Source organism: Streptomyces sp. Ru71 (assembly GCF_002920535.1).
Lineage (GTDB): Bacteria > Actinomycetota > Actinomycetes > Streptomycetales > Streptomycetaceae > Streptomyces.
Genome location: NZ_PQSS01000035.1, coordinates 1 through 56825, shown reverse-complemented (window position 1 = coordinate 56825; position 56825 = coordinate 1). Strand labels below are relative to the sequence as shown.

Below are 56825 nucleotides of genomic sequence, written 5' to 3'. Positions count from 1 at the left end.
CGCTGGTCGGCAGGATCGCCGGCGACGAGCACGCCCAGGCCGTGCAGCTGCTGACCGAGTACGACCCGCAGCCGCCCTACGACGCCGGGTCGCCCCTCAAGGCGCCGGCGCACCTCGTGGAGGAGTTCCGCGCCGCGAGCCGTTTCGCCCTGACGTAGGCCCCCGTGATCAGCCCGACACGGTCCACGTGAAGCGCGGCGCGCGGCGCTCCAGGAACGCGGCGACGCCCTCCGCGGTGTCGTCGCTGTCCCGCGCCTGCCGTGCCCAGTGGTCCTCGCGGTCCGTGCGGCCGTTCGCGAACTCCTTGGCCGCGGCCTGCGTGAGCTGCGAGCGGGCGGCCATGGTCCGGGTGAACTCGGCCACCCGCTTGTCCAGTTCGCCCTCGGGCAGCAGCTCGTCGACCAGGCCGGTGCGCAGCGCCCGCTCCGCGTCGATCAACTCCCCCGAGAACAGCAGGTACTTGGTGGTGGCCGGGCCGACCAGCGCGGCCAGCCGGCGGGTGGCGGAGGCCGGGTAGACGATCCCGAGCTTCGCGGGCGTCACCCCGAACAGCGCACCCGCCTCGGCGAACCGCAGATCGCAGGCGGCCGCGAGCTGGGCGCCGCCGCCCACGCAGTGGCCCCGCACCGCGGCCAGGGTCGGCTTGGGGAAGGCGGCCAGCGCCTCCTCGGCCAGCACGGCCAGGCGCTGCGCCTGTTCGGGGGAGCCCTGGAGCGTGGAGATGTCGGCGCCCGCGCAGAAGGTGCCGCCCTCGCCGGTCAGCACCAGCACGCGCACCCGCGGATCGGCGGCCAGGCCGTCCAGCAGCGGCGGCAGCGCCCGCCACATCGCCGCCGTCATGGCGTTGCGCTTGGCCGGATGGCGGATGACGACGGTGGCGACCGCGTCCGTGACGCTGTGCAGCAGCTCGGGCTCCATACGCCGGATGCTATCCGCGCCCTTCGGCCCGCCGGCCGGCCCCGGGCGGTGAGACGCCCCACGCACGCGCGGTGAGAGACGCCACGCGCCGCACGAGGAGGGCGGCAAACCCGTACAACCCGAAGAGTTCCGGAAGTCGGCACGAGCGGGACACGAGCAGTCCCACAACTGACCGTGTCATACGCATGCGGTCACGAACGCTCGATATACGCCGACTTCTGGTCAGGTGTGCGGGGCGGAGCGACGCGTTCTCAACACTCGACGTGTGGTGACAATCGAGCGCGAGGGTGGCGAGCGGACGATGGACGATCACGGGCGCGGGGCAGCCCCACGCCCAGCGGGCAGTACCGAGACCCCGCCCGGCCCCGGCAGACCCGGCCCGCTGCCGTACGAGGGCGTGTGGCGGTTCACCGCGCCCGCCGCCGACGCCTCGGTGCCGCAGGCCCGGCACGCCGTGCGGGACCTGCTGTACCGCCAGGGCGTCCCGGTCTCCCCGGACCTGATGCAGGGACTGCTGCTGATCGTCTCGGAGCTGGTGACCAACGCCGTCCGGCACGCGGCGCTGCTGTCGCCGATGCTCGCCGTGGAGGTGGCGGTCGGCGCCGAGTGGGTGCGGGTGTCCGTGGAGGACAACCACCCCTACCGGCCGACCGCCCTGGAGGCGGACCACGGGCAGCTCGGCGGGCGCGGGCTGCTGCTGGTCCGCGAGATCACCCGGGAGGCGTGCGGGGTGTGCGACGTCGAGCACACCGCGAGCGGCGGCAAGGTGATCTGGGCCGCCCTGCCGCTCACGCCCGCCCGGGTGCCGTAACGTTCCTCGACCCCGCCGCCTCCTGTTCTCACCAGCCGGCGGAGGGGCCCGTCAGCTCGCGGACCGCCGGACGCGCCGCGTCCAGCACGGTCATGAACCAGGCCGAGAACGTGTCCTTGGCATGCCGCTCGGCCAGCTCGGCCGGGGTCACGAAGGCCGTCGCGCCGACCTCCTCGGGGTCCGGGCGCAGCGGGGCCTGCACCAGCCCCACGAACAGATGGTTGTACTCCTGCTCCACCAGGCCCGAGGCCGGGTCCGGGTGGTTGTAGCGCACCGTGCCCGCCTCGGCCAGCAGCGACGGGGACACGCCCAGCTCCTCGAAGGTGCGCCGGGCGGCGGCGGCGAAGGGCGCCTCGCCCGGGTAGGGGTGGCCGCAGCACGTGTTGGACCACACGCCAGGGGAGTGGTACTTGCCCAGCGCCCGCTGCTGCAGCAGCAGCCGGCCGCGGTCGTCGAAGAGGAACACCGAGAACGCGCGGTGCAGCTGCCCGGGGGGCTGGTGGGCGGCGAGCTTCTCCTCGGTGCCGATCGTCACGCCGTTCTCGTCGACCAGCTCCAGCAAAATCGCGTCCGCGGTGCCGTTCGACGACGAGGTGTGCGTCGCGGTGGCAGGTGTGATCGGCATAACCGTCCTTCGCATCGTCCTACGGCCCCAGTCTGCCGCACGTGTCCGGCGCGACCGGCGCTTGGCGGCGTGCCCGCATGTCCCGCGCGCCGACGCGGACCGCGGCCGTCACCGCCCGGTCACCGGAAGGGGGGCCCGGTGGATGATGCTGCCCGCCGCGACGACCGCGGAACCGTCCTTTCCGGGTGAGCGGGGAGCGGCGGCGGGGGCGCTCAGTGACACAGCCTGGCCTCGTGCTCCGCGTGCCCGCCCGGCTCCAGCTGGAAGGTGCAGTGCTCGACGTCGAAGTGGCCGCCCAGGCACTCCTGCAGCTCGTGCAGCATCTTCTCGTGGCCGATGGCGCTGAGGACCTCGGTGCTGACCACGACGTGCGCGGACAGCACCGGCAGGCCCGAGGTGATCGTCCAGGCGTGCAGGTCGTGCACGTCCTCCACGCCCTCCAGCGCCAGGATGTGCGCCCGCACCTCCGCCATGTCGACGTCCTTGGGCGCCGACTCCAGCAGCACGTCCAGCGTCTCGCGCAGCAGCTTCACCGTCCGGGGGACGATCATCAGGCCGATGACCAGCGAGGCGATCGGGTCGGCGGCCTGCCAGCCGGTGAGCAGGATCACCCCCGCAGCGATGATCACCGCGACCGAGCCGAGGGCGTCCGCGGCGACCTCCAGGAAGGCGCCTCGCACGTTCAGGCTCTCCGACTGGCCGCGCATGAGCAGCACCAGCGAGACGCTGTTGGCGCACAGGCCCACCAGGCCGAAGGCGATGGTCAGGCCGCCCTCGGTCGCGGCCGGGGTGATGAAGCGCTGGATGGCCTCGACCAGCACATAGCCGCCCACGCCGAGCAGCAGCAGGCAGTTGGCGAGCGCGGCGAGGATCTCGGCGCGGGCGAGGCCGAAGGTGCGGCGCTCGCTCGCCGGCCGGGCGGCGAAGTGGATCGCCAGCAGGGCCATGCCGAGGCCGAGCGCGTCCGTCGCCATGTGCGCGGCGTCGGCGATCAGCGCGAGGGAGTTTGCCAGCAGGCCGCCGACGATCTCGACCACCATCACGCCGAGCGTGATCCCCAGCGCGGCCCGCAGCCGGCCGCGGTACGCGGCGGTCGCCGTCCCGCCGGTCACGCCGTGCGCGTGCCCGCCGTGACCGTGCGCGTGATCGTGCCCAGCCCCCATGAAAATCCTCCTGTGAACGCCCGGCACCCCAGTCAACTACGGGTGGGGGGTATCCGGCAACGCGGCACTGAACACCGTTGTCATGTGCCCTGACCTGCGTAAACGATGCGCAGGTCAGGAGGTTGCGGGGCCGGAGCGCAGTCGCGAGCCAAGAGAACGAGAGGAGAGAAGGGGCGGGGAGCGGCGGCGTCGGATGCGTCGGTCGTAATGTCCTCGATGCGCTGGTCTGTCGCCGGCGGTTTGTGGGCCGGCCCCCGGATCACCGATGATGATCGCGGCAAAGGCCGGTGCAGCCCGCGTCGAGCAGGTCGTTAACGGGCGGTGAACAAGCGCTTCGCGGCATCCGATAGCCTCTGCCGACATGCCGCCCGCCTGGTGCAGCCAAGGGCGCCCCCCATCATGCACACGACCGGCGTCCGACGCGCCGGTGTCCAGGGAGTGAGTTCGGTTGTCGACCGCCATCCTCACCGGCCAGCCGGTCCCCGGAGCGTCGATCGAGGACGACCTGCGGGCGCTGGGCTTCGAGGTGCGCCCCGCCGCCGACGCCGCCGACGCCGAGGCCCTGCTCGCCGCCGTCCCCGCCGACCAGCGCGTCGCCGTCGTCGACAGCCGCTTCGTCGGCCACCTGCACGCCCTGCGGCTCGGCCTGACCGACCCCCGCTTCCCGATCGCCGCGATCCCCGGCGCCGTGACCGCGCAGCCCGCCGGCCGCCAGGCCCTGACCCGCGCGATGGCCCGCGAGACGACCTCCGCGTGCGGCGGCGCCCCGGGCGCCACCCACACCGCCGTCGCCGGACTCGCCGACCGCGTCACCGCCGCCCTCGACGCCGAGGGCACCGACGTGCACCGCCCCGCGCTCGGCAGCCTCGTCGCCGCTGTGCCCGCCGACCCGCAGTCCCGCAACGAGGCGCGGCAGGCCGTCGCCGCCGTCGACGAGGAGGCCGTACGCCTGAAGTCGGCCGTGAAGGCCGGTGACGGCTTCTTCACCACCTTCTTCATCAGCCCGTACTCCCGCTACATCGCCCGCTGGTGCGCCCGGCGGGGACTCACCCCCAACCAGGTCACCACCGCCTCCCTGCTCACCGCGCTGATCGCCGCCGGCTGCGCGGCCACCGGCACCCGCGGCGGGTTCGTCGCGGCCGCCGTCCTGCTCATCGCGTCCTTCGTGCTCGACTGCACCGACGGCCAGCTCGCCCGCTACTCCCTGCAGTACTCCACGCTCGGCGCCTGGCTGGACGCCACCTTCGACCGGGCCAAGGAGTACGCCTACTACGCGGGCCTCGCCCTGGGAGCGGCCCGCGGCGGCGACGACGTCTGGGCGCTGGCGCTGGGCGCGATGATCCTGCAGACCGGCCGGCACATGGTCGACTTCGCCTTCCACGAGGCCGAGGACGACGCGCCCGCCACGTCCGGGGGCAAGCCCGCCGCCCCGACCGACCGGCTCGACGGCACCGGCTGGACGCTCTGGCTGCGCCGCATGATCATCCTGCCCATCGGCGAGCGCTGGGCCATGATCGCCGTCCTCACCGCGGCCACCACCCCGCGCATCACCTTCTACGCCCTGCTCGTCGGCTGCGCCTTCGCCTCCGTGTACACCACGGCCGGCCGGGTGCTGCGCTCGCTGGCCCGCCGAAGCGCCCGCCGCACCGAGCGCGCGGCGCGGGCGCTGGCGGACCTGGCCGACTCCGGGCCGCTCGCCGACGGGCTCGGCCGCGTGCTGCCGGGGCGGCTGCCCGCCCTCGCCGCCCCCGCGGTCGCCCTGCTGGGCGGCGCCGCGGTCGTCGCCGTCTCCGCCCTGACCGGACATGGCACGTTCTGGCCCGCCCTCGCGGCCGCCGGCTACGTCCTGACCTCCGCGTTCGCCGTGGCCCGCCCGCTCACCGGAGCGCTCGGCTGGCTCGTCCCGCCGTTCTTCCGCGCCGCCGAGTACTGCACCGTGCTCGCGCTGGCCGCGACAGCGGACGTGAACGGGGCGCTTCCGGCGGCTTTCGGGCTGGTGGCGGCCGTCGCCTACCATCACTACGACACGGTGTACCGCATCCGCGGCGACGCCGGGGCGCCCCCGGCCTGGCTGGTGCGCGCCATCGGGGGGCAGGAGGGGCGGACGCTGCTCGTGGCCGTACTGGCCGCGCTGCTCACCGCCTCGCAGTTCAAGGTCGCGCTCACGGCACTGGCCGTGATCATCGCCCTGCTGGTGCTCGTCGAGAGCATCCGCTTCTGGGTGTCCGCCCACAAGGGCGGCGCACCCGCCGTACACGACGAAGGAGAACCCGCATGATCGGCCTCGTGCTGGCGGCCGGCGCCGGACGGCGTCTGCGCCCCTACACCGACACCCTGCCCAAGGCGCTGGTGCCGGTCGGGCCCGAGGGCGCCGAGGACAGCCTCACCGTCCTGGACCTCACCCTCGGCAACTTCGCCGAGGTGGGGCTGACCGAGGTCGCGGTCATCGTCGGTTACCGCAAGGAAGCCGTGTACGAGCGCCGGGAGGCCCTGGAGGCCAAGTACGGCCTGAAGATCACCCTGATCGACAACGACAAGGCCGAGGAGTGGAACAACGCCTACTCCCTGTGGTGCGGCCGTGACGCCCTCAAGGACGGCGTGATCCTCGCCAACGGCGACACCGTGCACCCGGTCTCCGTCGAGAAGACCCTGCTCGCCGCCCGCGGCGACGGCAAGAAGATCATCCTCGCGCTGGACACCGTGAAGTCCCTCGCCGACGAGGAGATGAAGGTCGTCGTCGACCCCGACAAGGGCGTCCAGCGCATCACCAAGCTGATGGAGCCCGCCGAGGCGACCGGCGAGTACATCGGTGTCACCCTCATCGAGGGCGACGCGGCCGCCGAGCTGGCCGACGCGCTGAAGGCCACCTTCGAGCGCGACCCGCAGCTGTACTACGAGGACGGCTACCAGGAGCTCGTCAACCGCGGCTTCAAGATCGACGTGGCGCCGATCGGCGACGTCAAGTGGGTCGAGATCGACAACCACGACGACCTCGCCAAGGGGCGTGTGATCGCGTGCCAGTACTGACCCGGCTGATTCCCACGCCGGTCGTCGTGGACATCCGCCCGGGTGCCCTCGACGACCTGGCGGGCGTCCTCGCCGACGAGCGGATCTCGCACTCCGGGCGGCTCGCCGTCGCGGTCAGCAACGGCTCCGGCGCCCGCCTGCGCGAGCGCGTCGCGCCCTCGCTGCCCGGCGCCACCTGGTACGAGGTCGGCGGCGGCACCCTGGACGACGCGATCCGGCTGGCCGGGGACATGAAGGGCGGCCGCTACGACGCGGTCGTCGGCCTCGGCGGCGGCAAGATCATCGACTGTGCCAAGTTCGCCGCGGCACGCGTCGGGCTGCCGCTGGTCGCCGTGCCGACCAACCTCGCGCACGACGGCCTGTGCTCCCCGGTCGCCACCCTCGACAACGACGCCGGGCGCGGCTCCTACGGCGTGCCCAACCCGATCGCCGTCGTCATCGACCTGGACGTCATCCGCGACGCCCCGGCCCGCTTCGTGCGCTCCGGCATCGGCGACGCCATCTCCAACATCTCCGCCATCGCGGACTGGGAGCTGGCCAACCGGGTCAACGGCGAGAAGATCGACGGCCTGGCCGCGGCCATGGCCCGGCAGGCGGGCGAGGCCGTGCTGCGCCACCCCGGCGGCATCGGCGACAACGACTTCCTCCAGGTCCTCGCCGAGGCCCTGGTCCTCAGCGGTATCGCCATGTCCGTCTCGGGCGACTCGCGGCCGTCCTCCGGCGCCTGCCACGAGATCAACCACGCCTTCGACCTGCTCTACCCCAAGCGGGCCGCCAGCCACGGCGAGCAGTGCGGGCTCGGCGCCGCCTTCGCGATGTACCTGCGCGGGGCGCACGAGGCGTCGGCCCACATGGCCGAGGTGCTGCGCCGGCACGGGCTGCCGGTGCTGCCCGCCGAGATCGGCTTCACGACCGAGGAGTTCGTCAAGGTCGTGGAGTTCGCCCCGGAGACCCGGCCCGGCCGCTACACGATCCTGGAACACCTCGCCCTCACGACCGAACAGATCAAGGACGTCTACGCCGACTATGTCAAGGCCATCGGTAGCTGAACTCCGCCCGGTCGTGCATCCCGCGGGGGTCAAGGACCGGCGCAGCGGTGAGCACTGGGCGGGCCGCCTCTACATGCGAGAGGTGTCCCTGCGGATCGACCGCTACCTGGTGAACACCAGGGTCACGCCCAACCAGCTCACCTACCTGATGACCGTCTGCGGCGTGCTCGCGGCGCCGGCGCTGCTGGTGCCCGGCATCCCCGGCGCGGTCCTCGGTGTGGTGGCGGTCCAGCTGTACCTGCTGCTGGACTGCGTCGACGGCGAGATCGCCCGCTGGAAGCAGCAGTACTCGCTCGGCGGGGTCTACCTGGACCGGGTCGGCGCGTACCTCACGGACGCCGCCGTGCTGGTCGGCCTCGGGCTGCGCGCCGCCGACCTGTGGGGCAGCGGCCGGATCGACTGGCTGTGGGCGTTCCTCGGCACGCTGGCCGCGCTCGGCGCGATCCTGATCAAGGCCGAGACCGACCTGGTCGGCGTCGCCCGCCACCAGGCCGGGCTGCCGCCGGTCAAGGAGGCGGCGTCCGAGCCGCGCTCCTCCGGCATGGCGCTGGCCCGCAGGGCCGCCGCGGCGCTGAAGTTCCACCGGCTGATCCTCGGCATCGAGGCGTCGCTGCTGATCCTGGTGCTGGCGATCGCCGACCAGGCCCGCGGCGACCTGTTCTTCACCCGCCTCGGCACCGCCGTGCTCGCCGGGATCGCGCTGCTGCAGACGCTGCTGCACCTGGTGTCCGTCCTCGCCTCCAGCAGGCTGAAATGAGCGCCCCGCTCAAGGTCGGCGCGGTCGTCATCACCATGGGCAACCGCCCCGAGGAGCTGCGTGCCCTCCTCGACTCGGTCGCCAAGCAGGACGGCGACCGGGTCGAGGTGGTCGTGGTCGGCAACGGCTCGCCCGTGCCGGACGTCCCCGCGGGCGTACGTACGATCGAGCTGCCGGAGAACCTCGGCATCCCCGGCGGCCGCAACGTCGGCATCGAGGCCTTCGGGCCGGGCGGGCGGGACGTCGACATCCTGCTCTTCCTCGACGACGACGGCCTGCTCGCCCGCACCGACACCGCCGAGCTGTGCCGCGAGGCGTTCGCCGCCGACGACGAGCTCGGCATCATCAGCTTCCGCATCGCCGACCCGGACACTGGCGTCACCCAGCGCCGCCACGTGCCGCGGCTGCGCGCCTCCGACCCGATGCGCTCCTCCCGCGTCACCACCTTCCTCGGCGGCGCCAACGCGGTGCGCACCAAGGTCCTGCAGGAGGTCGGCGGACTCCCGGACGAGTTCTTCTACGCCCATGAGGAGACCGACCTGGCCTGGCGGGCCCTGGACGCGGGCTGGATGATCGACTACCGGTCCGACATGGTGCTGTACCACCCGACCACAGCGCCCTCGCGGCACGCGGTCTACCACCGCATGGTCGCCCGCAACCGGGTCTGGCTGGCCCGCCGCAACCTCCCTGCCCCCCTCGTCCCGGTCTACCTCGGGGTCTGGCTGCTGCTCACGTTGGCCCGCCGTCCCTCCGGGCCCGCGCTGAAGGCCTGGTTCGGCGGATTCCGTGAGGGCTGGACCACTCCTTGCGGTCCCCGCCGCCCCATGCGGTGGCGTACGGTGTGGCGGCTGACCCGGCTGGGCCGGCCCCCCATCATCTGAGAAGCTCGTTCCCGACGGCACGCCGGCGGGCCCGACCCCTGGCCCCCGGCATGTGTCCAGCCCGCACAGGCTGCGCATCGAAACGAAGACGAAAGTTTCCACTGTGAGTGAGACAACGCATGACGGGACAGTCGCGGTGAGCGCGGCCCCGTCGCCCGACGAGGGCCTCACGGCGGCGCAGCTCGCCGCCCGGTACGGGCTGTCCGTGAGCGGCGCCCGGCCGCCGCTGACGGAGTACGTCCGCCAGCTGTGGGGCCGGCGCCACTTCATCATGGCCTTCTCCTCGGCCAAGCTGACCGCCCAGTACAGCCAGGCCAAGCTCGGCCAGCTGTGGCAGGTGGCCACGCCGCTGCTGAACGCCGCCGTGTACTACATGATCTTCGGGCTCATCCTGAAGGCGAACAAGGGCATGGACCGCGAGGTCTACGTCCCGTTCCTGGTCACCGGCATCTTCGTCTTCACCTTCACGCAGAACTCGGTGATGGCCGGTGTCCGCGCGATCTCCGGGAACCTCGGCCTGGTGCGCGCGCTGCACTTCCCGCGCGCCTCGCTGCCGATCTCGTTCTCGCTGCAGCAGCTCCAGCAGCTGCTCTTCTCGATGATCGTGCTGTTCATCTTCGCGATCGGCTTCGGCAGCTACCCGGACATGTCCTGGCTGCTGATCATCCCGATCCTGCTGCTGCAGTTCTGCTTCAACACCGGCCTGTCGCTGATCATGGCCCGGGCCGGCGCCAAGACGCCGGACCTGGCGCAGCTCATGCCGTTCATCATGCGCACCTGGATGTACGCGTCGGGCGTGATGTTCTCCATCCCGGTGATGCTCGCCGACAAGCCGCAGTGGATCGCCACGGCGCTGCAGTGGAACCCGACCGCGATCTACATGGACCTGATGCGCTTCGCCCTGATCGACGGCTACGGCGCGGGCAACCTGCCCGACCACGTCTGGGCGGCCGCGGCCGGCTGGGCCGTGCTGTTCGCGGTGGGCGGCTTCGTGTACTTCTGGAAGGCGGAGGAGAGGTACGGCCGTGGCTGAGCACCGAGGCGCCGAGCGCGTCCCGACCGTGATCGCGGACGACGTTCACATCGTCTACCGCGTCAACGGCGCCAAGACCGGCAAGGGCAGCGCCACCGCCGCCCTCAGCCGCATACTCAAGCGCGGCGAGGAGCGGGGCGTGCGCAAGGTGCACGCCGTACGCGGGGTGTCGTTCGTCGCCTACAAGGGCGAGGCCATCGGCCTGATCGGCTCCAACGGCTCCGGCAAGTCGACCCTGCTGCGCGCCATCGCCGGACTGCTGCCCTGCGAGAAGGGCAGGGTCTACACCGACGGCCAGCCCTCGCTGCTGGGCGTGAACGCGGCGCTGATGAACGACCTGACCGGCGAGCGCAACGTCATCCTCGGCGGCCTGGCCATGGGCATGTCCCGCGAGGAGATCAAGTCCCGCTACCAGGAGATCGTCGACTTCTCGGGCATCAACGAGAAGGGCGACTTCATCACCCTGCCGATGCGCACCTACTCCTCCGGTATGGCGGCCCGGTTGCGGTTCTCCATCGCGGCGGCCAAGGACCACGACGTCCTCATGATCGACGAGGCGCTGGCCACCGGTGACGCGAAGTTCCAGAAGCGCTCCGAGGCGCGCATCCGGGAGCTGCGCAAGGAGGCCGGCACGGTGTTTCTGGTCAGCCACAGCAACAAGTCGATCCGCGACACCTGCGACCGGGTGCTGTGGCTGGAACGCGGCGAACTGCGCATGGACGGCCCCACCGAAGAGGTCCTCAAGGAGTACGAGAAGTTCACGGGCAAGTAGCCGCCCAGCGGCAGGGCCCCGTCGGACCGGCTCCGGCGGGGCCCTCGCCGTGCAAAGGAAGCGTCAACTCCGTGCGGCCCCAGGAATCTTGACGTGAATCGGTGTGTTGTTGTGATGCGCGGGACACCCCGGCGATCCCCCTTGCGTTGTACAACGTAAGCTGGAGCAGTCCCCAAAGGCGGCAAGTGGGGAGATACTGCGCGACATCCTCCGCCGGGGAGGCCGCGCGGGGGTCGGGCGGCGTGTCCGAAATAGTGTGTATCGGGTCCGCGGTGTAGAACGGGAGATGTGACGGCTATGGCTACGGAAACTCCCCAGCTGGGCGCAGCGTGTGCCGTCCCCGCCCCGGGCAGCCGGCGGTGACGGAAACGGCGACGGCGCGTCCCACCGGAGATCCGGAGCGCGGCACTCTCGCCAAGGCCGCGGACGAGAACTTCCCCGTGGCCCCCTTCTTCCTGCCCCGGGCCTGGCGTGACGACCTCATGGCCGTCTACGGCTTCGCCCGGCTGGTGGACGACATCGGCGACGGCGACCTCGCCCCCGGCGGCGCCGACGCCCGGCTGCTCGGCGTGTCACCGGGCGAGGCCGAGGACCGTCTCGTGCTGCTCGACGCCTTCGAGGCCGACCTGCGGCGCGTCTTCGACTCCACCCCGCGTCACCCGCTGCTGCGCCGGCTCCAGCGCACGGTCCGCCGCCGCGCGCTCACCCCCGAGCCCTTTCTCGGGCTGATCGCCGCCAACCGCCAGGACCAGCTCGTCAGCCGCTACGAGACCTGGGACGACCTGGTGGCCTACTGCGAACTGTCCGCCAACCCCGTGGGCCGCCTGGTGCTCGCCGTCACCGGCACCGCCACGCCCGAGCGCGTCCGCCGCTCCGACCACATCTGCACCGCGCTGCAGATCGTCGAGCACCTCCAGGACGTGGCCGAGGACCTCGGCCGCGACCGCGTCTATCTGCCCGCCGCGGACATGAAACGCTTCCACGTCCAGGAGGCGGACCTCGCAGCGAGCAGCGCGGGCGCATCGGTGCGCGCGCTGGTCGCGTTCGAAGCGCAACGCGCCCGGCGGCTGCTGAATGAAGGCGCCCCCCTGGTGGGTAGCGTCCACGGCAGGCTGAAGCTGCTGCTCGCGGGGTTCGTGGCGGGGGGAAGGGCGGCCATCGACGCGATCGCCGCCGCCCGGTACGACGTACTTCCCGGCCCGCCCAAGCCCGGCAAGGTGCAGTTGCTGCGCGAGGTGGGCGTGACCCTGCGAGGAGAGGGGTGATCCGGACCGTGGAGCCTCCGTCACACGTGTCCGCACCGGTACTCGCCGCCTACCGCTACTGCGAGGCCGTGACCGGACAGCAGGCCCGTAACTTCGCCTACGGCATCCGGCTGCTGCCCGCGCCCAAGCGGCGCGCGATGTCGGCGCTGTACGCGTTCTCGCGCCGCGTCGACGACATCGGCGACGGTGCGCTCGGTAACGATGTCAAGGTGGCCCGGCTGGAGGACACCCGGGCGGTGCTGGCGCGCATCCGCGCCGGCGAGGTCGAGGAGGACGACACCGACCCGGTCGCGGTCGCCCTCGCGCACGCCGCCGCGCAGTTCCCGATCCCGCTGGGCGGCCTGGACGAACTCATCGACGGCGTCCTGATGGACGTACGCGGCGAGACGTACGAGACCTGGGACGACCTGAAGGTGTACTGCCGCTGCGTGGCGGGAGCCATCGGCCGCCTGTCCCTCGGGGTGTTCGGCACGGAGCCCGGGGTGCGCGGCGCCGAGCGCGCGCCGGAGTACGCCGACACGCTGGGGCTCGCGCTGCAGCTCACCAACATCCTCAGAGACGTCCGCGAGGACGCCGAGGGCGGCCGGGTCTACCTGCCCGCCGACGACCTCGCCAAGTTCGGCTGCTCGGCCGGGTTCCACGGGCCGACGCCACCGGAGGGCTCCGACTTCGCGGGCCTCGTGCACTTCGAAGTGCGACGGGCCCGCGCCCTTTTCGCCGAGGGCTACCGGCTGCTGCCGATGCTCGACCGGCGCAGCGGCGCGTGCGTGGCCGCGATGGCCGGCATCTACCGCCGGCTGCTGGACCGCATCGAACGCGAACCCGAGGCCGTGCTGCGCGGCCGCGTCTCCCTGCCCGGCCGCGAGAAGGCCTACGTCGCCGTGCGCGGCCTGTCCGGCCTCGACGCCCGACACATCTCCCGTCAGACCGTCAGGAGGCGCACTTGATGGACCACAGAGTCGAAGACCCGGTGGGCCACACGTCCCGGGACCGCACAACGGCCGTCCACGGGCCGCTCGGCCGGGCGGCGGGCGGTGCCGGCCGCGCAACCCGCGGGTGCGCGCAGGCGTCCCTGTCGGCGATGGTCCGGTGTGCCGGCTTCGAGGGGCACGGGGCGGCCGTGGGGGAGGGGACGCTGTGAGTGACGGAACGTTGCCGCAGGCGGACAGTCCGGGGCACCCGGACGGCGGCCGGGACGCCGTCGTGGTCGGCGGTGGGCTCGCCGGGATCACCGCGGCCCTCGCCCTGGCCGACGCCGGGATGCGGGTCACCCTGCTGGAGGGCAGACCGAGGCTGGGCGGCCTGGCCTTCTCCTTCCAGCGCGGCGACCTCACCGTCGACAACGGCCAGCACGTCTACCTGCGCTGCTGCACCGCCTACCGCTGGTTCCTCGACCGCATCGACGCCACCGCACTGGCCCCGCTGCAGGACCGCCTCGACGTACCCGTGGTCGACCTGGACAAGCCGCAGGGGCGCAGGCTCGGCCGGCTGCGGCGCGACGCCCTGCCCGTACCGCTCCACCTCGGGCGCAGCCTCGCCACCTACCCGCACCTCTCGCTCGCCGAACGGGCCAAGGTGGGGCGTGCCGCGCTCGCGCTGAAGGCGCTCGACCTCGCCGATCCCGCGCTGGACACCCAGGACTTCGGCAGCTGGCTGGCGGCGCACGGCCAGTCGGCGCGTGCCGTCGAGGCCCTGTGGGACCTGGTCGGGGTCGCCACGCTCAACGCGGTCGCCTCCGACGCCTCCCTGGGGCTGGCCGCGATGGTGTTCAAGACCGGTCTGCTGTCCGACCCGGGCGCGGCCGACATCGGCTGGGCGCGCGTCCCCCTGGGCGACCTGCACGACCGGCTGGCCCGCAAGGCGCTCGACTCCGCGGGCGTGCGTACCGAAGTCCGTACACGCGTCACCTCCGTCTCTGAAGACGGAAACGGACGGCTGCGCGTTCAGGTTCCCGGCGAAACCCTCGTCGCGGACGCCGTCGTCCTCGCCGTACCCCAGCGCGAGACCCACGCACTGCTGCCGCCCGGGGCCCTCGACGCCCCCGAGGACCTGCTGCGGATCGGCACCGCGCCCATCCTCAACGTGCACGTGGTCTACGACCGCAAGGTGCTCGACAAGCCCTTCTTCGCCGCGCTGGGCACACCGGTGCAGTGGGTCTTCGACCGCACCGACGCGTCCGGGCTGCGCGCGGGACAGTACCTCGCGCTGTCCCAGTCGGCCGCGCAGGAGGAGATCGACCTGCCCGTGGCCGAGCTGCGCGAGCGGTATCTGCCCGAGCTCCGGCGGCTGCTGCCCGCTGCGCGCGGTGCCGAGGTGAAGGACTTCTTCGTGACCCGGGAGCGCACGGCGACGTTCGCTCCCACCCCCGGCGTCGGGCGGCTGCGGCCCGGCGCCCGCACCAAAGCCCCCGGCCTGTACCTGGCCGGAGCGTGGACCGCCACCGGGTGGCCCGCGACCATGGAGAGTGCGGTCCGCAGCGGCGTGAGCGCGGCGGAGGCCGCGCTCGGCGCCCTGGGCCGGCCCCGCCCCCGCCGGCTCTTCGAGGAGGCGGCCTGATGCTCGCAGAGCGAGACGCGGCAGGCTCCCGCACCTCCGGTACCGCAACAAGAGGAGTAACTGTGCCCCCTGTGCCTCCGGCCTCGACGGCCGCTCAAGCGTCCGCGGCGGACGTGGCCGCGCTGTTGGAGCGCGGCCGGACACTGGCCACGCCGGTACTGCGGGCGGCGGTCGACCGCCTGGCACCTCCCATGGACACCGTCGCCGCCTACCACTTCGGCTGGATCGACGCGGCGGGCAACCCCGCCTCCGGCGACGGCGGCAAGGCGGTGCGCCCCGCCCTGGCCGTGCTGTCCGCCGAGGTGACCGGGGCCGCACCCGAGACGGGCATCCCCGGCGCGGTCGCCGTCGAGCTCGTCCACAACTTCTCGCTGCTGCACGACGACCTGATGGACGGCGACGAGCAGCGCCGCCACCGCGACACCGTGTGGAAGGTGCACGGCCCCGCCCAGGCCATCCTGGTCGGCGACGCCATGTTCGCGCTCGCCAACGAGGTCCTGCTGGAGCTCGGAACGGCCGCCGCGGGCCGCGCCGCCCGACGTCTGATCACCGCCACCCGGTCCCTGATCGACGGTCAGGCGCAGGACATCTCCTACGAGCACCGCGACCGCGTCAGCGTCGAGGAGTGCCTGGAGATGGAGGGCAACAAGACGGGCGCCCTGCTCGCCTGCGCCAGCTCCATCGGCGCCGTGCTCGGCGGTGCCGACGACCGCACCGCCGACACGCTGGAGAGGTACGGCTATCACCTGGGCCTGGCCTTCCAGGCCGTCGACGACCTCCTCGGCATCTGGGGCGACCCGGAGGCCACCGGCAAGCAGACCTGGAGCGATCTGCGCCAGCGCAAGAAGTCCCTGCCGGTGGTGGCCGCGCTCGCGGCGGGCGGCCCCGCCTCCGAGCGGCTCGGCGACCTCCTCGCCGCCGACGCCAAGGCCAGCGACTTCGAGAACTTCTCCGAGGAGGAGTTCGCGGCCCGCGCCCGCCTCATCGAGCAGGCCGGCGGCCGGGAGTGGACCGCCGAGGAGGCCCGCCGCCAGCACACCATCGCCATCGAAGCCCTCGACGCCGTCGACATGCCCGACCGGGTGCGGGCGCACTTCACGGCGCTCGCCGACTTCGTCGTCGTACGAAAGAGATGATCGCCATCGGCCGAATGACCCTCGCTTAGTCGCCGGCCGGGCGCTTCGGGCAACGAGCACCGGCCGACGGCGGACCCACAGCAGCACGACTCGCACGACTGCACGAAGGGGAAGCCATGACAGCGACGACCGACGGAAGCACCGGGGCGACCTTGCCGTCCCGGGCTGCCGCGGCCAGCGAAACCGACACCGAGACCCCCGCGGCGGCCGGGGTGCACGAGGCCGCCACCCGCGCCGTCCAGCGCGCCACCGACTACCTGCTCTCGAAGCAGGACGCCCAGGGCTGGTGGAAGGGCGACCTGGAGACGAACGTCACCATGGACGCCGAGGACCTGCTGCTGCGCCAGTTCCTGGGCATCCGCGATGAGGACACCACCCGCGCCGCCGCACTGTTCATCCGCGGCGAGCAGCGCGAGGATGGCACCTGGGCCACCTTCTACGGGGGCCCCGGCGAGCTGTCCACCACCGTCGAGGCGTACGTCGCCCTGCGGCTGGCCGGCGACGCGCCCGACGCCCCGCACATGGCGAAAGCCTCCGCCTGGATCCGGGAGCAGGGCGGCATCGCCTCCGCCCGCGTGTTCACCCGCATCTGGCTGGCCCTGTTCGGCTGGTGGAAGTGGGAGGACCTGCCCGAACTCCCGCCCGAGCTGATCTGGTTCCCGCACTGGGTGCCGCTCAACATCTACGACTTCGGCTGCTGGGCCCGGCAGACGATCGTGCCGCTCACCATCGTCTCCGCCAAGCGCCCGGTGCGCCCCGCGCCCTTCCCGCTGGACGAGCTGCACACCGACCCGGCGAACCCGAATCCGGCCCGGCCGCTCGCGCCCGTGGCCAGTTGGGACGGCGCCTTCCAGCGGCTGGACAAGGGGCTGCACGCCCTGCGCAAGGTCGTCCCGAAGCGGCTGCGCAAGGCCGCCATGGACACCGCGGCCCGCTGGATCATCGAGCGCCAGGAGAACGACGGCTGCTGGGGCGGCATCCAGCCCCCGGCCGTCTACTCGGTCATCGCGCTGCACCTGCTCGGCTACGACCTGCAGCACCCCGTGATGCGCGCGGGCCTTGAGTCGCTGGACCGTTTCGCCGTGTGGCGCGAGGACGGTGCGCGGATGATCGAGGCCTGCCAGTCCCCGGTGTGGGACACGTGCCTTGCGACCATCGCGCTCGCCGACGCCGGGGTACCCGCCGACCACCCGCAGCTGGTCAAGGCCGCCGACTGGATGCTCGGCGAGCAGATCGTGCGCCCCGGGGACTGGTCGGTGAAGCGGCCCGGACTCCCGCCGGGCGGCTGGGCGTTCGAGTTCCACAACGACAACTACCCCGACATCGACGACACCGCCGAGGTGGTCCTCGCCCTGCGCCGGGTCGCGCACCACGACCCCGAGCGCGTCGAGAAGGCCATCTCCCGCGGGGTGCGCTGGAACCTCGGCATGCAGTCGAAGAACGGAGCCTGGGGCGCGTTCGACGTCGACAACACCAGCCCCTTCCCCAACCGGCTGCCGTTCTGCGACTTCGGCGAGGTCATCGACCCGCCCTCGGCGGACGTCACCGCGCACGTCGTGGAGATGCTCGCCGTCGAGGGACTCGCCCACGACCCGCGCACCCGGCGCGGCATCGAGTGGCTGCTGGCCGAACAGGAGCCGGACGGCTCGTGGTTCGGCCGCTGGGGCGTCAACTACGTCTACGGCACCGGCTCCGTCGTGCCGGCCCTGGTGGCCGCCGGCATCCCCTGCTCGCACCCCGCGATCCGGCGGGCCGTGGCCTGGCTGGAGTCCGTGCAGAACGACGACGGCGGCTGGGGCGAGGACCTGCGCTCCTACAAGTACTCCAAGGAGTGGAGCGGCAGGGGCGCCTCCACCGCCTCCCAGACGGCGTGGGCGCTGATGGCACTGCTCGCGGCCGGGGATCGGGACTCCAAGGCCGTCGAACGCGGCGTGGAGTGGCTGGCCGCCACCCAGCGCGAGGACGGCTCCTGGGCCGAGCCCTACTTCACCGGCACCGGCTTCCCGTGGGACTTCTCCATCAACTACCACCTGTACCGGCAGGTGTTCCCGCTCACCGCGCTCGGCCGGTACGTCCACGGCGAGCCCTTCGCCGACCGGCTTCCCGCACACCGGGCCCGCGCCGAGGCCAAGGGGACCTGATGAGCACCCAGCCCGCCCCGGCCCCGCTGCTGATCGCCTGCGCGCTCGGCATCGAGCACCTCGCCCTGCGCGCCGGGGACAGGCGCGCGAAGCGCTGGGGTGCGCCTGTGCCGAGAGGACGTGGGGGCACCCCCTGCTCGAAGAGCTTGGGGGAGCGCAAAGGCCCCGACGAAGGAGGGGCTGAGCACGGTCGGCCTCTCGGCACAGGCTTTCAGCGCCCCGGCGCGCAGCCAGACCGATACGCGGCGGGTGGGCCGGTCACCGTGTTGCGCACCGGGATGGGGCCCAAGGCGGCCGAGCGTGCCGTCGGACGGGCTCTGACCGACCCGGCGCTGGCCGAAGCCGCCGTGCTGGCCACCGGCTTCTGCGCGGGGCTCGCCCCGGGCATGCACCCCGGCGACCTGGTCGTGGCCGAGGAGACCCGGGACGCGCGGGGCACCGTGCCCTGCCTCGGCACCGAACTGCTCGTCAAGGAACTGACCCGCACCCTGCCCGGACGCACCGTCCACACCGGCCCCCTCACCGGCTCCGACCACGTCGTACGCGGCGCCGAACGGTCCGCGCTCGCCGCCGGCGGCGCGATCGCCGTGGACATGGAGTCGGCCGCCACGCTGCTGAGCGCCGTACGGGCGGGCGAGCGCCCGGTTGCGGCCGTCCGGGTGGTCGTGGACGCTCCAGAACATGAACTCGTCCGGATCGGCACGGTGCGCGGTGGAATATCTGCTTTCCGCGTTCTTCGATCCGTATTGCCTACTTTCTTCGAATGGCACCGCAATGTGCTGCTCCCCCGGAGGTGAGCCCTATGGCCATGCCGCTGCGCCAGTCCATCAAGGTCGCTACATACCTGGCCGAACAGAAGCTGCGCAAGCGGGACAAGTTCCCGCTGATCGTGGAGCTTGAGCCGCTGTTCGCCTGCAACCTCAAGTGCGAGGGCTGCGGCAAGATCCAGCACCCGGCGGGTGTGCTCAAGCAGCGCATGCCGGTCGCCCAGGCCGTGGGCGCCGTGCTGGAGTCCGGTGCGCCGATGGTGTCCATCGCGGGCGGCGAGCCCCTGATGCACCCTCAGATCGACGAGATCGTGCGCCAGTTGGTGGCCAAGCGGAAGTACGTCTTCCTGTGCACCAACGCCATGCTGCTGCGCAAGAAGATGGACAAGTTCACGCCCTCCCCCTACTTCGCCTTCGCCGTGCACATCGACGGGCTGCGCGAGCGGCACGACGAGTCCGTGGCGAAGGAGGGCGTGTTCGACGAGGCCGTGGAGGCCATCAAGGAGGCCAAGAAGCGCGGCTTCCGGGTGACCACCAACTCCACCTTCTTCAACACCGACACCCCGCAGACCGTCATCGAGGTGCTCAACTACCTCAACGACGACCTCAAGGTCGACGAGATGATGATCTCGCCCGCCTACGCCTACGAGAAGGCCCCCGACCAGGAGCACTTCCTCGGCGTCGAGCAGACCCGCGAGCTGTTCAGGAAGGCCTTCGCGGGGGGCAACCGGCGCCGCTGGCGGCTCAACCACTCGCCGCTCTTCCTGGACTTCCTGGAGGGCAAGGTCGACTTCCCGTGCACCGCGTGGGCGATCCCCAACTACTCGCTGTTCGGCTGGCAGCGCCCCTGCTACCTGATGAGCGACGGGTACGTGCCGACGTACCGCGAGCTGATCGAGGACACCGACTGGGACAAGTACGGCCGCGGCAAGGACCCGCGCTGCGCGAACTGCATGGCCCACTGCGGCTACGAGCCCACCGCCGTGCTCGCCACCATGGGCTCGCTCAAGGAGTCCCTGCGCGCCATGCGCGAGACGGTCTCCGGAAACCGGGACTGAGGCGATGACCGCCGTCTCCCTGGGGGTCCCCGAGGTGCCGGCCCGGCCCCTCGCCGCGCGGCGCGTCTCGCGGCGGATCCAGGTCGGGCCGGTGCCGGTCGGGGGCGGGACCCCGGTGTCGGTGCAGTCGATGACGACGACCCGTACGTCCGACATCGGCGCCACCCTCCAGCAGATCGCCGAGCTGACCGCGTCCGGCTGCCAGATCGTCCGCGTCGCCTGCCCCACCCAGGACGACGCCGACGCGCTCGCCACCATCGCCCGTAAGTCCCAGATCCCGGTGATCGCGGACATCCACTTCCAGCCGAAGTACGTCTTCGCCGCGATCGAGGCCGGCTGCGCCGCCGTCCGCGTCAACCCCGGCAACATCAAGAAGTTCGACGACCAGGTCAAGGAGATCGCGCGCGCCGCCAAGGACCACGGCACGCCGATCCGCATCGGGGTGAACGCCGGTTCGCTGGACCGGCGGCTGCTGCAGAAGTACGGCAAGGCGACCCCGGAGGCCCTGGTCGAGTCCGCGCTGTGGGAGGCGTCCCTCTTCGAGGAGCACGGCTTCCGCGACATCAAGATCTCGGTCAAGCACAACGACCCGGTCGTGATGATCGAGGCCTACCGCCAGCTCGCCGAGCAGTGCGACTACCCGCTGCACCTGGGCGTGACGGAGGCCGGCCCCGCCTTCCAGGGCACCATCAAGTCCGCCGTCGCCTTCGGCGCGCTGCTCTCGCAGGGCATCGGCGACACCATCCGGGTGTCGCTGTCCGCGCCGCCCGCCGAGGAGGTCAAGGTCGGCATCCAGATCCTGCAGTCGCTGGGCCTGCGCGAGCGCCGGCTGGAGATCGTCTCCTGCCCGTCCTGCGGCCGCGCCCAGGTCGACGTCTACAAGCTGGCCGAGGAGGTCACGGCCGGCCTGGAGGGCATGGAGGTGCCGCTGCGGGTGGCCGTGATGGGCTGCGTCGTCAACGGCCCCGGCGAGGCCCGCGAGGCCGACCTGGGGGTCGCGTCCGGCAATGGCAAAGGACAGATCTTCGTCAAGGGCGAGGTCATCGCGACCGTACCCGAGTCGAGGATCGTCGAGACGCTGATCGAGGAGGCGATGAAGATCGCCGACCGGATGGAGCGGGAGGGCTCCGGCTCCACCGCCGGGAAACCGGCAGTGACGGTGAGTTGACGTACGGCACGGACCGAGAGGGGGCCCGAGCGTGACCATTCTGGAGACCATCCGTGGACCACGCGACCTGAAGGCGCTGTCCGAGGCGGAACTGGGTGAACTGTCCCAAGAGATACGCGAGTTCCTGGTGCAGGCGGTCACCAGGACCGGCGGGCACCTCGGGCCCAACCTGGGGGTGGTGGAACTCACCATCGCCCTGCACCGGGTGTTCGAGTCGCCGGGCGACCGCATCCTGTGGGACACCGGCCACCAGTCCTATGTCCACAAGCTGCTGACCGGCCGTCAGGACTTCTCCAAGCTGCGCGGCAAGGGCGGCCTGTCCGGGTACCCCTCACGCGAGGAGTCCGAGCACGACGTCATCGAGAACAGCCACGCCTCCACCGCGCTCGGCTGGGCCGACGGACTCGCCAAGGCCCGCCAGGTGCAGCGTGAGAAGGGGCACGTCGTCGCGGTGATCGGCGACGGCGCGCTGACCGGGGGCATGGCCTGGGAGGCGCTGAACAACATCGCGGCGGCCAAGGACCGGCCGCTGATCATCGTCGTCAACGACAACGAGCGCTCCTACGCCCCCACCATCGGCGGCCTCGCCAACCACCTGGCCACCCTGCGTACCACCGACTCCTACGAGAAGGTCCTCGCCTGGGGCAAGGACGTCCTGCTGCGCACGCCCGTGGTGGGCACCACGATCTACGAGTCCCTGCACGGCGCCAAGAAGGGCTTCAAGGACGCCTTCGCGCCGCAGGGCATGTTCGAGGACCTCGGCCTGAAGTACGTCGGCCCCATCGACGGGCACGACATCCGTGCGGTGGAGTCGGCCCTGCGGCGTGCCAAGCGGTTCCACGGCCCGGTGCTGGTGCACTGCCTCACGGTCAAGGGGCGCGGCTACGAGCCGGCCCTGCGCGACGAGGCGGACCACTTCCACACCGTCGGCGTCATCGACCCGCTCACCTGCGCGCCGCTCACCCCGGCCGACGGGCCGTCGTGGACGTCGGTGTTCGGCGACGAGATCGTCAGGATCGGCGAGGAGCGGGACGACGTCGTCGCCATCACCGCGGCCATGCTGCACCCGGTCGGCCTCGGCGCCTTCGCCGAGCGGTTCCCGGACCGGGTGTGGGACGTGGGCATCGCCGAGCAGCACGCGGCCGTCTCCGCGGCGGGCCTGGCCACCGGCGGGCTGCACCCGGTCGTCGCCGTCTACGCCACCTTCCTCAACCGCGCCTTCGACCAGCTGCTGATGGACGTCGCCCTGCACCGCTGCGGGGTCACCTTCGTCCTCGACCGCGCCGGTGTGACAGGTGCCGACGGGCCCTCCCACAACGGCATGTGGGACATGTCCGTCCTCCAGGTCGTGCCGGGTCTGCGGATCGCCGCCCCGCGCGACGCCGACCAGCTGCGCGCCCAGCTGCGCGAGGCCGTCGCCGTGGACGACGCGCCGACCCTGGTCCGCTTCCCGAAGGAGTCGGTCGGCCCGTCGATTCCGGCGATCGACCGGGTGGGCGGCCTGGACGTGCTGCACCGCTCGGCGGACGTTCCCGAGGTCCTCCTGGTCGCCGTCGGCGTGATGGCGCCGGTGTGCCTGCAGGCCGCGGAACTGCTGGAGGCCCGCGGCATCGGCTGCACGGTCGTCGACCCGCGCTGGGTCAAGCCCGTCGACCCCGCGCTGCCGGGCCTGGCCGCCGAGCACCGGCTGGTCGCCGTCGTCGAGGACAACAGCCGCGCCGCGGGCGTCGGCAGCGCCGTGGCCCTCGCCCTCGGCGACGCGGACGTCGACGTACCCCTGCGGCGCTTCGGCATCCCGGAGCAGTTCCTGGCCCACGGCAAGCGCGGCGAGCTGCTGGCCGACATCGGCCTCACGCCCGTCGAGGTGGCCGGCCGGATCAGCGCGAGCCTGGCCGTCAAGGACGCGGACGGCACAGCCAAGGAGAGTGAATGACCACCGAGTTCGACCTCGGCGCCCTGCTCGCCGAGCGCGGCGCCGAACGCTACGAGCTGCACGCGAAGCACCTGAACGCCCAGCTCCCGCGCATGCTGCGCACCATCGGCTTCGACAAGGTCTACGAGCGTGCCGAGGGTGCCCACTTCTACGACGCCGACGGCAACGACTACCTGGACATGCTCGCCGGGTTCGGGGTGATGGGCCTCGGCCGCCACCACCCCGTCGTCCGCAAGGCGCTGCACGACGTCCTCGACCTCGGCCTCGCCGATCTCACCCGCTTCGACTGCCAGCCGCTGCCCGGTCTGCTCGCCGAACGGCTCCTCGCGCACAGTCCGCACCTGGACCGGGTGTTCTTCGGCAACAGCGGCACCGAGGCCGTGGAGACGGCCCTGAAGTTCGCCCGGTACGCCACCGGCAGAGGGCGCGTGCTGTACTGCGACCACGCCTTCCACGGCCTGACCACCGGCTCGCTGTCGGTCAACGGCGAGTCCGGCTTCCGCGACGGCTTCGCCCCGCTGCTGCCCGACACGGCGATCCCGCTCGGCGATCTCGACGCGCTGGAGCGGGAGCTGAAGAAGGGCGACGTGGCCGCCCTGATCGTCGAGCCGATCCAGGGCAAGGGGGTGTACGAGGCCCCGCCCGGCTATCTGCGCGCCGCGCAGGAGCTGCTGCACCGGCACAAGGCGCTGCTCATCGCCGACGAGGTGCAGACCGGCCTCGGCCGCACCGGCGACTTCTACGCCCACCAGCACGAGGACGGCGTCGAACCGGACCTGGTCTGCGTGGCCAAGGCCCTCTCCGGCGGCTATGTGCCGGTCGGGGCCACCCTCGGCAAGGAGTGGATCTTCAAGAAGGTCTACTCGTCCATGGACCGCGTCCTGGTCCACTCGGCCAGCTTCGGCTCCAACGCCCAGGCGATGGCGTGCGGCCTCGCCGTGCTGTCGGTCATGGAGCAGGAGCAGATCGTCGCCGGGGTGCGCAGGACCGGGGAGCTGCTGAAGTCCCGGCTCACCGCGCTCGTCGACAAGTACGAGCTGCTCGCCGACGTCCGCGGCCGGGGCCTGATGATCGGCATCGAGTTCGGCCGGCCGCAGTCGCTGAAGCTGCGCAGCCGCTGGGCCATGCTCCAGGCCGCCCGCAAGGGACTGTTCGCCCAGATGGTGGTCGTACCGCTGCTCCAGCGGCACCGCATCCTCACCCAGGTGTCCGGCGACCATCTGGAGGTGATCAAGCTGATCCCGCCGCTGATCATCGACGAGGCCGACGTGGACCGCTTCGTGGACGCCTTCACCGCCGTGATGGACGACGCGCACAGCGGCAGCGGGCTGATGTGGGACTTCGGCAAGACGCTGATCAAGCAGGCGGTCGCCCACCGGTGACGGCCCGGCCCGGGCTGGGCGGTCGCCCACCGATGAGGGCCTCTCCCGGCTTTTGTCTCTGAGGCAAGAAATTTGCCGCGGAGGCAAGGCTGCGGCTGAATGGAGGCATGAGCATCCCCGAGTCCGCGGAACCGGCCGGCGACCTGCCGGCCGTCGCTCCGCAGCTGCGCGCCCTGCGCCGCCGCGCCGGTCTCACCCTGGAGGCCGCCGCCCGCGCCGCCGGGCTGTCCCCGGCCCATCTGTCCCGGCTGGAGACCGGACAGCGCCAGCCCTCGCTGCCGATGCTGCTCGCGCTCGCCCGTATCTACGGTACGACCGTCTCGGAACTGCTCGGCGAGAGCGTCGCCGACCGGGACTCCGTCGTGCGCGCCGCCGACATGGAGCCCACGGCCGCCGGCGGCTGGACGTACTGGCAGGCCGGTGCGCCCGGCCGCGGCATGCAGGCCCTGCGGGTGCACGTGCCGCACGGGGCGCAGGGCGACATCGTGCGGGTGCACCCCGGCGAGGAGTGGCTGTACGTGCTGTCCGGGCGGCTCAGGCTGCGCCTGGGGGACGCCACCCACCGCCTCGGTCCGGGCGACAGCGCGCACTTCGACTCGCTGACCCCGCACCGTATCGCCGCCGAGGACCCCGGCGGTCTTGAGCTGCTGTTCGTCCACACCCTGCTGCAGAGCCCCACGGCCGCGCTGTGCCTGGGCCCTGCCCACCCCGGAGAGAGGCCATGAGCGATCGTGAGGAGAAGTTCCCCCGCACCCTGTGGATCCGGCTGATCATCTATCTGATCGTCGGGCACATCCTGGCCGGGTTCATCTGGCTGCTCTTCGAGGTGGGCGCCAACCAGTGAGGACGGGCCGCCTCAGTCGAGGAAGCGCTCGCGCAGCCGCTCCCGGGCCTCTGGGGTGAGCCGCAGCCCCTTCTCCAGGTAGGGGTCGACGCCGCCCCAGGTCTCCTCGATGGTGTCCATGGCCGCGGTGAGGTACTCGGCGCGGGCGTCGAAGAGCGGGCTGAGCAGCTCCATCACCTCGGGGGTGTAGGCCGACTCGGCGGAGGCGCTGCGGCGCACCTTGTAGCGGCGGTGCTTCTCGTTGGACTTCAGATAGTCCTCGACGATGGCGTCGCGCTCCACCCCGAGGGCGAGCAGGGTGACCGCTATGGACAGACCCGCGCGGTCCTTGCCCGCGGCGCAGTGCATCAGGGCGGGGACGCTGTCCTCGGCGAGCGCGTGCAGCACCTGCGAGTGCTCGGCCGTGCGCTCCTTGATGATCATGCGGTAGGAGGCGATCATCCGGTTCGCGCCCTTGCCGTCGGCGAGGATGCCGCGCAGCTGTTCGAGGTCGCCGTCGCGCACCAGCTTCCAGAACTCGGCGCCGTCCGCCGGGTCCGACAGCGGCAGGTTGACGTTGCGCACGCCCGGCAGCTCGACGTCCGGGCCCTCCAGCTTCTGGTCGGCGGCGTTGCGGAAGTCGAAGATCGTGTGCAGCTTCAGGGAGGAGAGGTAGGCCGCGTCCTCCTGTGTGGCGTGGGCGAGGTGGCCGCTGCGGAACAGCACCCCGTACCGCACCCGTCGTCCGTCGGTCGTGGGCAGTCCGCCCACGTCACGGAAGTTGCGCACTCCGGCCAGCTCCGGTTCGGTCGACGGCACCTGCTGCGTCACGAACGGCTCCTCCCAGTCCGCCCGCCGGCGCGGCTCAGGTGGCCGACGGGTGCCTCTCGACGATACGACATGGATTCCCGGGGCAACCGGTTGCCATGGCCACACCCGAATGGGTCGGTTATCCGCCTGCGTCGTATCTGGGCCTTCTGTCCGAAATGGAGCCTTACCGCCAACTCGCTGCGAAATAAGGCCTCCTGGAATACCGCCGCGTGAGGAGCGTCATAACCGTGACCGTCCGTCGCGCGTCATGTCCACGTAATGACGGTGGATTTACTGGCGTATTGGGGAGCTGAAAGCAGATCGAATTCACCCAGTGTGACGGTCGATTCCAGAATTCGATCACGAGAAAAGCCCCTTCGCGCAACCTTCTGCTTGTCCCTGTGCGTCCTACTCGCTTACGTTCCCCACCGAATCCGGACGGACGCCGAATCCTGCCGCCGTCCGGCGCACCGCACCCACCCACCCGACGTACGGCAGGAGCGGGGGACCCACAGGTACGACCGCCTGTTCCGGTTCCCGGAACGGCTTTGGGGTGAAGTCGCGCCCAGGCGCGGCCGGGCATCTCCCGCCCGAACCCGACAGCTCACCTCGCAGGCGCCGGAGAGGAATTCGCCATGCCCGCGAAGGGTAAGCACCGCCGTCCGAAGACCCAGCGTCTCGCCCGTACTCTCGCTGTCGCCGGCACCGGTGGCGCCGCGCTCGCGCTGCCGCTCATGAGCGCCGCCGGCGCGCACGCCGCCACGCCGCAGGCCGCCGCCCAGTCCGTCTCGGACAAGGCCGTCCAGGCCCCCGCGTCCGCCGGGAAGAAGGCGCCGGCGACCGGTGTGCGCGTCTACACCGTGAAGAGCGGCGACTACCTCTCGAAGATCGCCGACGAGCAGCACGTCGCCGGCGGCTGGAAGAAGCTGTACGAGGACAACCGCGAGGTCGTCGGCAGCGACCCGTCGCTCATCCACCCCGGCCTGAAGCTGTCCCTCGGCAAGAAGGCCGCCACGGCCCACAAGACCGCCACGGCGCACAAGACCGCGACGGCCCGCAAGGCCGAGGCGCCCGCGCAGAAGCCCGCCGCCAAGGCCGCCGAGACCACCGCCACCGGCTACACCCTCCCGGTCGCCGGCGCCACCATCGGCACCGCCTACCACACCGCAGGCAGCATGTGGTCCAGCGGCTACCACACCGGTGTCGACTTCGTCGTCCCGACCGGCACCTCCCTCAAGGCCGTCGGCGCGGGCACCGTCGTCTCCGCCGGCTGGGGCGGCGCCTACGGCAACCAGGTCGTCATCAAGCTGAACGACGGCTACTACGCCCAGTACGCCCACCTGTCCCAGCTGTCCGTCTCGGCCGGCCAGACCGTGACCGCGGGCCAGCAGATCGGCCTGTCCGGCGCGACCGGCAACGTGACCGGCCCGCACCTGCACTTCGAGATCCGCACCACGCCGAACTACGGTTCCGACGTGGACCCGGTCGCCTACCTGCGCGCCCACGGCGTCACCGTCGGCTGACACCCCACCGGCCGGCGGCCGCCGTCCGTCTGACACGCCGTCGAAGGCCGGACCCCGATCCCCGGGTGTCCGGCCTTCGGCGCACCCGGGCGGCCCCGTCGCCTATTCCCTCCTTGGCCAAGCCTTTAGGAGTGGCTTATCTCACCGACCGTCAACCCCTTCCTACGGTCGCGTAGGTCACATTCGAGGGTGAATCATGGGCTGCTGTGGCAGACGATTCGAAGAGTGACAGCAGAGCAGTGATCGGGTCGTACGTGGCGGTGGGGGACAGCTTCACCGAGGGCGTGGGCGACCCCGGCCCCGACGGGCAGTTCGTCGGCTGGGCCGACCGGTTCGCGGTACTCCTCGCCGACCGGCGGCCCGAGGGCGACTTCACCTACACCAACCTCGCGGTGCGCGGCAAACTCCTCGACCAGATCGTGGCCGACCAGGTCCCCAGGGCCGTCGAACTCGCCCCGGACCTCGTGTCGTTCTGTGCCGGCGGCAACGACATCATCCGCCCCGGGACCGACCCCGACGAGGTCGCCGAGCGGTTCGAGAAGGCGGTCGCCCAGCTCGCCGCGGTGGCCGGCACGGTCATGGTGACGACCGGGTTCGACACCCGGGGCGTGCCCCTGCTCAAGCATCTGCGGGGCAAGATCGCCACCTACAACGGGCATGTGCGGGCCATCGCCGACCGTTACGGCTGCCCGGTGCTCGACCTGTGGTCGCTGAGGTCCGTGCAGGACCGCCGCGCCTGGGACGAGGACCGGCTGCACCTGTCGCCCGAGGGGCACACGCGGGTGGCGCTGCGGGCCGGCCAGGCGCTCGGCCTGAAGGTCCCGGCCGACCCCGAGCAGCCCTGGCCGCCGCTGCCGCCGCGCGGCACGCTCGACGTGCGGCGCGACGACGTCCACTGGGCGCGCGAGTACCTGGTGCCGTGGATCGGCCGCCGGCTGCGCGGCGAGTCCTCGGGCGACCATGTGACCGCCAAGGGCACGCTGTCCCCGGACGACATCAAGATGCGTATCGCGGCCGTCGCCTGAGCCTGGGCCGCAGCGCAGGGGGCGGGCCCGCCGAGCACCGCCCCCTCCGCGGCCGTCAGGTCGGGAACTCGCCGTACCAGGACCGCTGCACCAGATGCCGGGGCAGCCACGGCGACGAGGTGTCCACCGGGAAGCCCGCGTCGTACGCCAGGCAGGCCAGCGCCAACGGGCCCAGGGCGACCAGCGCGCGCGGGTCGGCCGAGCCCTGCCAGTAACGGGCGTGGTGTTCGAGCGCCTCGGCGAGGACGGCCGCGAACTTCTCCTGGTCCCGGGCGATGAACCGGTGGAACAGCGCGATCGGCTGGTAGTCGACCAGGTTCAGCAGGTCGCGCGGGGTGCCGGTCGCCACCTGCGGGTCGGACGTGCGGATGGTGGTGACCAGTTGGTCGGCGACCTCGTCCATGGGGCGCCGCAGGACGTAGGCCTGCAGGGTGCCGATCCAGTGGAAGAGGTAGTCGTCCGCGGCGCCGGCCCGGCGCAGCGCCTCCACCGGCACCTGGCACAGCCGCGTCAGCCGCTCGCCCTCGCGGCACACCAGCGCCGACCAGAACGCGTCCAGCCAGGCCCGGCCGTCGCCCTGCGGGGCGTCCGGCGTGGCGAACAGCGCGGAGCCGGTCTGCATGGCCCGCACCCACGCCTCCCAGCTCTCGATCCGCGCCGCGTCGGGGTCGTCGGCGGCCTGGGCGTGGGCGTGCGCCAGCGCCGCGGCGAAGGGTGAGGGGCCTCCGGCCTGCCCGGCGCGCAGGCGCTTCATCGTCTCCAGCAGTTCCCGCGGCGGCTCCACGGACAGCGAGCGCGTCTCCTCGTCGATGTGCGTCAGACACACCAACTGCCCCCGGTGCCACCAGTACAGCCGCGGCGTGAGCGAGCCCGGCCCGTCCTGGCAGGCGCCCAGCGCGTACGACCCCAGGTCGTTCACCGCGTCCACGACCGTGCCGTCCACGATCGGATGGAACGCCAGCAGATGCCGGGTCGGGACGGCCACGAGCGCCCCGGCCTCCGGCAGCTCCCGGCCGGTGACGGCCCGCACCAGCTCGGGCAGCACCAGCGCCTTGCTCGCGACGAAGTGCGAGTCGCCGTACACCGAGTGCAGCACCGCGCCCGACGGGGTGCGCACCTCCTCGTGCCGTACGGGCTCGGCCAGCAGGTTGGCCCGGCCAGCCGCCCACAGCTCCTCGGTGCCGGCCCGCGCCACGTCGCCGTCGTGCAGGAGGCGCACCGACTCGGCGGAGTCCAGGGCCAGCGCCGCGATCAGCCCGTCGGCGACCGGGCGCACGTACCGGAAGCCGCCCTCGGGGAGGGCGTCGTCGGACAGCAGCCGCAGCCGCACCCCGCGCAGCAGCTCCCCGGCGTCCTCCTCGCCCCGGGAGGCGTTCTCCAGGCGCGCGAAGTGCTGCCGGACCACCTCCGGCCAGTGCTCCTCGGGTATGTCCCGGCAGCGCTGGGCCAGCGAGGTCAGCGGGTTGCGGTGTCCGTCGTGCAGGACGTCCGCGCCGGTGACGACGGCGTCGGTGCCGTGCCGGGCGCGCAGGTGGTCGACGGCGAGGGTGCGCAGTCGCGTGGCCTGCGCCTCCGTCAGCATGGGCAAGTGGGCATCCGGTGCGTGCAGTTGGTTCACCCCGGGGACTCTACGAGGCCACCGCGCCGGATCCGACGGCCGCCCCGGTGCTCACTTCCCCGGAGCCGTCAACTCCTCGCGGGTCAGCCCCAGTTCGCGGGCGAGTGCCTCGTCGACCCACTCCTGCGCCCGGGTCCGGGCGACCGTACCGCCGTAGGAGGTCAGCTGCACGGCGAGCCCGTCCAGCAGAGCCGTCAGCCGCAGCGCGGTGGCGGCGGGGTCGGGGCAGGTGAACTCGCCCGCGGCCACGCCCTCGGCGACCACCTCGGCCAGCGCCGCCTTCCACTGCCGGTCCAGGTCCCGGGTCAGCTCCCGCAGCGCCGGCTCGCGCAGCGCCGCCGCCCAGCCCTCGATCCACAGCCGCCAGCCCTTGGCCTGCCCGGTCGGCGCGTACCAGCGCACGGCCGCGCGCAGCCGGCGCGTCGCGGTGGTGCGGCGGGCGAGCAGCTCGCGCAGCCGGGCGAGGTCGGCCTCGGCCGCGTAGGCGAACGCGGCGGCGACCAGCTTCTCCTTGGTCGAGAAGTGGTACAGCACCAGCGCGTTGCTCACCCCGAGCGCCTGGGCCACGTCGGCGATCCGCACCGCCGCCACGCCCCGCGCCTCGATCTGCTCCACGGCGGCGCGCAGGATCTCCCCCCGCCGCTCCGTCACGCTCAACCGCACTCTCGCCACGGCGCCTCACCCTAGTGCAGCGCGTCGGGGCGAACACCTCGTGCGAGCAGACGCGTCCGGGCCCCCTCCCAGGTCCGTGCCGGTCGAAGGCGTCCCAGGGCCAGGTGAGGGACGTCAGGGAGCCCTGTCCCGGGACTGTCCTTCGCCCTGGTGGCCGCCCGCAGGAGGTGAGCGACGGTCTACCGTACCGACAGGGCCGCGTTGCCCGGCGCGGTCGTGCGAGGAGGAATCCTGTGTCATCCCCCTGCGACCCCCAGCGCGCTCCCGCCGGTGATGTGGGTGCGGCACTCATGATGATCGACTCCCGGATCAGGGCCATCCACGACGGCAGGACCGGGACCGATCCCGAACAACGGGAACTGACCGACCGGTTCGCCGCCTCCCTCGGTCCCACGGGAGCCCAGGACCTGCTGGACGGCACGTGCACGATCATCTACATGTTCATGCAGTGGCTGCGGATGGCCTACGAGGACCACGACCGGGACGTCATCGAGTACGTCGTGCCCCACCTCGTCGCCTCGATGCGCATGATGCCCAGAAGCATCCGCCCCGAGGCCATCCCCATGATGGCCGGGCTGCTCGTCGCGGCCGGCACCGGTCTGAGCCCCAGCCTGTGGCGCGGGCAGTACGGAGAATGGACCAGGGACGAGATGAACCCCCTGGAGGCCACGGCCTTCCTGCTCGCGGAGCACATCAACCGGCTCACCGACGACCAGGACTTCGCCACCCGGCTGATCACGGAAGCCCTGACCGGCGCCGGCCAGTGAGCGCGACGAAGGCCCCCGGGCCCCGATCGGTCCGGGGGCCTCGGCGTCACGGCGTCCGCGTCTTCCAGATGCCGCGGCCGTGGGTGGCCACGTACAGCTGACCCCCGTCCGGGCTCGGCGAGAGGTAGACCGCCGGCGAGGTGGGCAGGCCGGTGCCCAGGCGGGCCCAGTGACCCGTCGAGGTGCTGGTGAACACGCCCAGGTCGGTGGCGACCACCAGGGTGCCGCTTCTGGTGACGAGCGCCGCGTTGGCGGGGGCGTCCGGGAAGGAGTCCGACGCCGAGGCGTCGCCGCTGACGTCCGTCCAGGTGGCGCCGCCGTCGGCGGTCTTCCAGACGTGGCCGTAGCCGGCGCCGGGGCCCTCGTTCCAGTGCCGCGAGAAGCCGTTGATCACCGCGTAGACCGTCTTGCCGGAGGCGTCGGCAGGGTCGATGGCCAGCGAGGAGATGTAGCGGTTGGGGAAGGCGGCGGGCAGGTTCACCTGGTGCCAGGTGCCGCCGAAGTCGGTGGCGATACCGCGTCCGAAGGTCCCGTCGACCGCCGAGCAGGGGCCGCACCAGGCCGCCCACGTCACATGGCTGCGGCTGGCGACCGCCGAGGCGGAGTGCCCGGCGCCCAGGTCGTACAGCTTGGTCCAGTCGGCGCCCGAAGTGCTCTGCCAGGTCTTGGTGTTGCCCCACACGTACTGGCCGCCCGCGACCCACAGGCCGTTCGGGTCGGTCTCGTCCGCGCTGAACGGCGCGATGAAGCGGGCCCCCGGGTCGCCGGGGGCGATGTCGGTGATCACGTCCTCGGAGCCGTCGTCGCTCGCGGTGTAGCCGCAGTTGTTCGTGATCTGCAGCGCGAGGTCGACGTACTCGCCGACCGTCTGGCATCCGTTGGCGGGGTTGACCAGCTGGTCGCCGCCGTCACCGCCGAACGGGGAGACCATCTCGCCGGTCGGGTTGAGCTGCGCGCCCTGGTAGGTGGCGCTCTTGGGGGCGAGCAGGGAGACGCCGTTGTCCTGCAGGCCGCCCCAGACGGCGTCACCGCTGCCGTCGGTCATCCTCCCGGCGCGCACCGAGTAGTACTGCAGATTGCGCAGGGTGCCCGACTCGTTGAGGTTGCGCCAGCCGGCGGTCGTCTGCGTCGTCGGACGGGCGTAGGCGCCGCCGTCGTTGCCGACGAAGACCTCCGGCGTGCCGCCCTTCCACTGGGAGAAGGCGAGGGCGTGCTGGTCGGAGTGCATCACGTCGCCGTCGCAGGAGTTCGCGGCCGGGTCGTACGAGAAGCAGGACATGCCGAAGTCCCAGTACCGGCCGATCGACTTCCAGGTGGCGCCGCCGTTCCGGGACTCGAACATCTCCTCAAGGCCCAGGTAGACATGGTCCGGGTCGCTCGGGTCGACCGCGATCACCTGGTCGTACCAGGACTGGGAGCCGGGCTGGTAGCCGGCGCCGATCTCGTTGACCTTCATCGCGGAGCCGCTCGTCGACAGCGACGAGGAGTTCGCGATCTGCTGGAACGAGCCGCTCGCGTTGCCGCTCGGGCTCACGTACACGCCGGCGAGGACCGAATAGACGCCGGAGCCCGAGGACTTGTTCAGCAGCTTCGGGGACTCCATCGAGACGTACAGCCTGCTGCCGTCGGCCGCGTAGGCGAAGGCGGCGTTGCCGATCTCGGCGGGGTTGATCGCACCGGTCGGGTTGGCCCTCTTCCAGGTGGTGCCGGCGTCGTCGGAGTAGTAGAAGCCGTTGTACGCGGCGCCGCCGCGCCAGGCCACGTTGGCCAGCAGCTTCCTGCCGTCGCTGCCGGGCTGTACGGCGATGTCGTTGGCGATGTCCGCGTAGTGGCCGTCCACTCCGCAGGCCACGCCGCCGATGCCGACGCCCGCGCAGGGGGCCAGGACCTTGGTCCAGGCGGTGGACTGCCCCGCCGCCAGCGGACGCCGGAAGACGCCGTGCGAGGACGCCGCGAAGACGTAGCCGGCGGCCTTGTCGAAGGTGACGGTGTGGATGGAGGCCGAATCCAGCTCCGTACCGCCCACCTTGTCGCTCTCCGCGAAGCTGCCGGTGACCGGGTCGGCGAGGCGGTAGACGCCGCTGCCGAGATAGTTGTCGGAGGCGGTGGTCGCCTCGCCGGTGGCCAGCCACAGCGAGCCGTCGGGCGCGACCGCGAGGGCGCCGACGGACAGGGCGGGCAGCCGGTCGGCGATCGGCGTCCAGGTCCGGCCGTCGTCGGCGGAGCGGAACACGCCACCGCCGGCGGCGCCCGCGTACACCACGCCCTGGTGCGTCGGATCGGTGGCCAGTGCGGCGATACGGCCCGCCGAGTGCCCCGCGCCTCCGCCGGAGTTGGAGGCGGAACGGTCCCGGTAGTGCGGCGCGTCCTCGTCGTACGGGGAAGTGGTGACCTCGCTCCAATTGCCGGTCCTGACCGGCATGTTCCTGATGTGTGCCCAGGCGCCGGCGTACGCGCCCGGCGCGATCTGTCCGCTGGGGGAGAGCCTCGGCTCGTTGAACGAGTCCAGGGACTCCATCAGTTCGTGGGACTCCTCGCCCGCCACGTCATGGTGGCTGCCGTCCGTGTCGCTCGCCCCGTACGCGACGACGGATCCCGTCCCCGCTATCAGGAGCGCGGCGGCGACGGCGGCGAGTGCCGCTCTGCCGCCGCTGTCCGCCCCGCGGCGCGATCTGCGCCGTGCGGAATACACATGCATGGACCGACTCCGGCTTCTTCGGCGTAAGTGGCGGCCGCCCCTACGGCCGCACTGGATCTCCTACTGCCGAGCGCCGGAACCGTACTGCGCTGTCCTGCCCCAACCACAGGGGTTTACGGGGACTTTATAGAGCGACAAACGTAATGATTGTGAAAAATGGCCTCGCCGGCCATGGGGCGGCTCAGCGTGACGGCTCAGGGTGACGGCCCAGTGTGACGGCACACCTCACCTCTTGCAGCGCGGCAGCCCGGTTCTCCGTTACCCGACGGCCTCCGGCGCGCTGCCGCGCCTCGTCCGTCTCCCGGTGATGGTCAGTGTCCGAAGGCGCCCTTCGCCTTCTCCTTGGCGCTGCGCGCCTTGCCGCGCGCCTCCAGCGCGGCGCCCTTCGCCTCGGTCGTCCTGTCGCCGACCGCGTGGGCCACCTTCCGCACGGCTTTCCCGACCACCTGCTCGGCCCTGGCCTTGGCCTTCTCTCCGGCACTCATGGCGGTCCTTTCCTGGGTCCTCCCTCTTGCGCGTGCCCCTGGCCGGTGGGCGGAAAACACAGGCCGCGCGCCGCGCACCGGCCCGGCCAGAGTGGACGAGCGGTGCACACGCCCCGTCCCCGCGCCGGTGCCGACGGCAGCGGACCATAATGGAACGCCCCGACTCTTCCTGGAGGTGCCGTGACCGGCTCCCGTCCCATGAGCTCCGGGCTCCGCGCGCTGCGGCCCGCGGCCTTCGGCGCCGACCCCGCAGGTGAGCGCATGGCGCGCATCCGCCGCTCGCCCCACTTCGAGGACGGGGTGTTCGTGAACCCCGGCGGCCCGGCCCGCACCCGCCCCGCCGGCTCCGCGACCGACTTCGCCAAGGTCTACTTCGACAAGGAGGCCCGGCCCCGGCGCTCCCCGACGGGCACGGTCCCCGTGCACGCCACCACGCTCGCCGACCTCGCCCGGCCGCCGGCCTCGGGGCTGCGGCTGACCTGGATGGGCCACTCCAGCGTGCTCGCCGAGATCGACGGACAGCGGGTGCTGTTCGACCCGGTCTGGGGCGAGCGCTGCTCGCCGTTCCCGTTCGCCGGCCCCAAGCGGCTGCACCCGGCGCCGCTGCCGCTCGCCGCCCTCGGTCCGGTCGACGTCGTCGTCATCTCCCACGACCACTACGACCACCTCGACATGCCCACGATCAAGGCGCTGGCCGGCACGGACACCCTGTTCGCGGTGCCGCTCGGCGTCGGCGCGCATCTGGAGCGCTGGGGCGTCGCGGAGAGCCGGCTGCGCGAGCTGGACTGGCACGAGGACACCAAGGTGGGCGGCAACCTCACCCTCACCGCCACCCCGGCCCGCCACTTCTGCGGCCGCGGCCTGCGCAACACCCAGCACACGCTGTGGGCGTCCTGGGTCGTCGCCGGTGAGCGGCACCGGATCTACCACAGCGGCGACACCGGCTACTTCGACGGCTTCCGGGAGATCGGCGCCGATCACGGGCCGTTCGACGCGACGATGATCCAGATCGGGGCGTACAGCGAGTTCTGGCCGGACATCCACATGACTCCCGAGGAGGGCGTGCGCGCCCACCTCGACCTGCAGGGCGGCACCCCGCACGGGGTGCTGCTGCCGATCCACTGGGGCACCTTCAACCTCGCCCCGCACCCGTGGGCCGAGCCGGGCGAGTGGACGCTGGCGGCCGGGGAGGCGGTCGGGCAGTCCGTCGCGGTCCCGGTGCCGGGAGCGCCGTTCGAACCGGACGGCGAACTGCCCACCCGTCCCTGGTGGCGCGGCGTGTCCCAGCGGCTCACCCGCAGCTGGCCGGCCCCGGAGGTGGGGCTGCGGACGGCCCGGGGGCTGGATCTGGTCGGGGACGACTGACCCTGGACGCGCGCCGGTGTGCGGCCGTACGGTTTACCGAACGAAGGAAAGTGAAGGACAACGCGGCGTGAGCGTCTTCGAGGGGTCGGTCCGGGCGATGCTGGCCGCCAACCTGAAACGGGCCCGGGCCGAGCGGGGGCTGTCCCTGTCGGAGGTGTCACGGCGATCGAGGATCGGCAAGGCGACGCTGTCGGAACTGGAGTCGGGGACCGGCAACCCCACCATCGAGACGGTGTTCAGCCTGTCCCGGGTGCTGGAGCTGCCGATCTCCGATCTGTTCGACGCCCGTCCGGCCGGCGAGCTGACCGTGGTGCGCGCCGCGGACACCGAGGTGCTCAGCGGCGCGGGCGTCGACCTGCGCCGGCTGCAGCGCATCGAGTCCGGTGAGGCCGTCGTCGAGGTCTTCGACCAGCGGTTCCGGGCCGGACGCAGCCAGGAGTCCGACGGTCACGTGGGTAGGGAGCACACCGTCGTGCAGACCGGCCGACTCGGCGTGCGGGTGGAGGGCCACGAGGTGGAACTGGGGCCGGGGGACTACGTCTGCTTCGACGCGTCACGGCCGCACGGCTACACGGCTCTCGACGGCGACGTGCGCTCGGTTCTGCTGCTGCAGTACGGGGCGCGGCAGAGGCTGCATCTGTCCGGTGGAGGCGCGGAGAGTCATCCTTCTTCTTCCTGACGTCCTCCTGGCCTCTTCGAGGCGCGTGCTGTCGTCGTGCCCCTTGACGCGGTCGTCGCGCCGCCCTACGTTCCTCATCGTTCGGTTTATCGAACGAGGAGGGTGCGGTGTACGGAACGCGCGTGGCGGTGCTCGGCGCCGGCATCGTCGGCTGTGCCTGTGCCCGTGAGCTGGCTCTGGCCGGGTTCGAGGTCACCGTCGTCGAGCGCGGCGCGGCCGCGTCGGCCACCACGGCGCACGGCGAGGGCAACGTCCTCGTCTCCGACAAGGGCCCGGGGCCGGAGCTGGAACTCGCCCTGCTGTCCCGGCGGCTGTGGCCGCAGGTGCTCGCGGAGGTCGCCGAGCGCTCCGAGCATGCCGCGCGGGCGGTGGAATGGGAGCCCAAGGGCGGCATCGTCGTGGCGACCACCGACGCCGGCGCCCGCGAACTGACCCGCTTCGCCGCCGGTCAGGCCACGGCCGGGGTGCGCACCGAGGACCTGGACGCCGACGCCCTCGCCGCGGCGGAGCCGTACGTCACCCGCGAGCACACGGCCGCCGTCCACTACCCGCAGGACGCCCAGGTGCAGCCCGCCGCCGCGGCGGCCGCCCTGCTCACCGAAGCCCTCGCCGCGGGCGCCACCCTGCGCACCGGCTGCGAGGTGCTCGGAGCGGTCACCCGAGGCGGACGGATCACCGGGGTGCGCACCTCGGCCGGGCTGCTGGAGGCCGACGGGTTCGTCAACGCCGCGGGCCCCTGGTCCGGCGAGCTGGCCGCCCGTCTCGGCGCACCCGTGGACGTCCGGCCCCGGCGCGGCGAGGTGCTGGTGACCACTCCGCAGCCGCCCATGGTCTTCCACAAGGTCTACGACGCCGACTACGCGGGAGCGGTCGGCAGCAGCGCCGGGGAGCTGCGGACCTCGGCCGTGGTGGAGTCCACCCGGGGCGGCAGCGTGCTCATCGGCTCCTCGCGCCGACGCGTCGGATTCGACGACCGGCTGCGCCCCGCCGTCCTGTCCGTCATGGCCGCCAAGGCGCTGCGGCTGTTCCCCGCGCTGGCCGGGATCGCGGTCATGCGGGCCTACGGCGGATTCCGCCCGTACGTCCCCGACCATCTGCCGGTCATCGGCGCCGACCCCCGGCTGAGCGGGCTCTGGCACGTCGGCGGGCACGAGGGCGCCGGGATCGGTCTGTCGGTGGGCAGCGCACGGCTGCTGCGCCGGCTGATGCTCGGGCAGCCGACGGAGATCGACACTGCCCCTTTCCGGGTGGACCGGCCGGCCGTCCTGGGCGGCGGAACCCGCATGGAACGTGAGGAGACGGCATGAGCCCCCGACGCGTCCGCGCCGAGTCCGACGCCGTCGGGCGGCGCGAGCGGCCGCTGCGGATCACCGTCGACGGCGAGCCCGTCGAGGGCATCGAGGGCCAGTCCATCGCGGGGGTGCTGCTCGCCGCCGACCGCCTGGCCTGGCGCCGGCAGCGCTCCGGAGCGCCCCGCGGGGTGTTCTGCGGCATCGGGGTCTGCTTCGACTGCCTGGTGACCGTCGGCTCGGAGCGCGATGTCCGCGCCTGCCGCCGCCGGGCCCGCGAGGGGGATGTGGTGACCACGCAGACCCGGGAGCCGGTCGCCGCACCGGTGCCACCGGACGCCGGCCCCGGCCGGCGTGACGATGGAGCCGATGCACCGACGGGGGAGGAGCTGTGACGCGGCGGCACGTCGTGGTGATCGGCGCCGGACCGGCGGGCCTCGCGGCGGCGGAGGCGGCGCTCGGCGCCGGCGCCCGGGTGACCCTCGTCGACGCGGCCGACCAGCCCGGCGGCCAGTATCACCGGATGCTGCCGGACGCCTACCGCGCCACCCGGCCCGAACGGCTCCAGCACGGCTGGCACGCCTTCGACCGGCGCCGCCGCCGGGTGCTCGGCCACCCCCGGTGCGCCTGGTGGCCGGAGACCTCGGTGTGGGCGCTGGAGCGCCCGGATCCGGACCGGCCCGCCGTCCCCCGCGTCCACGCCCTGCGCGGTCCGGCCGACGGGGGTGGCAGGCGCCGAGTGGTGCTCCAACCGGACGCGCTGGTGCTCGCCGTGGGAGCCCACGACCGCGTTCTGCCGTTCCCCGGCTGGGAGTTGCCGGGTGTCTTCACCGCCGGGGCGGCGCAGGCACTCGCCAAGGGCGAGCGGGTCGTGGTCGGCGACCGGGTGGTCGTCGCCGGCTCGGGGCCGTTCCTGCTCCCGGTCGCCGCCTCGCTGCTGGAGGCCGGCTCTCGGGTCCTGGCGGTGCTGGAGGCGGGTACGGCGACCACCCTGGTCCGGGGCTGGGGCCGCCGGCCGTGGCAGCTCGCGGCGCAGGCCGGCAAGGCCGCCGAACTCGCCCGCTACGCCGCCCTGCTGGCCCGCCACCGGGTGCCCTACCGCGTCGGCCGCACGGTCGTCGAGGCGCGCGGCGACGGCCGGGTCGAGGAGGTGGTGACCGCGCGGCTGCGCGCCGACTGGTCGGTGGTGCCGGGCAGCGAGCACACGGTCCCGGTCGACGCGGTGTGCGTCACTCATGGGTTCAGCCCGCAGCTCGAACTGCCCCTGGCGGCCGGGTGCGCGCTGCGCGGCGGGGCGGGCGGTGAGTTCGTGGCCGTCGACGACGACCAGCGCACCAGCGTTCCGGGGGTGTACGCGGCCGGTGAGATCACCGGTGTCGCCGGCGCACCGGCCGCACGGTCTCAGGGGGCGCTCGCCGGATGGCTGGCCGCCGGCGGCGACCCGGCCGCGCCCGTGCTGCGCCCGCTGCGGCGCAGCCGCGACCAGGGCCGCGCCTTCGCCGACCGGCTGGCCCGAGCCCATCCCGTCGGCGCGGCGTGGCGGGGGTGGCTGCGTCCCGACACCGTCATCTGCCGCTGCGAGGAAGCGGACTACGCCTCCCTGTGCCGGGCGGCGGGCAGTGAGGCGAGCGCCGGTCCCCGGGTGACCAAGCTGGAGACCCGGGCCGGCCTCGGCCCCTGCCAGGCCCGCGTCTGCGGCCCCACGGTCGCCGAGCTGCTCACGGGACGGGTCGCGCAGCGGGAGTTGCCGGACCTACCGGCTCCAACACCCCACCACCGCCCGATCGCCCACCCCATCCGCCTCGCCGAACTCGCCGCCGCTGCGGAGCCGGCGGACCCCGAGCCCGGAGCTCCCGAGCCTGCGGCTTGCGGGCCTGCCGCTCCCGAGCCGGCCACCGCAGACCCAGCCACCCCGGCGCCCGCCGCCGAACGCCCCCCGTCCGCACCTCCGCCCTCCCCACCGGACACCCACCCCTGAAATCGGAGTACCTCCCATGAGCGATCCCCGGAAGCAGGAACCCTCCCTCGGTGGCCTGGTCGTCGCCACCGCCCTGCCGTACTACGAGAGCGCGTCCGCCCCGGCCGGTCTGGGTGTGGACTACGACCGGTACGCCGAGCACTGCCGTTGGCTGGTCGACAGCGGATGTCACGGCGTCGGACCCAACGGCTCGCTGGGTGAGTACTCGTCCCTGACCGACGACGAGCGCCGCAGGGTGGCCCGGACCGCCGTCGAGGCCGTCGGCGACCGCGGTGTCGTGGTCGTCGGCGTGCACGGAGTCGGCTCTCACCAGGCCCGGCACTGGGCCGAGCTGGCGGCCGAGGACGGCGCCGACGGCGTGCTGTGCCTGCCGCCGACCATGTACCGCGCCAACCGCGGTGAGATCCTGGCGCACTTCGAGGCCGTGGCGTCCGTCGGCCTGCCGGTGATGGTCTACAACAACCCCATCGACACCAAGGTCGACCTGACCCCGGACCTCCTCGCCGAGATCGCCCGGATCGACAATGTCGTGGCGGTCAAGGAGTTCTCCGGAGACGTCCGCCGGGTGCTGGAGATCAGGGAGCGGGCCCCGGGCCTCGACGTGATCAGCGGCGCCGACGACGTGGCGCTGGAGAGCCTCCTGATGGGCGCGACCGGCTGGTTCGCCGGCTTCCCCAACGTCTTCCCCGCGGAGTCGGCCCGCCTGTACGACCTGGCCCTCGCCGGCAAGCTCGAAGAGGCCCGGGCGCTGTACGAGCCCCTGGCCGCGGCCTTCCGCTGGGACTCGCGCACCGAGTTCGTCCAGGCGATCAAGCTCGGCATGGAGCAGGTCGGCCGGTACGGCGGCCCCTGCCGCCCGCCGCGCGGCCCGCTCGTGCCGCGTCTGCGCGAGCAGGTCGAGGCCGACATGGCCCGCGCGATCGCCTCGCTGACCGGGCGGGCCGGCTGATGCGCTCGGTCCGCACGATCAGCGCCGTCGACTCGCACACGGAGGGCATGCCCACCCGCGTGGTCACCGGCGGTGTGCCCGCCGTCCCGGGTGACACCATGGCCGAACGCCGGCGCCACGCCATGCGGCACCTGGACGAGCTGCGCCGCTTCCTCGTCGACGAGCCGCGCGGCCACTCCGCGATGAGCGGAGCCGTCCTGCAGCCACCGACCCGGCCCGACGCCGACTGGGGCGTGCTCTACATCGAGGTCAGCGGCTTCCTGCCGATGTGCGGGCACGGCACGATCGGGGTGGCCACCGTCCTGGTGGAGACCGGGATGGTCACGGTCACCGAGCCGGAGACGGTCGTACGGCTCGACACGCCCGCCGGACTGGTCGAAGCACGCGTGGAGGTCCGCGACGGCAGGGCGCACAGCGTCACCCTGCGCAACGTGGACGCCTTCGCGCTCGAACTGGACGCGACGGTGAAGGTGCCCGGCCTCGGCGACATCCGCTACGACATGGCGTACGGCGGCAACTTCTACGCCGTCGTCGAACTCGTCCGGCTCGGCCTGCCGTTCGACCGGGCGCACAAGGACGAGATCCTGGCCGCCGGACTCGCCGTCATGCGGGCGGTGAACGAACAGAGGCGGCCGGTGCACCCGGCCGACCCGCTCATCTCCGGTTGCAAGCATGTGCAGTTCCTGGCCCCGGACTCCACCGCCCGGCACTCCCGCAACGCCATGGCCATCCATCCGGGCTGGTTCGACCGCTCCCCGTGCGGTACGGGAACGTCCGCGCGGATGGCGCAGCTGCACGCGCGCGGCGAGCTGCCGCTGCACACCGAGTTCGTCAACGAGTCGTTCATCGGCACCCGGTTCACCGGGCGGCTGGTCGGCACGGCCGAGGTCGGCGGCAGGCCCGCGGTCGTCCCCGAGTTCACCGGCCGGGCCTGGATCACCGGCACCGCGAACTACCTGCTCGACCCCGACGACCCCTTCCCGCACGGTTTCGTCCTGTAGCGCACCGCGGGCCCGGCTGGTGCCCCCTCACTCGGTCACCCCGCCCACCCGGCGGGTCAGTTCGCGGGCGACCCGGCCCACCTCGTCCGCGATCCGCTGCCGCTGTGCCTCGTCGACCTCCCCGCCGGGGAACGTGACCGCCACCCCGGCGATCGGGTGGGCGCTGTGGTCCAGGACGGCGGCGGCCACGGAGGAGAAGCCGGTGGTGATCTCGTCCTCCTCGGTGGCGTAGCCGCGCCGGCGCACCTCCGTCAGCAGGTGGCGCAGCGCCGACAGCGAGGTCGGTCCGAGGTCGTTGCGGCGCACGAACGTCGAGGGGTCCGGGAACAGGGCGCGGACCTGGGCCTGCGGCAGCCGGGCCAGTACGGCGCGGCCGCTGGCCGTGAGGTGGGCGGGCAGCCGTACCCCGACCTCGGTGACCAGCGGCGGACGGCCGGGAGCACGCTCCTCGATCACATAGATCACCTCACGGCCGTGCAGCACCGCCAGATGCGCGTTGTGGCCGGTGCGGTCCACGAGCCGGGCGAGCGGCACCCTCGCCAGACGCTCGAACGGCGCCTGGCGGCTGTACCCGGAGCCCAGTTCGAAGGCGCTGACCCCGAGCCCGTAGCGCCGCTCCTCCGGCAGATGCACGACGAACCCCTCGCGGGCCAGCGTGTCGAGCAGGTGGTACGTGGTCGACCGCGGCACCCCGACGTCCCGGCTGATCGCCGCGGCGGGCACCGGACCGGCCTGCCCGGCGAGATAGCGGAGGATGGCGAGAACCTGTGCGGCGGCTGGTACGACGGACATGGCGCGAGCGTACGTCCGCCCGAGCCGTCCGGACGGCGCCGCTCCGCCATGTCTTGGATACGAGACCACATGCCCGCACCGGCCGTGGTGCCAAGGCTGTGACCTGCGGCTTGATGGCTGCCATGGAGCGAGCTGAGCGTGCTGCTCCGCTACCTGGAGAGCCCGGCGCCCGGCGTCGGGCCGCCGGGGCCCTCCGCGCCGTCGCTACCATGCGTGCATGGCCGACCACGAGACGGGAACAGCCGGCGAGGAGATCGCACCGCAGGTGCGGAGCATCTACGGCCCCGTGGACCTGAGCTCCGTGCCCGCGTTCGCGGGTGGTTTCATCAACTTCGGGGACTGGCAGGGCATTTCGCTGGACCGCGCCCCGACCACCGAGGACCGGATCCGCAGCGAGCGCAATCTGTACCGGCGCGTGCTGCGGGCGCTCGGGCCCGGGGCGGAGCGCGCTCGCGCGGTCGAGGTCGGCTGCGGGATCGGGCTCGGTGCGGCGCTGGCCCTCGCCGAGTTCTCCTTCGCCGCGGTGACCGGCGTGGACGTCCACCCTGACCAGCTGGAGCGCGCCCGCGAGGTGCACGCGGACCTGCTCGCGCGGGAGCCGGAGCGGCTGCGGTTCGTGCGCGGCGCGGCCGAGCGGATGCCGTTCGCCGGCGGTGAGTTCGACCGCCTGTACTCGGTCGAGGCCGCCCAGCACTTCCTTGATCTGACCGCGTTCGCCCGGGAGTCCGCGCGCGTGCTCGGGCCGGGCGGGCGGCTGGCCGTCACCAGCTTCTTCCTCCCCGACGACACCGGCGCCAAGGTCACGGCACTGGCCGAGCGCCTGGACAGTTTCGCGACCGGCCTGGACCGGCCGCACCCGCTGCCCGCGCTCCTGGACGCCCTGCGCGGCGCGGGCCTCACCGATGTCCGCGCCGAGTCGATCGGCGAGCACGTCTGGCCCGGCTACGACCACTTCCTCGCCCATGTCGAACTGCCCGTGACCTGGCCGCGCAACTTCCTCGGCGCCTACCGAGACGGCCTGCTCGACTACTACCTGATCACAGCCCGGCGCCCGGCCGGCTGAACGCGCGCGGCCCCGGCCCACCAGGACGGTGGGCCGGGGCCGGGGGCGGTGACCCCGCGCGGGTCAGGCCAGAGTGCCCACCGCGGCCTGTGCCCGGGACACGGCGGTGCCGGACGCCACGTAGCCGACGGTGGCCTCGATCTCGGGCGCCAGCCAGCGGTCGGGGCCGGGGCCGGCCACGAGCTCGCGCAGACCGTCGCGCACCGCGGCGGTGCCGGGCGCGGGGTCGAGCGGGGCACGCAGGTCCAGGGCGCGGGCGGCCGTGTACAGCTCGACCGCGAGGACCCGGGTGAGGCCGTCCACCGCGCGGCGCAGCTTGCGGGCGGCCGACCAGCCCATCGAGACGTGGTCCTCCTGCATGGCGCTGGAGGGGATCGAGTCGACCGAGGCCGGCGCGGCGAGCCGCTTCAGCTCCGAGACGATCGCGGCCTGCGTGTACTGGGCGATCATGTGCCCGGAGTCGACACCGGGGTCGTCGGCGAGGAACGCGTTCAGCCCGTGGTTGCGGGCCACGTCCAGGAACCGGTCCGTGCGCCGCTCGGAGATCGACGCGAGGTCCGCCACCGAGATGGCCAGGAAGTCGAGCACGGCGGCGACCGGCGCCCCGTGGAAGTTGCCGTTGGACTCCACACGCCCGTCGAGCGTGACGACGGGGTTGTCGACCGCGCTGGCGAGCTCACGGGAGGCGACGAGCTCGGCGTGCGCGAGGGTGTCCCGCACGGTGCCGTGCACCTGGGGCGAGCAGCGCAGCGAGTAGGCGTCCTGCACCCGGGTGCACTCCGGGCCCCGGTGGCTGGCCACGATGCCCGAACCGGCGAGCAGCGCCCGCAGGTTGGCGGCGCTGTCGGCCTGCCCCGGGTGCGGTCGCAGCGCCTGGAGGTCGGCGGCGAACACCGCGTCCGTACCGAGCTGGCCCTCGACGCTCATCGCGGCCGTGATGTCGGCGACCCGCACCAGGCCCCGCAGGTCGTGGCAGGCCAGTACGAGCATGCCGAGCATGCCGTCGGTGCCGTTGATAAGGGCGAGGCCCTCCTTCTCGCTGAGCACCACCGGGCTGATCCCGGCCTCGGCGAGCGCGTCGGCGGTCTCCCGCAGTTCGCCCCGCGCGTCGCGCACCCGGCCCTCACCCATCACGGCGAGCGCGCAGTGCGCGAGCGGCGCGAGGTCGCCGGAGCAGCCGAGCGAGCCGTACTCGTGCACCACCGGCGTGATCCCGGCGTTCAGCAGTGCCGCGTAGGTCTCGGCCACCTCGACCCGCACTCCGGTGCGGCCGGTCGCCAGCGTCGACAGACGCAGCAGCATCAGCGCGCGGACGACCTCGCGCTCGACCTCGGGCCCGGAGCCCGCCGCGTGCGAGCGGACCAGGCTGCGCTGGAGCTGGGCGCGCAGCGCGGTCGGGATGTGCCGGGTGGCCAGGGCCCCGAACCCGGTGGAGACGCCGTAGTGGGGGACCACGTCGTCCGCGAGGCCCTCGATGACCTCACGGCTGCGCGCGATCTCCTTGAGCGCGTCGGGGGCGAGCAGGACGGTCGCGTCGTGGCGGGCGACCGCGACGACGTCTTCGGGGGAGAGGGGGCCGACATTCACTTCCACGTTCATGACTCCATGAACTCCCATGTCAGTGCCTTGCCGCGATGGTCTCGGCGGAACCCGTGTCCGGTATCCCAGACGTTTCGCCCGCCACCGCGCCGGACACCGTGCCGGCCGCCCACGGAGTCGGCATGGACGTCGTGGAGCGGGTCTGCCCCCGCGTCGCCGCCAGCGGCAAGCCGGCGCTGTGCGACGTCGCCGAGCTGAACCCGGGACTCGACGCGGACGACCGCACGGCACGCGCCGGCGCCCGGCTGGTCCACACCGTGCTCACTACGGGGAAGGGCCCTCGGTCGTCACTTTGAGTGATGTTCGGGGGAATGATCTGCGGTGCGCGGAGGGATCCGAAGCGGTCTCGACGGGTCGCCGTTCGAAAGGGAAGAGGGGCCGGGCGGTGGGAGCGCCGCCCGGTCCTCCGTCTTTCGTCGCGACCACAACTGACCAGCTCTGGTCGAAAGTTGATGCTCTCGATCAGTCTGCGCGGCGGGCTTATCGGTCTGTAGTACGAGGCGTCATACCAGAGCGGGACGCTGTGCGTGGGACTTTGTCAACTGCCCACCGCACATGATGCGGTGCCGACTACTGTGAGTGTCCGTCGGGCGACACGGGCCCGACGGACCAGGACCCCAGTACGAGGACACCGATGTCTCACCTCCGCGCACCGGCCGCACGCGCAGACCGCCGTGAGGGCGGCGGGCGGCACGGGCGGCCGGCAGTCCGCACCCAACCCTCCCTCCCCGAGGCCCACATACGACCCCAGCTGCTGCGCCTCGCCGTCCTGCCGCCGACCGCCGTCGCCCTGAGCGCCTGCGCGGCCGTGCTGTTCACCGTCCGCACCTCGGGCCAGCGGCCCGGCCCCGCCCAGTGGGCCGTCCTGGCCGGCGCGGCCGCGGTCGCCCTCGCCGGCATCGTCATCGCCGCCGTGGCGGCCGACCGCACCGCACGGGCCGTCGGCGACCGGGTCGCCGCGCTGCGCCGCGGCACCGCGCGTGGCGAGGCCGACCTGCGGGCCCTGGTCGAGGCACTGCGCCGCGGCGAGGCCCCGCCCGCCCGCGCCCCGCGCCCCGCCCCCGCCGCCGACGCCGACGACCTCGAACTGCTCGCCGCCGACCTGGCCCGCGCCCACGACGCCGCCGTGGCCGCCGTCGTGCAGGCCGCGCAGCTGTCCAGCCAGACCGGCAGCGAGCAGAAACTGGAGGTCTTCGAGAACCTCGCCCGGCGGCTGCAGTCCCTGGTGCACCGGGAGATCTCCATCCTCGACGAGCTGGAGAACGAGATCGAGGACCCGGACCTGCTCAAGAGCCTCTTCCACGTCGACCATCTCGCCACCCGGGTCCGCCGCCACGCCGAGAACCTCGCCGTGCTCGGCGGCGCCGTCTCCCGCCGGCAGTGGAGCCACCCCGTCTCCATGACCGAGGTGCTGCGCTCGGCCATCGCCGAGGTCGAGCAGTACTCCCGGGTCAAACTGGTCCCGCCGATCGAGGGCACCGTGCGCGGGCACGCCGTCGCCGACGTCATCCACCTGCTCGCCGAACTCGCCGAGAACGCCACGGTGTTCTCCGCCCCACACACCCAGGTGCTGCTGCGCGCCAACCTCGTCACCTCCGGCCTCGCCGTCGAGGTCGAGGACCGCGGCCTCGGCATGCCCGTCGAGGAGCAGGACCGGATGAACCAACTGCTCGCCGACCCCGACCAGGTCAACGTCGCCCGGCTGCTCGCCGACGGCCGCATCGGGCTCTACGTCGTCTCCCAGCTGGCCCGCAGACACGGCATCCGGGTGCGGCTGCAGACCAACATCTACGGCGGCGTCCAGGCCGTCCTCGTCGTCCCGCAGGCCGTGCTCGGCACCGGCTTCGACGCCGTCCCGCCCGGCGCGGCCGCCCGGCACGACTCCGGCACCGGCGCACGGCACGTCGTCCCGCCGCAGGAGCCGTACGACACCGGCGCCCGGCCCGCAGTGCCGCCGCAGGAGCTGTACGACACCGGCGCCCGCGCCGCCGTCCCCCCGCAGCAGTCGTACGGCACCGGCGCCCACCTGCACGCCGTACCGGCGCGGGAGCCCCGGCCCGCGACGGGGGCCGCGCCGCACGCCGCTGTCCCGGACGGCGGCGGCACACCCGGCCGAGAGGTCCCTCCCGGCGCCGGCGCGTCCGACCGCGACGGGAGCGTTCCGCCGCTGCCCGTGCGCGGGCGCCGCGAGGAGCGGCCGACCCCGGCCGCCGCCGTCCCCGGCATCCGTGCCGAGGACCGGGCCGCCGTCGAGGACATCGCGGGCACCCCGCCCGTCCCGCGCACCGGAGCCGTCCGCGGCACCATGGGCAAGCCCCAACTGCCCCGGCGCCGCGCCCAGGAGCACATCGTCCCGCAGCTGCGGGGCGGCCCCCTGCCCCGCCCCGAGGACGACGCCGCCGGACCCGACCCGGGACTGATGGCCGCCTTCCAGCGCGGCATCGGCCTCGCCGAGGCCCAGCAGAGCCACGACACCCCGGCCGACCCCGGCTTCGACCCGCCGGCCGGTCTCCACCCGGCCCGCCCCGGTCTCGACCCGGCGGCCGGTCCCCGGCCGGAGCCGGTCACCGGGACGGGCGCCCTGCACCTGTCACCCCCGGACGGGTCGCGGCACCTCACCACCCGGCACGACGGGAGCGCACCGGCCGGATGACCACCCCCACCGCTCCCGCCCACCCCCGTACCCCAAGGAGTCGATCCACCATGGCGAGCGATGCGCCGACCGGCCAGGCAACCGACCTCGACTGGCTGTTGAGCGGCCTCGTCCAGCGCGTGCCCCACACCCACAGCGCCGTCCTGCTGTCCTGCGACGGCCTGGTGAAGTCCGTGCACGGACTCGACGTGGACAGCGCCGACCACATGGCCGCCCTGGCCTCCGGCCTGTACTCCCTCGGCCGCAGCGCCGGCGTCCGCTTCGGCGACGGCGGCGACGTCCGGCAGGTCGTCGTCGAACTCGACGCGACGCTGCTGTTCGTCACCACCGCCGGCTCCGGCACCTGTCTCGCCGTGCTCGCCGGCCGCGACGCGGACGCCGCCGTGCTCGGCTACGAGATGGCCATGCTGGTCAAGAGCGTCCGCCCCTATCTGGTGACCGCGCCCCGCCAGCAGTCCGCAGAACCCCCGGTGATGCGGCCTTGAGCGTGGCGGCGGCCGGGGACGGCCCCTGGCTCGACGACGCGGCAGGCCGGCTCGTGCGCCCCTTCCAGGTGAGCAACGGACGCACCCGGCCCAGCGTCGCACTCGACCTGATGTCACAGGTGATGGCCACCGGGGCGACCCCCCTCGGCTATCTCGGCCCCGAGCACGCACAGGCCCTGGACCTGTGCCGGGCACCCGTCTCGGTGGCCGAGATCGCCGCCCACCTGAAGCTGCCGGCGGCGGTCACCAAAGTGCTGCTGTCCGACCTAGTCGACACCGGGGCGCTCACCACCAAGCCCCCGGCGTATTCCCACCAACCCACCGACCGGGCCCTACTGGAGGCAGTGCTCGATGGACTACGACGACAGCTCTGAGACGGCCTGCGACCGCTCCGGCTACGGCGGCTATCCCGAGTACCGGCCCGGCGGTGAGGACCCCTTCCCGACCGCGCTGAAGATCCTCGTCGCGGGCGGCTTCGGGGTCGGCAAGACGACCTTCGTGGGCGCCGTCAGCGAGATCGCCCCGCTCAGCACCGAGGAACTGCTCACCACGGTCAGCGAGGCCACCGACAGCCTGGAGGGCATCGAGAACAAGATGGAGACCACGGTCGCCATGGACTTCGGCCGCATCACCCTCGACCCGCAACACGTGCTGTACCTGTTCGGCACGCCCGGCCAGGAGCGGTTCTGGTTCATGTGGGACGAGCTGTGCGAGGGCGCCCTGGGCGCGGTCATCCTCGCCGACACCCGGCGGCTGCAGGAGTGCTTCGCCGCCGTGGACTTCTTCGAGGAGCGCGGTCTGGGCTTCATCGTCGCCATCAACGAGTTCGACGGCGCCCACCGCTACGACCCCGAGGAGGTCCGCGCCGCCATCGACCTGGACCCGCGCATCCCCGTCGTGCGCTGCGACGCCCGGATCTCCGCGTCCGGCGTGCAGACCCTGCTCACCCTGGTCCGGCACCTCATCGCGCACGCCCCCGTCGCGCCCGCGCCCCTGCGGGGTCTGTGACCGTGACACCGGCCCCGCCCCCCGCCCCTTCGACCGCCCCCGGAGCTGACGCATGACCCACGCCCACGTCCCCGGAGCCCGGCCATGAGGTACGAGCCGCCGAGCTCCGCCGGCCGGCTGCTGCTCACCCCCGAGGACCGCGACGCACCCGCCCGCGCCCGGCGGCTGCACCTGCTCGGCCTGGGCGAGCGGCCCGAGCCCGCCCTCGACTCCTACGCGGCGCACCTCGCCGACCTCACCGACGCGTCGTACGGGATGGTCACCTTCCTCGGCGCGGACGGGCAGTTCTTCGCCGGGCTGCACGTGCCGCCCCCGCCGCCGACCGTGCCGGGCGAGCCGCCCCGACCCGTTCTCGGCAGGGCCCTGCCCCGCGACCACGGCTACTGCCCGCACGTCGCCGTGCGTCGCCGCGCGCTGGCCCTGGAGGACGTCGCCGACTACCCCCGCTTCGCCGGCAACCCCGTGGTCGACGAGTACGGCATCCGCTCCTACCTCGGTGCCCCGCTCATCGACTCCACCGGCACCGTGCTGGGCACCGTGTGCGTCGCCGACCACGCACCACGGACCTGGGGCAGGGCCGGCCTGGAGACGATCAAGTCGGCGGCGGCGGATCTCATGGACCGGCTGGAGCACGGGCTGGTGTGACGACTGGACCGAGGGCGTGAAGGAAAGCTGTGGCGCCGCTTAAGAAAAGCTCGATGGACCCCGGAGTGCGCTATACGGCAGATTGCTGATGCATTCCGGACTGCTGACGCATTCCCGGTTGCCGACGCATTTTCCACCCCTTCCCCCGCACGCGGGCTTCTTCGGCCTGCCCGCGCCCGGGCCCGAGCACCACAGGAGCCGTAGCGTTGAAGGCGCTGGTCAAGGAGAAGGCGGAGCCCGGACTGTGGCTCACGGACGTCCCGGAGCCGGCCATCGGCCCGGGTGACGTCCTGATCAAGGTGCTGCGCACCGGTATCTGCGGCACCGACCTGCACATCCGGGCCTGGGACGGGTGGGCGCAGCAGGCGATCAGCACCCCGCTGGTGGTCGGGCACGAGTTCGTCGGCGAGGTCGTCGAGACCGGCCGGGACGTCAGCGACATCGCCGTCGGCGACCGGGTCAGCGGTGAGGGCCACCTGGTGTGCGGCAAGTGCCGCAACTGCCTGGCCGGCCGCCGTCATCTGTGCCGGGCCACCGTCGGCCTCGGCGTCGGCCGTGACGGGGCGTTCGCCGAGTACGTCGCGCTGCCCGCGTCCAACGTGTGGGTGCACCGCGTGCCCGTCGACCTGGACGTGGCGGCGATCTTCGACCCGTTCGGCAACGCCGTGCACACGGCGCTGTCCTTCCCGCTCGTCAACGAGGACGTGCTCATCACCGGCGCCGGCCCGATCGGCCTGATGGCGGCCGCCGTGGCCAAGCACGCCGGCGCCCGCCACGTCGTCATCACCGACGTCAGCGAGGAGCGCCTGGAGCTGGCCCGCAAGATCGGCGTGAGCCTCGCCCTGAACGTGGCGCGCGAGCAGATCGCGGACGGCCAGCGGGAGTTGGGGCTGCGCGAGGGCTTCGACATCGGCCTGGAGATGTCCGGCCGGCCCGAGGCGCTGCGCGACATGATCGCCAACATGACGCACGGCGGCCGGATCGCCATGCTCGGCCTGCCCGCCGAGGAGTTCCCGGTCGACTGGGCGCGGATCGTCACCTCCATGATCACCATCAAGGGCATCTACGGCCGCGAGATGTTCGAGACCTGGTACGCGATGTCGGTGCTGCTGGAGGGCGGCCTCGACCTCGCCCCCGTGATCACCGGCCGCTACGGCTACCGCGACTTCGAGGCGGCGTTCGCCGACGCCGCCAGCGGCAAGGGCGGCAAGGTCATCCTCGACTGGACCGCGTAACTCCCGTACGACTTCAGGAGCTTCAGCCATGTTCGACTCCGTGCGCGACGACCTGCGCGCCACCCTCGACGAGATCCGCGCCGCCGGTCTGCACAAGCCCGAGCGCGTCATCGGCACCCCGCAGTCCGCGACGGTGAACGTCACCGCCGGCGGGCGCCCCGGCGAGGTCCTCAACTTCTGCGCCAACAACTACCTCGGCCTCGCCGACCACCCCGAGGTGGTCGCCGCCGCCCACGCGGCCCTGGACCGCTGGGGCTACGGCATGGCCTCCGTGCGCTTCATCTGCGGCACCCAGGAGGTGCACAAGGAGCTGGAGGCCCGGCTGTCGGCCTTCCTCGGCCAGGAGGACACGATCCTGTACTCCTCCTGCTTCGACGCCAACGGCGGTGTCTTCGAGACGCTGCTCGGCGAGGAGGACGCGGTCATCTCCGACGCCCTCAACCACGCCTCCATCATCGACGGCATCCGGCTGTCCAAGGCCCGCCGCTTCCGGTACGCCAACCGCGACCTGGAGGACCTGGAGCGGCAGCTGAAGGAGGCGGCCGACGCGCGCCGCCGCCTCATCGTCACCGACGGCGTCTTCTCCATGGACGGCTATGTGGCCCCCCTCGCGGAGATCTGCGACCTCGCCGACCGCTACGACGCGATGGTCATGGTCGACGACTCGCACGCCGTCGGCTTCGTCGGCCCCTCCGGCCGCGGCACCCCCGAGCTGCACGGCGTCATGGACCGCGTCGACATCGTCACCGGCACCCTCGGCAAGGCGCTCGGCGGCGCCTCCGGCGGCTATGTCGCCGCCCGCGCCGAGATCGTCGCCCTGCTGCGCCAGCGCTCCCGGCCGTACCTGTTCTCCAACACGCTCGCCCCGGTGATCGCCGCCGCCTCCCTCAAGGTCCTGGACCTGCTGGAGTCGGCCGACGACCTGCGCGTCCGGCTCGCGGAGAACACCGCCCTGTTCCGCCGCCGGATGACGGAGGAGGGCTTCGACATCCTCCCCGGCGACCACGCCATCGCCCCCGTGATGATCGGTGACGCCGCCGTCGCCGGCCGGATGGCGGAGCTGCTGCTGGAGCGCGGCGTGTACGTGATCGGCTTCTCCTACCCGGTCGTCCCGCAGGGCCAGGCCCGCATCCGGGTCCAGCTGTCCGCCGCGCACTCCACCGAGGACGTCGACCGGGCCGTGGACGCCTTCGTCGCCGCGCGGGCGGAGCTGGCCGCCTGACCTGAGAGAATCGGTACGTGATCGAAGCGCGGCGGCTGCACATCCTCCGTGCGGTGGCGGACCACCGCACGGTGACGGCGGCTGCCGCCGCGCTGTACCTCACCCCGTCGGCGGTCTCCCAGCAGCTCACCGCCCTGGAGCAGGAGACCGGCCACCGCCTGGTCGAGCGCTCCGCCAAGGGCGTACGGCTCACCCCGGCCGGTGAGATCCTGCTCAGTCACACCAACGCGGTCCTCGCCCAGCTGGAGCGGGCCGAGGCCGAGCTCGCCGCCTACGGCTCCGGCCAGGCCGGCACGGTCACCGTCGCCGCCTTCGCCACCGGCATCGCCCTGGTCGTCGCCCCGGCGGTGGCCCGGCTCGCCGACACCGCCCCCGGCATACGCATCCGGGTGCAGGACGCCGAGGGCGACGCCAGCCTGCCGATGGTGCTGGACCGGCAGGTCGACGTCGCGGTCGCCGTCGAGTACCGCGGGGCCCCGCCCGCCGACGACCCCCGCCTCACGCACGTCCCGCTGTACGCGGAGCCCTTCGACGCGGTCGTACCGGTCAGCCACCGGCTGGCCGACTCCGTCGAGGTGCCCCTCGCGGACCTGGCCAAGGACCCGTGGATCGGCCCCTACCCCGGCAACCCCTGCCACGACGTCGTCGTCCTGGCCTGCGAGCACGCCGGGTTCCAGCCCCGCCTTGAGCACTCCTCGGACGACTTCCGCGCCGTCGTCGCCCTGGCCGCGGCCGGCGCCGGCGTGGCCCTGGTGCCGCGTTCCGCCCTGCGCGGCATGGACCTCACCGGCGTCGTCGTCCGCCCGGTGGACGGCGCCGCGCCGACCCGCCGCGTCTTCGCCGCGGTACGCCGGGGCGCGGAGGAGCATCCGCTGATCCGCCCCGTGCTGGAGGCGCTGGGCGCGGCGGCCCGGACGTGAGGCTTCCGTAACAGGGGTGTCTCATATCCGGGATAGCGTCCCGGATATGAGAGAAGAGGTCGCAGAGGTCGACATACGCCTGGGCGCCCGCCTGGCCGCGCTGCGGGCGGAGCACGGCTGGTCGCTGGGCGAGCTGGCCGAGCGCAGCGGGATCAGCCGCTCCACGCTGTCACGTGCCGAGCGCGCCGAGACCAGCCCCACCGCCGCGCTGCTGAACCGGCTCTGCCATGTCTACGGGCGGACCATGTCCCAGCTGCTCAGCGAGGTGGAGGCGGAGCCCGCCCCGCTGCTGCGGGCCGCCGAGCAGCCCGTGTGGGAGGACCGTGACTCCGGGTTCCTGCGGCGCTCGGTGTCGCCGCCGCACCCCGGGCTGCGCGGCGAACTCGTCGAGGGCAGGCTCACCGCCGGTGCGGACATCGCCTACGACCGCCCGCCCGTCGCCGGCCTGGAACAGCACATCTGGGTGCTGGACGGGGCGCTGGAGGTGACCGAGCGGGACGTCACACACCGGCTCGCGGCCGGCGACTGCCTGCGGATGCGCGTGTGGGGGCCGACGCGGTTCCGGTGCGCGGACGACACCGGCGTGCGCTATCTGCTGGCGGTGGTGCGGCCGTGAAGCGCCTCGACGCGCCCGAAGTCCTGCTGCTGGCCGAGGAGCTGGCCGAGCTGCTGGTCGACACGGTGGACGGGGGCGCCTCGGTCGGTTTCCTCGCGCCCCTGGACGCGGCCTGGGCCGCCGGGTGGTGGCGCGAGCGCGCCGAGGCCGTGGCCGCCGGACGGCTCCTGGTGTGGGCGGCGTACGACGACGGGCGGCCGGCCGGCACGGTGAGTCTCGCGCTGCCGGACAAGCCCAACAGCCGGCACCGCGGCGAGATCGTCAAGCTGATGGTGCACCGCCGCGCCCGAGGCCGCGGACTTGGCCGCGCCCTGCTGGACACCGCCGAGTCGGCGGCCGCCGCGTCCGGGATCACCCTGCTGCACCTGGACACCGAGACCGGCAGCCCGGCCGAGTCCCTGTACCGCTCGGCCGGCTGGACCCGCGCCGGGACGATCCCCGACTACGCGCTGAGCCCCGACGGCGTGCTCCGGCCGACGACCCTGTACTACAAGCGGCTCGGGGCCGCCGTCGACGGGTGACTGTCAGTGGCAGCGGCTACGGTGCCTGCCATGTCGGATGCCGAAGACGTACGCCGTGTCGCCCTGTCCCTGCCGGACACGACGGAGAAGATCGCCTGGAGCATGCCCACGTTCCGGGTGGCGGGGAAGATGTTCGCCACGCTGCCCGAGGACGAGACCTCCATGGCGGTGCGCTGCCCCAAGGAGGAGCGCGACGAACTCGTGCTGGCCGAACCGGAGAAGTTCTGGATCGCCGGCCACGAGGCGCAGTTCGCCTGGATCCGGGTCCGGCTCGGCGCGCTGGAGGACGAGCGGGAGCTGCGCGACATCCTCGCCGACTCCTGGCGCCAGGCGGCCCCGTCCCGACTGCTCGACGCCCACCCGGAGTTGGGACACCCGGCCGCGGGGTGAGAGCGGGGTGAAAATCCCTGCGGCGTTGTCAGTGGCACATGGCATGATCCGACCGCGGTGACGGAAGCCGGGGCCGGAGGGGGGCTCCGGCTGCCGGGGGAGGCCGGTGAGGGGAGGGCCCGGGGTGGGCGGCGCGGTGAACGGAGCGGTGAGCGGAGTGCCACCGGCACCGGTGTGGTCGCGGGACTTCGCGCTGTTCTTCGTTGCACGGGCCGTGGCCCGGCTCGGCGACACCATGCTGCCGGTCGCCCTCGCCGCGGGGCTGCTCCAGCACGGCTACGGCGCGGGCGCCGTAGGCCTGGCCATGGCGGCGACCGCGGCCGCCTTCGCCGGGCTCGTCGTCTTCGGCGGGGTGATCGCCGACCGCTTCTCCACCCGCAAGCTGATGATCGGCGCCGACCTCGTCCGGCTCGGCACCCAGGCGCTGGCCGCCGGACTGTTCTTCGCCGACCACGTGGTGCTGTGGGAGATCTGCGCGATCGGTTTTGCCAACGGTGTGGCGGGCGCGGTCTTCCAGCCGGGCGTGGCCAGTACCGTGCCCCGCCTCGCCGCCGACATCCAGGGCGCCAACGGCGCCATCCGCATCGCCGAGTCCGCCGCGCAGCTCGCCGGCCCCGCGCTCGCCGGTCTGCTCGTCGGCTTCGCCTCCCCGGGCGGGGTGTTCGCGGCGCACGCCGCCACCTACGCCGTCAGCGCGCTGTGTCTGCTGCTGATCCGCCTGCCCCCGCTCGCCCACGACGACCGCCCGCCGCGGCGCGGGGCGCGCGCGTTCCGGGCCGATCTCGTCGAGGGCTGGCGGGAGTTCCGGGCCCGCACCTGGCTGTGGGGCGTGATCGCCGTCTGGTGCCTGTACATGATCGCGGTATGGGCGCCGAGCGTGCCGCTGGTCGCCACCGAGGTGGTGCAGCACCACGGGCCGCGCGCCTACGGCCTGGTCAACTCCGCCCTCGGCGCCGGCACGGTCGTCGGCGGACTGCTCGCGCTGCGGCTGCGCCCGCGCCGCATGCTGCGCGCCGGGGCGATCGCCCTGTTCGGCTTCGTGGCCTTCCCGGCGAGCGTCGGTGCGGGGCTCGGCGTGGCCGCCATGGCGGCCGGGGCGGCGGTCGCCGGGGCCGCGATGTCGTTCTGGAGCGTGATGTGGGCGACCAGCGTGCAGACCCAGGTCCCCGCCGACGTCCTCAACCGCATCCACGCCTACGACGTCGCCGGCTCCTTGGCGATGATGCCCGTCGGCCAGGCCCTGGCCGGCCCGGCCGCCTCGGCCCTGGGCGCCGGCCATGTGCTCCTGGTCTCGGCGGCGGCGAGCGTCGTGGTGGCTCTCGCCCTGCTGGCGGTGCCGGCGATACGCGACCTGGTCCGCGCGGACACACCGGTGCGGGGCACCCCGACGACACGGCAACCCACGCCGACGGACCACGGCTGACACGGACACCCTGCCGGGCGGTACGACGGGGACTCCCTTGGGTGAGGTACGGGTGGCCTGGCGGCCTGGCGGCCTGGCGGCCTGCGGTCCGCCCGGCGGCCCGGTAACCCGGTAGCCGGCAGCGGGAGG

General features: G+C 72.9%; 55 protein-coding genes and 1 riboswitch (1 of these 56 running past the window's edge). Of the genes, 45 read left to right on the top strand and 10 right to left on the bottom strand.

Annotation, left to right across the window (positions count from 1 at the left end; genetic code table 11):
• On the top strand, positions 1-158 hold the 3' end of the coding sequence (locus C3489_RS21200; protein ID WP_103783590.1) for a DJ-1/PfpI family protein. Its footprint begins 478 nt before the window's first position; only the last 158 of its 636 coding nucleotides appear in the window; its start codon lies beyond the left edge, outside the window; the stop codon is at positions 156-158.
• A gap of 10 nt (positions 159-168) precedes the next feature.
• Here the strand turns inward: C3489_RS21200 and C3489_RS21195 are convergent, their stop codons facing one another.
• A complete protein-coding gene (locus C3489_RS21195) occupies positions 169-918 on the bottom strand; it encodes an enoyl-CoA hydratase/isomerase family protein (RefSeq protein ID WP_103783589.1) in 750 nt (249 codons plus the stop codon).
• A gap of 301 nt (positions 919-1219) precedes the next feature.
• On the opposite strand from C3489_RS21195, the gene C3489_RS21190 reads away from it, so the two are divergent.
• Complete coding sequence (locus C3489_RS21190; protein ID WP_103783588.1) at positions 1220-1729, top strand: ATP-binding protein; 510 nt, start codon at positions 1220-1222, stop codon at positions 1727-1729.
• Positions 1730-1757: 28 nt separating this feature from the next.
• On the opposite strand, the gene idi is transcribed toward C3489_RS21190, so the two are convergent.
• Positions 1758-2354: an isopentenyl-diphosphate Delta-isomerase gene (gene idi, locus C3489_RS21185; RefSeq protein WP_103783587.1), complete on the bottom strand. Its 597-nt coding sequence runs from the start codon at positions 2352-2354 to the stop codon at positions 1758-1760.
• A gap of 212 nt (positions 2355-2566) precedes the next feature.
• The gene (locus tag C3489_RS21180; RefSeq protein ID WP_103783586.1) at positions 2567-3517 is read right to left on the bottom strand and encodes a cation diffusion facilitator family transporter; all 951 of its coding nucleotides are present in this window, start codon (positions 3515-3517) and stop codon (positions 2567-2569) included.
• Between the two features lie 448 nt (positions 3518-3965).
• On the opposite strand from C3489_RS21180, the gene C3489_RS21170 reads away from it, so the two are divergent.
• From C3489_RS21170 to C3489_RS21075, 19 genes are all read left to right on the top strand, one after another.
• Positions 3966-5795 carry a DUF5941 domain-containing protein gene (locus C3489_RS21170; RefSeq protein WP_103783585.1) on the top strand — a complete coding sequence of 610 codons (1830 nt, stop codon included), beginning with the start codon at positions 3966-3968 and terminating at the stop codon, positions 5793-5795.
• Positions 5792-6544 carry a sugar phosphate nucleotidyltransferase gene (locus tag C3489_RS21165; protein WP_103783584.1) on the top strand — a complete coding sequence of 251 codons (753 nt, stop codon included), beginning with the start codon at positions 5792-5794 and terminating at the stop codon, positions 6542-6544. Before C3489_RS21170 ends, C3489_RS21165 begins: the two co-directional genes overlap by 4 nt.
• Positions 6532-7593, top strand: coding sequence for an iron-containing alcohol dehydrogenase family protein (locus tag C3489_RS21160; protein ID WP_103783583.1), 1062 nt, complete (start codon positions 6532-6534; stop codon positions 7591-7593). Before C3489_RS21165 ends, C3489_RS21160 begins: the two co-directional genes overlap by 13 nt.
• Positions 7571-8350, top strand: a complete 780-nt coding sequence (locus C3489_RS21155) for a CDP-alcohol phosphatidyltransferase family protein (protein WP_181139774.1) — start codon at positions 7571-7573, stop codon at positions 8348-8350. The genes C3489_RS21160 and C3489_RS21155 overlap by 23 nt, the downstream gene beginning before the upstream one ends.
• Entirely contained in the window at positions 8347-9231 is an 885-nt protein-coding gene (locus C3489_RS21150) for a glycosyltransferase family 2 protein (RefSeq protein ID WP_103783581.1), read from the top strand. The genes C3489_RS21155 and C3489_RS21150 overlap by 4 nt, the downstream gene beginning before the upstream one ends.
• 103 nt (positions 9232-9334) lie before the next feature.
• A complete protein-coding gene (locus tag C3489_RS21145) occupies positions 9335-10264 on the top strand; it encodes an ABC transporter permease (protein ID WP_103783580.1) in 930 nt (309 codons plus the stop codon).
• Positions 10257-11036: an ABC transporter ATP-binding protein gene (locus C3489_RS21140; protein ID WP_103783579.1), complete on the top strand. Its 780-nt coding sequence runs from the start codon at positions 10257-10259 to the stop codon at positions 11034-11036. Before C3489_RS21145 ends, C3489_RS21140 begins: the two co-directional genes overlap by 8 nt.
• A 359-nt stretch (positions 11037-11395) precedes the next feature.
• A complete protein-coding gene (gene hpnC, locus C3489_RS21135) occupies positions 11396-12301 on the top strand; it encodes a squalene synthase HpnC (RefSeq protein ID WP_103783611.1) in 906 nt (301 codons plus the stop codon).
• Positions 12298-13248: a presqualene diphosphate synthase HpnD gene (gene hpnD / locus C3489_RS21130; RefSeq protein WP_181139773.1), complete on the top strand. Its 951-nt coding sequence runs from the start codon at positions 12298-12300 to the stop codon at positions 13246-13248. Before hpnC ends, hpnD begins: the two co-directional genes overlap by 4 nt.
• 190 nt (positions 13249-13438) lie before the next feature.
• Entirely contained in the window at positions 13439-14857 is a 1419-nt protein-coding gene (hpnE, locus tag C3489_RS21120; RefSeq protein WP_308460816.1) for a hydroxysqualene dehydroxylase HpnE, read from the top strand.
• A 71-nt stretch (positions 14858-14928) separates the two neighbouring features.
• Positions 14929-15993 carry a polyprenyl synthetase family protein gene (locus tag C3489_RS21115; RefSeq protein ID WP_181139775.1) on the top strand — a complete coding sequence of 355 codons (1065 nt, stop codon included), beginning with the start codon at positions 14929-14931 and terminating at the stop codon, positions 15991-15993.
• 116 nt (positions 15994-16109) lie between these two features.
• On the top strand, positions 16110-18134 hold the full coding sequence (gene shc, locus C3489_RS21110) for a squalene--hopene cyclase (protein ID WP_103783575.1): 2025 nt from the start codon (positions 16110-16112) through the stop codon (positions 18132-18134).
• Positions 18134-18931, top strand: coding sequence for a 1-hydroxy-2-methyl-2-butenyl 4-diphosphate reductase (locus C3489_RS21105; RefSeq protein ID WP_103783574.1), 798 nt, complete (start codon positions 18134-18136; stop codon positions 18929-18931). Before shc ends, C3489_RS21105 begins: the two co-directional genes overlap by 1 nt.
• Positions 18932-18936: 5 nt before the next feature.
• Positions 18937-19959 (top strand): adenosyl-hopene transferase HpnH, encoded by a 1023-nt coding sequence (gene hpnH / locus C3489_RS21100; RefSeq protein ID WP_103783573.1) that lies wholly within the window; start codon positions 18937-18939, stop codon positions 19957-19959.
• Positions 19960-19963: 4 nt separating this feature from the next.
• Positions 19964-21127: a flavodoxin-dependent (E)-4-hydroxy-3-methylbut-2-enyl-diphosphate synthase gene (gene ispG / locus C3489_RS21095; RefSeq protein ID WP_103783572.1), complete on the top strand. Its 1164-nt coding sequence runs from the start codon at positions 19964-19966 to the stop codon at positions 21125-21127.
• Between the two features lie 31 nt (positions 21128-21158).
• Positions 21159-23060 carry a 1-deoxy-D-xylulose-5-phosphate synthase gene (gene dxs, locus C3489_RS21090; protein ID WP_103783571.1) on the top strand — a complete coding sequence of 634 codons (1902 nt, stop codon included), beginning with the start codon at positions 21159-21161 and terminating at the stop codon, positions 23058-23060.
• Positions 23057-24442 (top strand): aspartate aminotransferase family protein, encoded by a 1386-nt coding sequence (locus C3489_RS21085; protein WP_103783570.1) that lies wholly within the window; start codon positions 23057-23059, stop codon positions 24440-24442. Before dxs ends, C3489_RS21085 begins: the two co-directional genes overlap by 4 nt.
• Before the next feature lie 107 nt (positions 24443-24549).
• Entirely contained in the window at positions 24550-25167 is a 618-nt protein-coding gene (locus C3489_RS21080) for a helix-turn-helix domain-containing protein (RefSeq protein WP_103783569.1), read from the top strand.
• Positions 25164-25286 (top strand): DUF6126 family protein, encoded by a 123-nt coding sequence (locus C3489_RS21075; RefSeq protein WP_103783568.1) that lies wholly within the window; start codon positions 25164-25166, stop codon positions 25284-25286. Before C3489_RS21080 ends, C3489_RS21075 begins: the two co-directional genes overlap by 4 nt.
• Positions 25287-25298: 12 nt before the next feature.
• On the opposite strand, the gene C3489_RS21070 is transcribed toward C3489_RS21075, so the two are convergent.
• Entirely contained in the window at positions 25299-26096 is a 798-nt protein-coding gene (locus C3489_RS21070) for a tyrosine-protein phosphatase (RefSeq protein ID WP_103783567.1), read from the bottom strand.
• A gap of 446 nt (positions 26097-26542) precedes the next feature.
• A riboswitch (cyclic di-AMP (ydaO/yuaA leader) is annotated at positions 26543-26706 on the top strand.
• A 4-nt stretch (positions 26707-26710) separates the two neighbouring features.
• Between C3489_RS21070 and C3489_RS21065 the strand changes: the two genes are divergently transcribed.
• Both C3489_RS21065 and C3489_RS21060 read left to right on the top strand, forming a co-directional pair.
• Entirely contained in the window at positions 26711-27598 is an 888-nt protein-coding gene (locus C3489_RS21065) for a peptidoglycan DD-metalloendopeptidase family protein (RefSeq protein ID WP_103783566.1), read from the top strand.
• A 239-nt stretch (positions 27599-27837) separates the two neighbouring features.
• The gene (locus tag C3489_RS21060) at positions 27838-28623 is read left to right on the top strand and encodes an SGNH/GDSL hydrolase family protein (RefSeq protein WP_103783565.1); all 786 of its coding nucleotides are present in this window, start codon (positions 27838-27840) and stop codon (positions 28621-28623) included.
• Positions 28624-28678: 55 nt separating this feature from the next.
• On the opposite strand, the gene C3489_RS21055 is transcribed toward C3489_RS21060, so the two are convergent.
• Together C3489_RS21055 and C3489_RS21050 are read right to left on the bottom strand one after the other, a co-directional pair.
• Positions 28679-30241, bottom strand: coding sequence for an immunity 49 family protein (locus C3489_RS21055; RefSeq protein WP_258054874.1), 1563 nt, complete (start codon positions 30239-30241; stop codon positions 28679-28681).
• Between the two features lie 51 nt (positions 30242-30292).
• A complete protein-coding gene (locus C3489_RS21050; RefSeq protein ID WP_181139772.1) occupies positions 30293-30892 on the bottom strand; it encodes a TetR/AcrR family transcriptional regulator in 600 nt (199 codons plus the stop codon).
• Positions 30893-31146: 254 nt separating this feature from the next.
• Between C3489_RS21050 and C3489_RS21045 the strand changes: the two genes are divergently transcribed.
• Positions 31147-31680 carry a hypothetical protein gene (locus C3489_RS21045; protein WP_103783562.1) on the top strand — a complete coding sequence of 178 codons (534 nt, stop codon included), beginning with the start codon at positions 31147-31149 and terminating at the stop codon, positions 31678-31680.
• 46 nt (positions 31681-31726) lie between these two features.
• Here C3489_RS21045 and C3489_RS21040 read toward each other — a convergent pair whose 3' ends face one another.
• Both C3489_RS21040 and C3489_RS38760 read right to left on the bottom strand, forming a co-directional pair.
• Positions 31727-34378 (bottom strand): glycosyl hydrolase, encoded by a 2652-nt coding sequence (locus tag C3489_RS21040; protein WP_103783561.1) that lies wholly within the window; start codon positions 34376-34378, stop codon positions 31727-31729.
• Positions 34379-34689: 311 nt separating this feature from the next.
• On the bottom strand, positions 34690-34863 hold the full coding sequence (locus C3489_RS38760) for a hypothetical protein (RefSeq protein ID WP_181139771.1): 174 nt from the start codon (positions 34861-34863) through the stop codon (positions 34690-34692).
• Between the two features lie 198 nt (positions 34864-35061).
• Here C3489_RS38760 and C3489_RS21035 point away from each other — a divergent pair, with 198 nt between their 5' ends.
• From C3489_RS21035 to C3489_RS21005, 7 genes are all read left to right on the top strand, one after another.
• Complete coding sequence (locus C3489_RS21035) at positions 35062-36228, top strand: MBL fold metallo-hydrolase (protein WP_103783609.1); 1167 nt, start codon at positions 35062-35064, stop codon at positions 36226-36228.
• A gap of 67 nt (positions 36229-36295) precedes the next feature.
• Positions 36296-36907, top strand: a complete 612-nt coding sequence (locus tag C3489_RS21030; RefSeq protein WP_219821967.1) for a helix-turn-helix domain-containing protein — start codon at positions 36296-36298, stop codon at positions 36905-36907.
• 107 nt (positions 36908-37014) lie between these two features.
• The gene (locus tag C3489_RS21025) at positions 37015-38214 is read left to right on the top strand and encodes an FAD-binding oxidoreductase (RefSeq protein ID WP_103783560.1); all 1200 of its coding nucleotides are present in this window, start codon (positions 37015-37017) and stop codon (positions 38212-38214) included.
• Positions 38211-38591 (top strand): (2Fe-2S)-binding protein, encoded by a 381-nt coding sequence (locus tag C3489_RS21020; RefSeq protein WP_103783559.1) that lies wholly within the window; start codon positions 38211-38213, stop codon positions 38589-38591. The genes C3489_RS21025 and C3489_RS21020 overlap by 4 nt, the downstream gene beginning before the upstream one ends.
• Positions 38588-40174 (top strand): FAD/NAD(P)-binding oxidoreductase, encoded by a 1587-nt coding sequence (locus C3489_RS21015; protein WP_103783558.1) that lies wholly within the window; start codon positions 38588-38590, stop codon positions 40172-40174. The genes C3489_RS21020 and C3489_RS21015 overlap by 4 nt, the downstream gene beginning before the upstream one ends.
• A 16-nt stretch (positions 40175-40190) precedes the next feature.
• Entirely contained in the window at positions 40191-41123 is a 933-nt protein-coding gene (locus C3489_RS21010) for a dihydrodipicolinate synthase family protein (RefSeq protein WP_103783557.1), read from the top strand.
• Positions 41123-42124 (top strand): proline racemase family protein, encoded by a 1002-nt coding sequence (locus tag C3489_RS21005; protein WP_103783556.1) that lies wholly within the window; start codon positions 41123-41125, stop codon positions 42122-42124. Before C3489_RS21010 ends, C3489_RS21005 begins: the two co-directional genes overlap by 1 nt.
• Before the next feature lie 27 nt (positions 42125-42151).
• Here C3489_RS21005 and C3489_RS21000 read toward each other — a convergent pair whose 3' ends face one another.
• The gene (locus C3489_RS21000; protein ID WP_103783555.1) at positions 42152-42916 is read right to left on the bottom strand and encodes an IclR family transcriptional regulator; all 765 of its coding nucleotides are present in this window, start codon (positions 42914-42916) and stop codon (positions 42152-42154) included.
• 217 nt (positions 42917-43133) lie between these two features.
• On the opposite strand from C3489_RS21000, the gene C3489_RS20995 reads away from it, so the two are divergent.
• On the top strand, positions 43134-43979 hold the full coding sequence (locus C3489_RS20995) for a class I SAM-dependent methyltransferase (protein ID WP_103783554.1): 846 nt from the start codon (positions 43134-43136) through the stop codon (positions 43977-43979).
• A 63-nt stretch (positions 43980-44042) separates the two neighbouring features.
• Here the strand turns inward: C3489_RS20995 and hutH are convergent, their stop codons facing one another.
• A complete protein-coding gene (hutH, locus tag C3489_RS20990; protein WP_103783553.1) occupies positions 44043-45596 on the bottom strand; it encodes a histidine ammonia-lyase in 1554 nt (517 codons plus the stop codon).
• A 17-nt stretch (positions 45597-45613) separates the two neighbouring features.
• Between hutH and C3489_RS20985 the strand changes: the two genes are divergently transcribed.
• The 13 genes from C3489_RS20985 (at position 45614) to C3489_RS20925 (ending at position 56696) form a co-directional block, all read left to right on the top strand.
• Positions 45614-45874 carry an arginase family protein gene (locus C3489_RS20985; protein WP_103783552.1) on the top strand — a complete coding sequence of 87 codons (261 nt, stop codon included), beginning with the start codon at positions 45614-45616 and terminating at the stop codon, positions 45872-45874.
• A 338-nt stretch (positions 45875-46212) separates the two neighbouring features.
• Positions 46213-48231, top strand: a complete 2019-nt coding sequence (locus tag C3489_RS20980) for an ATP-binding protein (protein ID WP_103783551.1) — start codon at positions 46213-46215, stop codon at positions 48229-48231.
• A 50-nt stretch (positions 48232-48281) separates the two neighbouring features.
• The gene (locus C3489_RS20975) at positions 48282-48716 is read left to right on the top strand and encodes a roadblock/LC7 domain-containing protein (RefSeq protein ID WP_103783550.1); all 435 of its coding nucleotides are present in this window, start codon (positions 48282-48284) and stop codon (positions 48714-48716) included.
• A 2-nt stretch (positions 48717-48718) separates the two neighbouring features.
• Complete coding sequence (locus C3489_RS20970; RefSeq protein WP_103783549.1) at positions 48719-49090, top strand: DUF742 domain-containing protein; 372 nt, start codon at positions 48719-48721, stop codon at positions 49088-49090.
• Positions 49068-49724 carry an ATP/GTP-binding protein gene (locus C3489_RS20965; protein WP_258054873.1) on the top strand — a complete coding sequence of 219 codons (657 nt, stop codon included), beginning with the start codon at positions 49068-49070 and terminating at the stop codon, positions 49722-49724. The genes C3489_RS20970 and C3489_RS20965 overlap by 23 nt, the downstream gene beginning before the upstream one ends.
• Before the next feature lie 84 nt (positions 49725-49808).
• Positions 49809-50369: a GAF domain-containing protein gene (locus tag C3489_RS20960; RefSeq protein WP_103783548.1), complete on the top strand. Its 561-nt coding sequence runs from the start codon at positions 49809-49811 to the stop codon at positions 50367-50369.
• Positions 50370-50575: 206 nt separating this feature from the next.
• Positions 50576-51604 (top strand): L-threonine 3-dehydrogenase, encoded by a 1029-nt coding sequence (gene tdh, locus C3489_RS20955; RefSeq protein WP_103783547.1) that lies wholly within the window; start codon positions 50576-50578, stop codon positions 51602-51604.
• 28 nt (positions 51605-51632) lie between these two features.
• Positions 51633-52826 (top strand): glycine C-acetyltransferase, encoded by a 1194-nt coding sequence (locus tag C3489_RS20950; protein ID WP_103783546.1) that lies wholly within the window; start codon positions 51633-51635, stop codon positions 52824-52826.
• Between the two features lie 17 nt (positions 52827-52843).
• Positions 52844-53746 (top strand): LysR family transcriptional regulator, encoded by a 903-nt coding sequence (locus C3489_RS20945; protein ID WP_103783544.1) that lies wholly within the window; start codon positions 52844-52846, stop codon positions 53744-53746.
• Between the two features lie 46 nt (positions 53747-53792).
• Positions 53793-54362: a helix-turn-helix domain-containing protein gene (locus tag C3489_RS20940; protein WP_103783542.1), complete on the top strand. Its 570-nt coding sequence runs from the start codon at positions 53793-53795 to the stop codon at positions 54360-54362.
• Positions 54359-54883 carry a GNAT family N-acetyltransferase gene (locus C3489_RS20935; RefSeq protein ID WP_103783541.1) on the top strand — a complete coding sequence of 175 codons (525 nt, stop codon included), beginning with the start codon at positions 54359-54361 and terminating at the stop codon, positions 54881-54883. Before C3489_RS20940 ends, C3489_RS20935 begins: the two co-directional genes overlap by 4 nt.
• Before the next feature lie 30 nt (positions 54884-54913).
• A complete protein-coding gene (locus tag C3489_RS20930; protein WP_181139769.1) occupies positions 54914-55273 on the top strand; it encodes an MmcQ/YjbR family DNA-binding protein in 360 nt (119 codons plus the stop codon).
• Between the two features lie 148 nt (positions 55274-55421).
• Positions 55422-56696 carry an MFS transporter gene (locus C3489_RS20925; protein ID WP_258054872.1) on the top strand — a complete coding sequence of 425 codons (1275 nt, stop codon included), beginning with the start codon at positions 55422-55424 and terminating at the stop codon, positions 56694-56696.
• Positions 56697-56825: the final 129 nt, after the last annotated feature.

Bases quoted from the DNA above. Each gene is read 5' to 3' on its own strand.
- C3489_RS21010 (WP_103783557.1), top strand. From the start codon at position 40,191: ATGAGCGATCCCCGGAAGCAGGAACCCTCCCTCGGTGGCCTGGTCGTC.
- C3489_RS20985 (WP_103783552.1), top strand. From the start codon at position 45,614: ATGGTCTCGGCGGAACCCGTGTCCGGTATCCCAGACGTTTCGCCCGCC.
- C3489_RS21075 (WP_103783568.1), top strand. From the start codon at position 25,164: ATGAGCGATCGTGAGGAGAAGTTCCCCCGCACCCTGTGGATCCGGCTG.
- C3489_RS21150 (WP_103783581.1), top strand. From the start codon at position 8,347: ATGAGCGCCCCGCTCAAGGTCGGCGCGGTCGTCATCACCATGGGCAAC.
- C3489_RS20995 (WP_103783554.1), top strand. From the start codon at position 43,134: ATGGCCGACCACGAGACGGGAACAGCCGGCGAGGAGATCGCACCGCAG.
- C3489_RS21190 (WP_103783588.1), top strand. From the start codon at position 1,220: ATGGACGATCACGGGCGCGGGGCAGCCCCACGCCCAGCGGGCAGTACC.
- C3489_RS21155 (WP_181139774.1), top strand. From the start codon at position 7,571: ATGTCAAGGCCATCGGTAGCTGAACTCCGCCCGGTCGTGCATCCCGCG.
- C3489_RS21085 (WP_103783570.1), top strand. From the start codon at position 23,057: ATGACCACCGAGTTCGACCTCGGCGCCCTGCTCGCCGAGCGCGGCGCC.
- C3489_RS21180 (WP_103783586.1), bottom strand. From the start codon at position 3,517: ATGGGGGCTGGGCACGATCACGCGCACGGTCACGGCGGGCACGCGCAC.
- C3489_RS21035 (WP_103783609.1), top strand. From the start codon at position 35,062: ATGAGCTCCGGGCTCCGCGCGCTGCGGCCCGCGGCCTTCGGCGCCGAC.
- C3489_RS20980 (WP_103783551.1), top strand. From the start codon at position 46,213: ATGTCTCACCTCCGCGCACCGGCCGCACGCGCAGACCGCCGTGAGGGC.
- C3489_RS21065 (WP_103783566.1), top strand. From the start codon at position 26,711: ATGCCCGCGAAGGGTAAGCACCGCCGTCCGAAGACCCAGCGTCTCGCC.
- C3489_RS20930 (WP_181139769.1), top strand. From the start codon at position 54,914: ATGTCGGATGCCGAAGACGTACGCCGTGTCGCCCTGTCCCTGCCGGAC.
- C3489_RS21000 (WP_103783555.1), bottom strand. From the start codon at position 42,916: ATGTCCGTCGTACCAGCCGCCGCACAGGTTCTCGCCATCCTCCGCTAT.
- C3489_RS21105 (WP_103783574.1), top strand. From the start codon at position 18,134: ATGAGCACCCAGCCCGCCCCGGCCCCGCTGCTGATCGCCTGCGCGCTC.
- ispG (WP_103783572.1), top strand. From the start codon at position 19,964: ATGACCGCCGTCTCCCTGGGGGTCCCCGAGGTGCCGGCCCGGCCCCTC.
- C3489_RS20960 (WP_103783548.1), top strand. From the start codon at position 49,809: ATGAGGTACGAGCCGCCGAGCTCCGCCGGCCGGCTGCTGCTCACCCCC.
- C3489_RS21005 (WP_103783556.1), top strand. From the start codon at position 41,123: ATGCGCTCGGTCCGCACGATCAGCGCCGTCGACTCGCACACGGAGGGC.
- C3489_RS21080 (WP_103783569.1), top strand. From the start codon at position 24,550: ATGAGCATCCCCGAGTCCGCGGAACCGGCCGGCGACCTGCCGGCCGTC.
- shc (WP_103783575.1), top strand. From the start codon at position 16,110: ATGACAGCGACGACCGACGGAAGCACCGGGGCGACCTTGCCGTCCCGG.
- hutH (WP_103783553.1), bottom strand. From the start codon at position 45,596: ATGGGAGTTCATGGAGTCATGAACGTGGAAGTGAATGTCGGCCCCCTC.
- C3489_RS21195 (WP_103783589.1), bottom strand. From the start codon at position 918: ATGGAGCCCGAGCTGCTGCACAGCGTCACGGACGCGGTCGCCACCGTC.
- C3489_RS20940 (WP_103783542.1), top strand. From the start codon at position 53,793: ATGAGAGAAGAGGTCGCAGAGGTCGACATACGCCTGGGCGCCCGCCTG.
- C3489_RS21165 (WP_103783584.1), top strand. From the start codon at position 5,792: ATGATCGGCCTCGTGCTGGCGGCCGGCGCCGGACGGCGTCTGCGCCCC.
- C3489_RS20975 (WP_103783550.1), top strand. From the start codon at position 48,282: ATGGCGAGCGATGCGCCGACCGGCCAGGCAACCGACCTCGACTGGCTG.
- C3489_RS38760 (WP_181139771.1), bottom strand. From the start codon at position 34,863: ATGAGTGCCGGAGAGAAGGCCAAGGCCAGGGCCGAGCAGGTGGTCGGG.
- C3489_RS21020 (WP_103783559.1), top strand. From the start codon at position 38,211: ATGAGCCCCCGACGCGTCCGCGCCGAGTCCGACGCCGTCGGGCGGCGC.
- idi (WP_103783587.1), bottom strand. From the start codon at position 2,354: ATGCCGATCACACCTGCCACCGCGACGCACACCTCGTCGTCGAACGGC.
- C3489_RS20950 (WP_103783546.1), top strand. From the start codon at position 51,633: ATGTTCGACTCCGTGCGCGACGACCTGCGCGCCACCCTCGACGAGATC.
- C3489_RS20965 (WP_258054873.1), top strand. From the start codon at position 49,068: ATGGACTACGACGACAGCTCTGAGACGGCCTGCGACCGCTCCGGCTAC.
- C3489_RS21040 (WP_103783561.1), bottom strand. From the start codon at position 34,378: ATGCATGTGTATTCCGCACGGCGCAGATCGCGCCGCGGGGCGGACAGC.
- hpnH (WP_103783573.1), top strand. From the start codon at position 18,937: ATGGCCATGCCGCTGCGCCAGTCCATCAAGGTCGCTACATACCTGGCC.